At 45.9% G+C, this 55,050-nt stretch carries 65 protein-coding genes and 2 tRNA genes (1 of these 67 only partly in view); 12 read left to right on the forward strand and 55 right to left on the reverse strand.

The annotated features are described in order from the left end of the window. Nucleotides 1-2,306, forward strand: a 2,306-nt coding sequence (locus A3IE_RS0115805) for a COR domain-containing protein (RefSeq protein ID WP_020396599.1), incomplete at its 5' end; no start/stop codon positions are given. Between the two features lie 52 nt (nucleotides 2,307-2,358). Then, nucleotides 2,359-2,790, forward strand: a complete 432-nt coding sequence (locus tag A3IE_RS0115810; protein ID WP_020396600.1) for a hypothetical protein — start codon at nucleotides 2,359-2,361, stop codon at nucleotides 2,788-2,790. Between the two features lie 117 nt (nucleotides 2,791-2,907). On the opposite strand, the gene A3IE_RS20995 is transcribed toward A3IE_RS0115810, so the two are convergent. The 27 genes from A3IE_RS20995 to A3IE_RS22245 form a co-directional block, all read right to left on the reverse strand. Beyond that, nucleotides 2,908-3,618, reverse strand: coding sequence for a phosphoribosyltransferase (locus A3IE_RS20995; RefSeq protein ID WP_020396601.1), 711 nt, complete (start codon nucleotides 3,616-3,618; stop codon nucleotides 2,908-2,910). After that, nucleotides 3,611-4,678, reverse strand: a complete 1,068-nt coding sequence (locus A3IE_RS0115820) for a tyrosine-type recombinase/integrase (protein ID WP_020396602.1) — start codon at nucleotides 4,676-4,678, stop codon at nucleotides 3,611-3,613. The genes A3IE_RS20995 and A3IE_RS0115820 overlap by 8 nt, the downstream gene beginning before the upstream one ends. Before the next feature lie 23 nt (nucleotides 4,679-4,701). Beyond that, nucleotides 4,702-4,905 (reverse strand): MerR family transcriptional regulator, encoded by a 204-nt coding sequence (locus A3IE_RS0115825; RefSeq protein WP_020396603.1) that lies wholly within the window; start codon nucleotides 4,903-4,905, stop codon nucleotides 4,702-4,704. Then, nucleotides 4,902-5,300: a hypothetical protein gene (locus tag A3IE_RS0115830; RefSeq protein ID WP_110721548.1), complete on the reverse strand. Its 399-nt coding sequence runs from the start codon at nucleotides 5,298-5,300 to the stop codon at nucleotides 4,902-4,904. Before A3IE_RS0115830 ends, A3IE_RS0115825 begins: the two co-directional genes overlap by 4 nt. 67 nt (nucleotides 5,301-5,367) lie before the next feature. After that, a complete protein-coding gene (locus A3IE_RS0115835) occupies nucleotides 5,368-5,598 on the reverse strand; it encodes a hypothetical protein (RefSeq protein WP_020396605.1) in 231 nt (76 codons plus the stop codon). A gap of 89 nt (nucleotides 5,599-5,687) precedes the next feature. Further along, nucleotides 5,688-7,064, reverse strand: a complete 1,377-nt coding sequence (locus tag A3IE_RS21000) for a replication endonuclease (protein WP_211206843.1) — start codon at nucleotides 7,062-7,064, stop codon at nucleotides 5,688-5,690. A gap of 1,163 nt (nucleotides 7,065-8,227) precedes the next feature. Then, nucleotides 8,228-10,843 (reverse strand): toprim domain-containing protein, encoded by a 2,616-nt coding sequence (locus A3IE_RS0115850; protein ID WP_020396608.1) that lies wholly within the window; start codon nucleotides 10,841-10,843, stop codon nucleotides 8,228-8,230. Nucleotides 10,844-10,979: 136 nt separating this feature from the next. Further along, nucleotides 10,980-11,261 (reverse strand): helix-turn-helix transcriptional regulator, encoded by a 282-nt coding sequence (locus tag A3IE_RS0115860; protein WP_157832892.1) that lies wholly within the window; start codon nucleotides 11,259-11,261, stop codon nucleotides 10,980-10,982. A gap of 56 nt (nucleotides 11,262-11,317) precedes the next feature. Next, on the reverse strand, nucleotides 11,318-11,521 hold the full coding sequence (locus A3IE_RS0115865) for a hypothetical protein (protein WP_020396611.1): 204 nt from the start codon (nucleotides 11,519-11,521) through the stop codon (nucleotides 11,318-11,320). Then, on the reverse strand, nucleotides 11,518-12,876 hold the full coding sequence (locus A3IE_RS0115870) for a hypothetical protein (RefSeq protein WP_020396612.1): 1,359 nt from the start codon (nucleotides 12,874-12,876) through the stop codon (nucleotides 11,518-11,520). Before A3IE_RS0115870 ends, A3IE_RS0115865 begins: the two co-directional genes overlap by 4 nt. Next, the gene (locus A3IE_RS21005; protein ID WP_020396613.1) at nucleotides 12,873-13,304 is read right to left on the reverse strand and encodes a DUF6011 domain-containing protein; all 432 of its coding nucleotides are present in this window, start codon (nucleotides 13,302-13,304) and stop codon (nucleotides 12,873-12,875) included. Before A3IE_RS21005 ends, A3IE_RS0115870 begins: the two co-directional genes overlap by 4 nt. Next, nucleotides 13,301-13,429 (reverse strand): hypothetical protein, encoded by a 129-nt coding sequence (locus A3IE_RS23285; protein ID WP_020396614.1) that lies wholly within the window; start codon nucleotides 13,427-13,429, stop codon nucleotides 13,301-13,303. Before A3IE_RS23285 ends, A3IE_RS21005 begins: the two co-directional genes overlap by 4 nt. Beyond that, complete coding sequence (locus tag A3IE_RS0115885; protein ID WP_020396615.1) at nucleotides 13,426-13,671, reverse strand: hypothetical protein; 246 nt, start codon at nucleotides 13,669-13,671, stop codon at nucleotides 13,426-13,428. Before A3IE_RS0115885 ends, A3IE_RS23285 begins: the two co-directional genes overlap by 4 nt. After that, on the reverse strand, nucleotides 13,668-13,862 hold the full coding sequence (locus A3IE_RS0115890) for a hypothetical protein (protein ID WP_020396616.1): 195 nt from the start codon (nucleotides 13,860-13,862) through the stop codon (nucleotides 13,668-13,670). The genes A3IE_RS0115885 and A3IE_RS0115890 overlap by 4 nt, the downstream gene beginning before the upstream one ends. Next, a complete protein-coding gene (locus A3IE_RS0115895; RefSeq protein WP_110721553.1) occupies nucleotides 13,859-14,527 on the reverse strand; it encodes a helix-turn-helix domain-containing protein in 669 nt (222 codons plus the stop codon). Before A3IE_RS0115895 ends, A3IE_RS0115890 begins: the two co-directional genes overlap by 4 nt. Before the next feature lie 100 nt (nucleotides 14,528-14,627). Beyond that, nucleotides 14,628-15,149, reverse strand: a complete 522-nt coding sequence (locus A3IE_RS0115900; protein ID WP_020396618.1) for a hypothetical protein — start codon at nucleotides 15,147-15,149, stop codon at nucleotides 14,628-14,630. A gap of 12 nt (nucleotides 15,150-15,161) precedes the next feature. Then, nucleotides 15,162-15,380, reverse strand: a complete 219-nt coding sequence (locus A3IE_RS0115905; protein WP_020396619.1) for a hypothetical protein — start codon at nucleotides 15,378-15,380, stop codon at nucleotides 15,162-15,164. Continuing rightward, nucleotides 15,364-16,038, reverse strand: coding sequence for a phage terminase small subunit (gpM, locus tag A3IE_RS21010; protein WP_020396620.1), 675 nt, complete (start codon nucleotides 16,036-16,038; stop codon nucleotides 15,364-15,366). The genes A3IE_RS0115905 and gpM overlap by 17 nt, the downstream gene beginning before the upstream one ends. Before the next feature lie 4 nt (nucleotides 16,039-16,042). Further along, nucleotides 16,043-17,092, reverse strand: coding sequence for a phage major capsid protein, P2 family (locus A3IE_RS0115915; RefSeq protein ID WP_020396621.1), 1,050 nt, complete (start codon nucleotides 17,090-17,092; stop codon nucleotides 16,043-16,045). Nucleotides 17,093-17,101: 9 nt separating this feature from the next. Beyond that, the gene (locus tag A3IE_RS21015) at nucleotides 17,102-17,626 is read right to left on the reverse strand and encodes a GPO family capsid scaffolding protein (RefSeq protein WP_020396622.1); all 525 of its coding nucleotides are present in this window, start codon (nucleotides 17,624-17,626) and stop codon (nucleotides 17,102-17,104) included. 738 nt (nucleotides 17,627-18,364) lie between these two features. After that, the gene (locus A3IE_RS0115930; RefSeq protein ID WP_020396624.1) at nucleotides 18,365-18,700 is read right to left on the reverse strand and encodes a type II toxin-antitoxin system HicB family antitoxin; all 336 of its coding nucleotides are present in this window, start codon (nucleotides 18,698-18,700) and stop codon (nucleotides 18,365-18,367) included. Then, on the reverse strand, nucleotides 18,697-18,945 hold the full coding sequence (locus tag A3IE_RS0115935; RefSeq protein WP_020396625.1) for a type II toxin-antitoxin system HicA family toxin: 249 nt from the start codon (nucleotides 18,943-18,945) through the stop codon (nucleotides 18,697-18,699). The genes A3IE_RS0115930 and A3IE_RS0115935 overlap by 4 nt, the downstream gene beginning before the upstream one ends. A gap of 64 nt (nucleotides 18,946-19,009) precedes the next feature. Continuing rightward, complete coding sequence (locus A3IE_RS0115940) at nucleotides 19,010-19,519, reverse strand: ProQ/FINO family protein (protein WP_020396626.1); 510 nt, start codon at nucleotides 19,517-19,519, stop codon at nucleotides 19,010-19,012. Between the two features lie 80 nt (nucleotides 19,520-19,599). After that, nucleotides 19,600-20,913, reverse strand: coding sequence for a tyrosine-type recombinase/integrase (locus A3IE_RS0115945; protein ID WP_211206844.1), 1,314 nt, complete (start codon nucleotides 20,911-20,913; stop codon nucleotides 19,600-19,602). A gap of 111 nt (nucleotides 20,914-21,024) precedes the next feature. Further along, nucleotides 21,025-21,112, reverse strand: a tRNA-Ser gene (locus tag A3IE_RS0115950). Between the two features lie 89 nt (nucleotides 21,113-21,201). Continuing rightward, complete coding sequence (locus tag A3IE_RS0115955; protein ID WP_020396628.1) at nucleotides 21,202-21,945, reverse strand: glycerophosphodiester phosphodiesterase; 744 nt, start codon at nucleotides 21,943-21,945, stop codon at nucleotides 21,202-21,204. Then, nucleotides 21,946-22,656, reverse strand: a complete 711-nt coding sequence (locus tag A3IE_RS22245; protein ID WP_020396629.1) for a COG3650 family protein — start codon at nucleotides 22,654-22,656, stop codon at nucleotides 21,946-21,948. A gap of 199 nt (nucleotides 22,657-22,855) precedes the next feature. Between A3IE_RS22245 and A3IE_RS0115965 the strand changes: the two genes are divergently transcribed. After that, the gene (locus A3IE_RS0115965) at nucleotides 22,856-23,137 is read left to right on the forward strand and encodes a hypothetical protein (RefSeq protein ID WP_020396630.1); all 282 of its coding nucleotides are present in this window, start codon (nucleotides 22,856-22,858) and stop codon (nucleotides 23,135-23,137) included. A gap of 50 nt (nucleotides 23,138-23,187) precedes the next feature. Here A3IE_RS0115965 and A3IE_RS0115970 read toward each other — a convergent pair whose 3' ends face one another. Beyond that, on the reverse strand, nucleotides 23,188-23,499 hold the full coding sequence (locus tag A3IE_RS0115970) for a Dabb family protein (RefSeq protein WP_020396631.1): 312 nt from the start codon (nucleotides 23,497-23,499) through the stop codon (nucleotides 23,188-23,190). 163 nt (nucleotides 23,500-23,662) lie between these two features. On the opposite strand from A3IE_RS0115970, the gene A3IE_RS0115975 reads away from it, so the two are divergent. Further along, nucleotides 23,663-24,376 (forward strand): META domain-containing protein, encoded by a 714-nt coding sequence (locus A3IE_RS0115975; protein WP_020396632.1) that lies wholly within the window; start codon nucleotides 23,663-23,665, stop codon nucleotides 24,374-24,376. A 93-nt stretch (nucleotides 24,377-24,469) separates the two neighbouring features. Here A3IE_RS0115975 and A3IE_RS0115980 read toward each other — a convergent pair whose 3' ends face one another. After that, complete coding sequence (locus tag A3IE_RS0115980; protein ID WP_020396633.1) at nucleotides 24,470-26,506, reverse strand: NADH:flavin oxidoreductase; 2,037 nt, start codon at nucleotides 26,504-26,506, stop codon at nucleotides 24,470-24,472. Nucleotides 26,507-26,521: 15 nt separating this feature from the next. Next, nucleotides 26,522-28,063, reverse strand: coding sequence for a trimethylamine methyltransferase family protein (locus tag A3IE_RS0115985; RefSeq protein ID WP_020396634.1), 1,542 nt, complete (start codon nucleotides 28,061-28,063; stop codon nucleotides 26,522-26,524). Between the two features lie 83 nt (nucleotides 28,064-28,146). Between A3IE_RS0115985 and A3IE_RS0115990 the strand changes: the two genes are divergently transcribed. Continuing rightward, a complete protein-coding gene (locus A3IE_RS0115990) occupies nucleotides 28,147-29,070 on the forward strand; it encodes a LysR substrate-binding domain-containing protein (protein WP_026154984.1) in 924 nt (307 codons plus the stop codon). Nucleotides 29,071-29,130: 60 nt separating this feature from the next. On the opposite strand, the gene A3IE_RS21025 is transcribed toward A3IE_RS0115990, so the two are convergent. The 8 genes from A3IE_RS21025 to A3IE_RS0116030 form a co-directional block, all read right to left on the reverse strand. Beyond that, nucleotides 29,131-29,643, reverse strand: coding sequence for a copper chaperone PCu(A)C (locus tag A3IE_RS21025; RefSeq protein ID WP_020396636.1), 513 nt, complete (start codon nucleotides 29,641-29,643; stop codon nucleotides 29,131-29,133). A gap of 26 nt (nucleotides 29,644-29,669) precedes the next feature. Next, nucleotides 29,670-30,869, reverse strand: coding sequence for a hypothetical protein (locus A3IE_RS0116000; protein ID WP_020396637.1), 1,200 nt, complete (start codon nucleotides 30,867-30,869; stop codon nucleotides 29,670-29,672). Beyond that, nucleotides 30,869-32,047 (reverse strand): methanobactin export MATE transporter MbnM, encoded by a 1,179-nt coding sequence (locus A3IE_RS0116005; protein ID WP_020396638.1) that lies wholly within the window; start codon nucleotides 32,045-32,047, stop codon nucleotides 30,869-30,871. The genes A3IE_RS0116000 and A3IE_RS0116005 overlap by 1 nt, the downstream gene beginning before the upstream one ends. Nucleotides 32,048-32,056: 9 nt before the next feature. Then, nucleotides 32,057-32,965 (reverse strand): MbnP family copper-binding protein, encoded by a 909-nt coding sequence (locus A3IE_RS0116010; protein ID WP_020396639.1) that lies wholly within the window; start codon nucleotides 32,963-32,965, stop codon nucleotides 32,057-32,059. Nucleotides 32,966-33,115: 150 nt separating this feature from the next. Continuing rightward, the gene (locus A3IE_RS0116015; protein ID WP_026154985.1) at nucleotides 33,116-34,057 is read right to left on the reverse strand and encodes a sigma-54 interaction domain-containing protein; all 942 of its coding nucleotides are present in this window, start codon (nucleotides 34,055-34,057) and stop codon (nucleotides 33,116-33,118) included. Between the two features lie 41 nt (nucleotides 34,058-34,098). After that, nucleotides 34,099-35,100: a tRNA (adenosine(37)-N6)-threonylcarbamoyltransferase complex transferase subunit TsaD gene (gene tsaD / locus A3IE_RS0116020; RefSeq protein WP_020396641.1), complete on the reverse strand. Its 1,002-nt coding sequence runs from the start codon at nucleotides 35,098-35,100 to the stop codon at nucleotides 34,099-34,101. An 11-nt stretch (nucleotides 35,101-35,111) separates the two neighbouring features. Then, nucleotides 35,112-36,452: a 23S rRNA (uracil(1939)-C(5))-methyltransferase RlmD gene (gene rlmD, locus A3IE_RS0116025; RefSeq protein ID WP_020396642.1), complete on the reverse strand. Its 1,341-nt coding sequence runs from the start codon at nucleotides 36,450-36,452 to the stop codon at nucleotides 35,112-35,114. Between the two features lie 178 nt (nucleotides 36,453-36,630). Beyond that, the gene (locus tag A3IE_RS0116030) at nucleotides 36,631-37,416 is read right to left on the reverse strand and encodes a 3'-5' exonuclease (RefSeq protein WP_020396643.1); all 786 of its coding nucleotides are present in this window, start codon (nucleotides 37,414-37,416) and stop codon (nucleotides 36,631-36,633) included. Nucleotides 37,417-37,641: 225 nt separating this feature from the next. On the opposite strand from A3IE_RS0116030, the gene A3IE_RS0116035 reads away from it, so the two are divergent. Together A3IE_RS0116035 and A3IE_RS23000 are read left to right on the forward strand one after the other, a co-directional pair. Beyond that, nucleotides 37,642-38,124, forward strand: a complete 483-nt coding sequence (locus A3IE_RS0116035; RefSeq protein ID WP_020396644.1) for a hypothetical protein — start codon at nucleotides 37,642-37,644, stop codon at nucleotides 38,122-38,124. Nucleotides 38,125-38,468: 344 nt separating this feature from the next. After that, entirely contained in the window at nucleotides 38,469-38,612 is a 144-nt protein-coding gene (locus A3IE_RS23000; protein ID WP_020396645.1) for a hypothetical protein, read from the forward strand. A gap of 10 nt (nucleotides 38,613-38,622) precedes the next feature. Here A3IE_RS23000 and A3IE_RS0116045 read toward each other — a convergent pair whose 3' ends face one another. From A3IE_RS0116045 to A3IE_RS0116105, 13 genes are all read right to left on the reverse strand, one after another. Next, nucleotides 38,623-39,288, reverse strand: coding sequence for an SPOR domain-containing protein (locus tag A3IE_RS0116045; protein WP_020396646.1), 666 nt, complete (start codon nucleotides 39,286-39,288; stop codon nucleotides 38,623-38,625). Then, the gene (locus A3IE_RS0116050; protein ID WP_020396647.1) at nucleotides 39,288-40,043 is read right to left on the reverse strand and encodes a type III pantothenate kinase; all 756 of its coding nucleotides are present in this window, start codon (nucleotides 40,041-40,043) and stop codon (nucleotides 39,288-39,290) included. The genes A3IE_RS0116045 and A3IE_RS0116050 overlap by 1 nt, the downstream gene beginning before the upstream one ends. A 126-nt stretch (nucleotides 40,044-40,169) precedes the next feature. Further along, nucleotides 40,170-40,553 (reverse strand): PEGA domain-containing protein, encoded by a 384-nt coding sequence (locus A3IE_RS0116055; protein ID WP_020396648.1) that lies wholly within the window; start codon nucleotides 40,551-40,553, stop codon nucleotides 40,170-40,172. A gap of 359 nt (nucleotides 40,554-40,912) precedes the next feature. After that, nucleotides 40,913-40,989 (reverse strand) — tRNA-Pro (locus A3IE_RS0116060). Between the two features lie 51 nt (nucleotides 40,990-41,040). Further along, nucleotides 41,041-41,409, reverse strand: coding sequence for a MerR family transcriptional regulator (locus tag A3IE_RS0116065; protein WP_020396649.1), 369 nt, complete (start codon nucleotides 41,407-41,409; stop codon nucleotides 41,041-41,043). Continuing rightward, nucleotides 41,384-41,692 carry an integration host factor subunit alpha gene (locus A3IE_RS0116070; protein ID WP_020396650.1) on the reverse strand — a complete coding sequence of 103 codons (309 nt, stop codon included), beginning with the start codon at nucleotides 41,690-41,692 and terminating at the stop codon, nucleotides 41,384-41,386. Before A3IE_RS0116070 ends, A3IE_RS0116065 begins: the two co-directional genes overlap by 26 nt. Before the next feature lie 14 nt (nucleotides 41,693-41,706). After that, the gene (gene pheT, locus A3IE_RS0116075) at nucleotides 41,707-44,091 is read right to left on the reverse strand and encodes a phenylalanine--tRNA ligase subunit beta (RefSeq protein WP_020396651.1); all 2,385 of its coding nucleotides are present in this window, start codon (nucleotides 44,089-44,091) and stop codon (nucleotides 41,707-41,709) included. A 15-nt stretch (nucleotides 44,092-44,106) separates the two neighbouring features. Next, on the reverse strand, nucleotides 44,107-45,138 hold the full coding sequence (pheS, locus tag A3IE_RS0116080) for a phenylalanine--tRNA ligase subunit alpha (RefSeq protein ID WP_020396652.1): 1,032 nt from the start codon (nucleotides 45,136-45,138) through the stop codon (nucleotides 44,107-44,109). A gap of 140 nt (nucleotides 45,139-45,278) precedes the next feature. After that, complete coding sequence (rplT, locus tag A3IE_RS0116085; RefSeq protein ID WP_020396653.1) at nucleotides 45,279-45,638, reverse strand: 50S ribosomal protein L20; 360 nt, start codon at nucleotides 45,636-45,638, stop codon at nucleotides 45,279-45,281. A gap of 12 nt (nucleotides 45,639-45,650) precedes the next feature. Continuing rightward, nucleotides 45,651-45,851, reverse strand: a complete 201-nt coding sequence (gene rpmI / locus A3IE_RS0116090; RefSeq protein ID WP_020396654.1) for a 50S ribosomal protein L35 — start codon at nucleotides 45,849-45,851, stop codon at nucleotides 45,651-45,653. Between the two features lie 122 nt (nucleotides 45,852-45,973). Further along, entirely contained in the window at nucleotides 45,974-46,510 is a 537-nt protein-coding gene (infC, locus tag A3IE_RS0116095; protein ID WP_245539208.1) for a translation initiation factor IF-3, read from the reverse strand. Continuing rightward, nucleotides 46,497-48,425: a threonine--tRNA ligase gene (gene thrS / locus A3IE_RS0116100; RefSeq protein WP_020396656.1), complete on the reverse strand. Its 1,929-nt coding sequence runs from the start codon at nucleotides 48,423-48,425 to the stop codon at nucleotides 46,497-46,499. Before thrS ends, infC begins: the two co-directional genes overlap by 14 nt. 319 nt (nucleotides 48,426-48,744) lie before the next feature. Continuing rightward, a complete protein-coding gene (locus A3IE_RS0116105; RefSeq protein WP_020396657.1) occupies nucleotides 48,745-49,149 on the reverse strand; it encodes a DUF4410 domain-containing protein in 405 nt (134 codons plus the stop codon). A gap of 447 nt (nucleotides 49,150-49,596) precedes the next feature. Here A3IE_RS0116105 and A3IE_RS0116110 point away from each other — a divergent pair, with 447 nt between their 5' ends. Then, nucleotides 49,597-50,262, forward strand: a complete 666-nt coding sequence (locus A3IE_RS0116110; RefSeq protein WP_020396658.1) for an HAD family hydrolase — start codon at nucleotides 49,597-49,599, stop codon at nucleotides 50,260-50,262. Here the strand turns inward: A3IE_RS0116110 and A3IE_RS0116115 are convergent. Further along, the gene (locus A3IE_RS0116115) at nucleotides 50,259-51,737 is read right to left on the reverse strand and encodes a protein adenylyltransferase SelO (RefSeq protein ID WP_020396659.1); all 1,479 of its coding nucleotides are present in this window, start codon (nucleotides 51,735-51,737) and stop codon (nucleotides 50,259-50,261) included. The two genes, A3IE_RS0116110 and A3IE_RS0116115, sit on opposite strands and share 4 nt — an antisense overlap. A 103-nt stretch (nucleotides 51,738-51,840) precedes the next feature. Then, entirely contained in the window at nucleotides 51,841-52,206 is a 366-nt protein-coding gene (locus A3IE_RS23455) for a helix-turn-helix domain-containing protein (RefSeq protein WP_020396660.1), read from the reverse strand. An 84-nt stretch (nucleotides 52,207-52,290) separates the two neighbouring features. On the opposite strand from A3IE_RS23455, the gene A3IE_RS0116125 reads away from it, so the two are divergent. The 4 genes from A3IE_RS0116125 (at nucleotide 52,291) to A3IE_RS0116140 (ending at nucleotide 54,398) form a co-directional block, all read left to right on the forward strand. Continuing rightward, complete coding sequence (locus A3IE_RS0116125; RefSeq protein ID WP_020396661.1) at nucleotides 52,291-52,671, forward strand: helix-turn-helix domain-containing protein; 381 nt, start codon at nucleotides 52,291-52,293, stop codon at nucleotides 52,669-52,671. Nucleotides 52,672-53,006: 335 nt separating this feature from the next. Then, nucleotides 53,007-53,411, forward strand: a complete 405-nt coding sequence (locus A3IE_RS0116130) for a hypothetical protein (protein ID WP_020396662.1) — start codon at nucleotides 53,007-53,009, stop codon at nucleotides 53,409-53,411. Next, nucleotides 53,395-53,910, forward strand: a complete 516-nt coding sequence (locus A3IE_RS21035) for a helix-turn-helix domain-containing protein (RefSeq protein WP_020396663.1) — start codon at nucleotides 53,395-53,397, stop codon at nucleotides 53,908-53,910. Before A3IE_RS0116130 ends, A3IE_RS21035 begins: the two co-directional genes overlap by 17 nt. After that, on the forward strand, nucleotides 53,907-54,398 hold the full coding sequence (locus tag A3IE_RS0116140) for a hypothetical protein (protein WP_020396664.1): 492 nt from the start codon (nucleotides 53,907-53,909) through the stop codon (nucleotides 54,396-54,398). Before A3IE_RS21035 ends, A3IE_RS0116140 begins: the two co-directional genes overlap by 4 nt. A gap of 41 nt (nucleotides 54,399-54,439) precedes the next feature. Here the strand turns inward: A3IE_RS0116140 and vapC are convergent, their stop codons facing one another. Both vapC and A3IE_RS0116150 read right to left on the reverse strand, forming a co-directional pair. Further along, the gene (gene vapC, locus A3IE_RS0116145; protein WP_020396665.1) at nucleotides 54,440-54,832 is read right to left on the reverse strand and encodes a type II toxin-antitoxin system tRNA(fMet)-specific endonuclease VapC; all 393 of its coding nucleotides are present in this window, start codon (nucleotides 54,830-54,832) and stop codon (nucleotides 54,440-54,442) included. Beyond that, nucleotides 54,832-55,050: the 3' portion of an antitoxin gene (locus A3IE_RS0116150; RefSeq protein WP_020396666.1), read on the reverse strand. It continues 12 nt past the right edge of the window; the window shows 219 of its 231 coding nt (coding positions 13-231); its start codon lies off the right edge, out of view — the gene reads right to left on this strand; its stop codon occupies nucleotides 54,832-54,834. Before A3IE_RS0116150 ends, vapC begins: the two co-directional genes overlap by 1 nt.

Below are 55,050 nucleotides of genomic sequence, written 5' to 3' on the forward strand. Positions count from 1 at the left end.
GGCTGTCCCAATTACAATCGCTCGCTTGCAGTTCTACGCAGATCAGCGATTTAACACCCGTAGCCGGGCTGTCCCAATTACAATCGCTCGATTGCCGTGGTAACAAGATCAGCGATTTAAGCTCAATACCCATCTTACCAAGCCTGATAGAATTAAATATTAGCAAGCTAAAAGTCGATGATCTCTTGTTTTTTGGCGAGGCTAATTTTCCTTATTTATCAAAAATAACTTGCCTACAAAGTACGATAAAAAACGCCGACACACTACCAACTCTACTAGAAGAACGTGAAAGAGAGCTCTACTTAGCAGGTAGCCACATTAATCATATACCTAGTGTGCTATTAGGGCGTGAGCATGAGAACTGTTATGAAAATTTAGTTCGTTATTATCAAGCGCTAGAGCAAGGTTTTGAGTGGCGGCGGCAATTAAAAATTCAGCTCATTGGTAATGGTCGTGTTGGCAAAACGAGCTTGGCCTATGCCTTAAAACATCACCAGCCAGCACCGGCGCAGATGGAATCCACGCATGGCATCCTCATTGAGGCATGGCCACACATTCAACAAGACACTGGTGATGAAATTACTTGGCAAGTCTGGGATTTTGGTGGCCAAGAAATCTATCATGCCACTCATCGCTTATTTTTAAGTGACGATTGCGTCTATTTACTCGTCTGGGCTGAAGACACCGAGGAACAACCGGAGGAAATCAATCACCCCGTCAGTTATTGGTTAGAGGCCATTCACGATATAGCGCCGAATAGCCCAGTGATTCTAGTAAAAAATCAAATTGATCGTGCTGATAAGTTGCCAGCCGCACCTTCAGACTTAACCCTGCAAATGCTAGGAGCTGATCAAATTCGCCAAGCTGTAAAAGTTTCTGCTTTGCAATATAAAAATATCAATAGCCTTAAAGGCACGATTCAAGACGTCATTGAGGAACTAAAAGGTCGAGTTTATTTACAATTGCCCAAGACTTGGTTGGCTGTTGAAGCAGCCATTAACACGCTTAAGCAAACAGAGAAAACACTCAGCTTTGAACAGTTTGAGCAGCTTTGCCAAGCTCAGCAGATTGATTATGCTGAATGGTTTGTAGATTACCTACACAAAACAGGCATTCTTTTTTATCAAAAAGGCGCTTTCCAAAATCAAATTATCCTCGATCAGAACTGGATTATCGAAGCAGTCTACAAAGTATTCGACCGCAAAGCCGCCTATCGAAATATTTTAATTAAACACAATGGCAAATTATTAGGCGCAGAAACAAGTTTAATCTGGCCAGAAGCGACTGAACAAGAACGTGAAATTTATTTAGGTTTCATGCGTGATTGTCACATTTGCTATGAAGTAAACAAAAAATGGGACACGCCCTTTGTAGAGCGGGAATATATTATTCCTGCTTTCCTACCCCAACAATGCCTCCATCAAGTCACTTGGGGAGCAATGCAAGACAAGGATTGGCACTATGTGGTTCATTACCCTTTCCTGCATCGGAGCATTATTGAACGCTTGATTGTGCGTTTAGGTGAGACCTATAAAGATCAATCGAGTCCTTGGTATCAAGGCATTTATTGCCATACCGAATGGGGACAAGTTTTATTAGTCTGTCACTTGCAAGATAAAACGCTATCCAATCAAGGTTGCTTACAGTTTAGTTTACGCGGTGCATCACTCGAGCACCTATTACATGCCTTGTGTAAACTCGTCAAAGAAGTTAGCCCGCATAATCGTTATAGCGAGTCTTTGCAAAAGGGACTTCATGACCAACCCACCCCCTTACCGGAATTTCAGGAAGAAGAAACCATGAGTTCTCGCCTCGATGCAGCCCCAGCGAAGCAAGCGATTCAAGTATTTATCTCTTATTCTAAAGAAGATAAAGAACACCGCGTGGAACTGGAAAAACGCCTAAAACTCATTAGCCGCCAATTCAAGGTTAAGGCATGGACGGATGCGCAATTAATGGCTGGAGGCTTGGTGCATGAAGATATTAAAAAAGAACTGGTTAACGCGGATGTTGTGTTGTTGCTGATCAGCCGTAATTTTTTATTAACCGACTATTGTTATGAGGTAGAGCTACCTATAGCGCTAGAGCGCTATCATGCTAAGAAAAATGTTGTAATACCCATTATTGTTGGTTCGACCCCTGATTGGACCGAGCAGACTATTGATGGATTTAAGCTAGGCAATATCACAGCACTACCGACCAAAGGAGTGCCTTTGAGCAAATGGGGCAAGGGCAAGCAAGAAGAGTTTTGGGATGAAGTACAAATAGGCATTAAAAAACTTATTATGCACTTGCTGGAAAGCTGAGCTAGTCCATTAGCCAAAAACCAGATGAGTCCAACCGCAAAAGGAATTAAACGTGAGTGAAACAGAAAAACCATTGAGTATTGATGCAGGTAGGTTAAAACACCTAGAGATGCTACAACAAGTCATTGCGCGCATGGCCAATAACTCTTTTCTAGTCAAAGGCTGGAGTATTACCCTCATTTCAGCCCTACTGGCTTTTGCGACCAAAGACAAAATGGCCGCAATGGCTTGGATTGCCTTTTTACCTTTAATAGCCTTTTGGTTATTGGATGCCTTTTTTCTGCATCAAGAGCGTTTGTTTAGAGCGCTTTATACTAAAAACTGCCAACCGCCCCTTGATATACTTAGCGACCTCAGTTTTGATACCCGCTCAGTACACGATCAAGCTGCTTCATGGTTTAAGACTATTTTTTCAAAATCATTGCTGATTTTTCATGGCTTATTAGCCTTTATGATTGTAGCCATCATCGTGTTTGTGCACTAAATCAGCAAATATTAAAACGAACTAGCCCCCAATTGAGGTGCAATCCTGCTCTTAAATACTTGGCGCATTAACTGAGCAGCTTCACGCATTTCTGACATCAAATCTTGATACTCGCTTTCAGTCAAGCGAATGACTTTCGGTAAGGATGCGCTTTTTGACTTGCTCGGCTGGCTTAAAGTTGACGAGCATACGCGCTTCGCTTTGGGTGAGCGCTGCGTAGTTGTAACCATTAATTGTTTGGAAGGCTTCTTCAAGCTCGCCATGTTTATGTCTCAATTGCTCAAGCAGAGTTAAATCCAGTTTTAACCTAGCACTATATTGCTTTCCGGTCAACGCAACAGCACCCAACACTGAAGCATTTTGCTGTTGAAGGTGTGAGGCTAATGCGGCAAAGGTTCCGCCTTGGGTTAGAGTATCATCCAGTAGAACATAAGATTGCCCTTTAAGCACCGTACCCGAAAACTCAGGAATAACAAAAACTCTGTCTAACCCGCTTAAGGTAGTGCGTGAAACTTTAGTAAGTTGGCCTATTCCTAGTTCCACTTTTAAGCCCAATTGGTTTTCAAGATATAGCGCGATAGCTAAAGGAATTTTGTTTCGACCTTGTGCTTCCTGTGCTAACACTGGTAAGAGAGTAGCTTTTTGATCAAGGTAAGGTTTAAAGATATTTAAATCAACAGTGCTTAGTAAATCATCTACTACTAACAAGGCAGCATCAAAGTCACCTGCCTTCGCAGCCGGGTAATGTGGGTGTTCATTTAGAGTGCCTAAGCTGTGAAAAATTAGAGCATCCGCTAGGTTTACTGGATGATTGCCACGCTTAGCCATTTAACGCCGTACCCCCTTGAGATTCATGGGTAGGAATCCAACGGCCATAGGTCTTTCTAATCATCCCCCAATCTTTATGCCCCATTTGATCAGCAACCCACATGGGTTCTTCACCTCTAGAAAGTAGCATAGAAGCAAAGGTGTGGCGTGTTTGGTAAGGCTCACGATATTTAACCTCTGATCTTTTTAAAGCTGGTGTCCAAATAGTTTTACGCAATATCTGATCACCTTTCCAAGGTTGGTTTTTACGTGAGTCGTGAAACACTATTTCGTTCAATGACCCTGTATAAGTAAATTGATTAAGTAGTGCTTGTTTAGCTTCAGGCTGAAGCGTAATCGTTCGATACCCTGACTTAGTTTTAGCCCCTTTTAGAACACCATTAACTTTGGCCTGACGTACATAGAAACGATTATTTTCGAAGTCGATGTCTTGCCAAGCTAACGCTATTAGTTCAGAGGTTCTTAAACCTGACCAAAATGCAAATTGAAAAAAGTTTCTTTCCTGCCCCTCTAGCTGACTTAGGATTTTTTCAATTTCCGTTCTAGTGAATGGCTCAGGCTCTCTTGGTGAAACAGGTAGGTTTCTGATGCGTTCTAGTGGATTTTTCTCAATAAAGCTATCGAGATAAAGCTCTTCATAGAGCTGGCGTAAAGGGATAAGAATATTGTTTTTACGCTTATTAGACAGTCTCTTAAGGCCAGCTAGCCATTCCTTCACTTGAATAGCAGTTAAATCAGAAATAGCTAATAAACCAAACTGCGGTATCAGATGATAGAAAATAGCACTTTTATAGCCTTGTATAGTGCTTTTCTCATACCTAGATTCATTACGCTTGAACCAATCCTTCAAACCTTCCGCGATTGTATAAAAATCAGCACGGCTTTTTAGTAGCATTTTCCCTTTTTTGCTATTAGGAAAATGTTTCGAATAGTCAAAAATACCCATACTAATTTCAAATAAAATAGTTTGGAGCTTTTGTTCAAGTAGCTTCCAACCGCTTTTAGTCGATGGCTGAGGGTGAGTTTCACGGCAACGTTTACCGAGATAGGTAAAGGTCATAACAACACTATTACCTCTTATGGTTAAGCCTTTCCGTTTACTAACCATTGATTCACAGCCTTCACAATCAGCATGTTTCGCCCATTCGTGCCTTTAAACCAGTGCACTCCAGTAACCAAGCTACCTTTTTTAATATATTGGCGAATAGCTTCTTCACTAAGACCGCTCATTTGGGCAAATTTTTTGATTGTTACAAATTGGTTTATATCAATACCTGCCTCTTTCACGATTTAGCCACCTCAAACGATTCTGCAAGGTGCATAACCTCCTCTTCATTCGCTAAACCACCTTTGTTTGGGACTTTTTTACGACCCATAATGACAGCCCAAAAGCTTCCTAACTTTTGCGCGATGGCGTAGCCAATACTTTTTCTTTTGCCTAAAGCAGTAATTTCAGGGCATAAATCCTGAAACTTAATACCCAAAATTTTTTCATAACTGCGATAGGTTGCTGGTGTATGGCATATTTTAAGAATGCGCCAGCCAAAATGCTGCCCCATGATTAAAGACCCTAAAGCACTTTCCAAAGTAGTGGATTGCCCCTTAAAGTCATTAATGTGTTGCAAGATGCGTTGCTCAACCTCTTTATCGAGCATTAGAAGCGAAGTCTGTTGTGTTTCCATAATCAGTAGTGTCTATGAAAGTTGCTAGTGACTTTCATAATATACATACAAACATGCCTTTGTCACATTACGATTCGATTAACATTACTAATTGAGCTGCAAATTCCGTTTTAGTGAACTGTTGAATCGCATCTTGAAACTTCACTACCACCTCAATTTGATCGTTCAAGGTAAGCACACCACAAATATGACCAATACTAGATAGGTTCGGCTTTTGCTCAGGGGCTTCTATATTTTTTCGTAGTACAACATGCTGATAAATTAACTTAACCGCTTCTTCCAGCGTAAATTCATTCATGCTCATTCTCGCTTTATGGTTTGGCATGTTACTCAGTAAGAACCATTAAAAATGGTGTTAGATGAGGATGTGCTTTTTACCTCGTATAGTTATTGATACAAGTCCAAGAAGACGCCTTCGGCGCTGCTGCCACCGCTCACGCTCGACAATTCCTCCCCTGCGCAAGCTCGGGTCGGAATTGTCCAGAGTGATGCGGTGGCCTCTTGCGTAAGCGTCCAAAAATGCTTTCTTGCATCATAAATAGCGCTAGGGCTTTCTAAGCCGACTACAGGTCGAGCGGCTTGATCGCCATAACGGTTATGTGTCAGAAAGATAACTTCCCCGGTCTCAGCCTGTAATTGGCGTGGAAAATCGTAATAAGGTTTAATGAGATGCTCCCGCCTAGGGATTTCAATGCCTCCCATCGCTAACATGAAGGCCGCCCAGTCATTAGCAGTTGCAGCTTGACGGGCAGGCTCTAAAATCTCATCCTCTTGTGCATCAAGGCGGCGTAGTTGACGCCAGACACTAACACTGGGTCCGCCTATTTGTTGGAATTGGCGAATGCCCCACGTAGTTACCCAAGCATTAATACGTTCAGCCGTTTGGGTAGGTGCTGGTTGATCAGGCTCTGACTTAAGGCCATAACCGTCAATGTTTTTCGCAATGTATTTAGCGATATAACCCGCTGCGCTTCCTTTGCTAGGGTCAATGGAAACAGCTTTAAAGCGATGCACTTGTGCGCCTGGTTCGTCAGGGTTATCTAATAGCGCATAGTGTTTTAAAGTGGCTTTAACTTTGTCTTGATGTTCAGGTGGCATAAATAACAGCAAATGCCAATGTGGTGTTCCATCATGATGCGGTTCGACCACGCGAAAACCATAAGGCCGGATACCTTGGCGGTGTAACTCAGAGCGCATTAATGCCCATAGGTGGGTTAGATATTCCTGAGCTTCTCGAACAGTCGTGCCATCATAATTCGGGTTCATCTGCCCATGATGTAAGCAAGCGTGCATTCTTGAGGGTGTGGTGAGGGTATAAAACTCACCCACATGACCTAAGAGATTTGCCACCACCTCAAAGCCCTTAATCCTCACCATCAGTTCAGCACGGCGAATGGCTGGATTGGATACCGAACGATCTACTAATTCTTGTAAGGCGTAGCTTTGTCCATTTTCATTGGTGATAAAGGTCGAGGATAAATAGAGGCGGTTTTGATCGTGCTGTTGACGCTTAAGATGAACCACATGATCACTGACATAGCTTTGGCGGCAACGGCTTACTGCTTCAATGCTGCGTGCTATATCGCCTATGGTACGCAAGCGTAAGACTTTGAGTTGACGAAACCACCATTTCTCGCAACCTAAGCGGTTTAAAGCAGGTTCATAGGCATCATTTTTAACAGATGGTGCTGCTATACCATAACGTCCGATCCATTGTGAAGCCGTTTGATAAGCCTCCTTTTCACTTTGAGCACTTTTTTTCATGCCACGACAACGCCCCGCATATTGGCGAGCTTTTTGTTTTAATGCTTCGCTATCAGCACATAAATTCAAATCGTGCAGGCAAAGACGCTGATGAATGGTATTGAGTTCGTGGTGAGCTTGGTCGTAATCATAGCGTTCTAACGTTTTAGCAAAGCGAAAGGCTAAATCCGAAGCAAGCGGGGAAAGATCGGAAAGCAGCTCATCATAGGAACGCTTTTTAGAGGATGTGGCAAATTTGTGGCGTAATGGAGACCGATCAAGACCTATCGGGACTAATTGCCGAACCTGAGCGTGTTCGTTAAGTCGTTGATTACTATAGGTCTTAGTGGGTCTAGATAGGTCTAGGGTAGGTGTAAAATTGGCGGAGAGCGAGGGATTCGATAAGCGCTTGCAAACTATTGTTTATAAATGAAAAAAGCATTAGCACTATTCACAACTACAAACAATAATACAAACTTTTATCATTTTGCCTGTCTTTTACACAACTTTTACACGACCTGCTTGCAATTTAGCACCCGCACCAGAAAAGCCTATGTTGTATGCCTGTTCGACTCCTTAACTACCACACACAAGCGATTGAAGCAATTGCGGTAATTTCACTCAAATGAGCGTTATCAATTAGCTCAACTTATAGAAATAAGCAAATTAGTGCCCTACTAGCCTCAAAATAGAGCTTTTCAAATTTATTTCTTGGTGTGGGGAAGAAAAAAAAACCAGTATACCGTGGGAAAACGGTAATAAAGGTAATAAAGGTAATATGAAAATAAGAATTTATTTAAAATCAATAAGATACTAACGGTAAGAAATATTACCTTTTAGGGTAATGTACTTTAAGGCCATTTTATTAATTTTCTTTAAAATCAACATCTTATAAAATTCCATAAGCATTTGCTTTATTACCTTTCATTACGGTAATGACATTACCCTAATATTACCTTTTTCATTACCCTGTAAGTATTTGATTTATAATATAAAAAAGACCATATTACCTTTATTACCGTTTTCCCACACTATAGGTAATAATTTTATTTTTGCAAATATCAATGACTTACAAGCGTTTTTTTACCGTTATTTGGTTATATATTGATCATAAAAAAGCCGGATCATTGTCCGGCTTTTAGTGAATCATCATAAGTTTTACTAATTTTCGCACTATTAACTACTTAAGCCGCCATTGCTTGCCCTGGTCCAGCAGTGTTGGCAAACACAAAGCATTTAACAGTTTTGCCCTTGATTTTGGAAAAGGTTGCGCAATTAGCATCGATAAACTTGTAGCGCCTGCTTTGCTTGAGTTCACGTCTTAGCTGTGTCAGATCAAGAGGTTTGAGTTTGTTTTCGGCAAGTATTTGCACAAAATCCAACAAGCTAATGGCTATTCGTGTCTGATCACTGGAATGATTCACACGGTGGCCTGACTCATCTTCCAAGAAGTGGTACATATCCCAAAACTCAGCCACTAGAGGAGTATCGGCTTCTAAACACTGGTGGCGCTCAACACAACACTGGGTTAGGTAGTTATCCAATGACACTAAATCTGAGGCGAGTAAACCGCCCAAAATACCTGTTTCCTGCAAAGCGTGTGCCATGGCCATAATCTGCGCATGGTTGTGTCTAATACGCTGATTTGTTAAATCCACACGGCTTTCTAAACGCTCAAATATCGCTTGATAATGCGCCTTATAGACGGTTAACAAGCCCTTTTCTTGAGTAATACAAGCGGTCATGAAGCCATTGATTTGCTCCATATCCAAACGCTGTAAACGTTGTGCGGCATGATAGCCTTGGCTGCTGAAATGTGACTTATCCCAATACACTTGAATAATACGCTCCATCGTGGCAGGTTCAGCGTCAACGGGCGTATTTTGGGCAATCACAAATGCACCTCTAAAAGGTGGCTCATGGGTTTCAATCCCAGTATTTTTGGGCGATGTGCCGCGCATCCCTCGCCCGTTATATAAGGGCTTGGCTTCATTCAAATCAAAGGTACGTCGCTGATGTCCGCTTTCATTCTTACTAGGATCACCTTCAATGGTCACTAAAGGCATGTTGGCAAGCTGTGCGAAAGATCGCCATCTATTGGAATGGGTCGCTTTGGCCAAATCTAAGCCTTCATATCCCTCTCGTCCGGTGAGCTTCCATAAAAAAGTGAGTACACTGGTCTTACCTGTTCCGGGCTGACCGCATAACTCCAAAAATGGGTAAGAATCTTGCTCTTTGCGTATCTGCTGAACCAAGAAAGAACCTGCCCAATAAGCAAGAATAGCCAGACCTTTTGCACCATACGCCGTTTTATAATCGTCTAACCATAAGTCAGGTCGGTGTGCCTCCAGTGGATCACCAATAACCACAGTGTCTTGGCGAAAAGTGGTTTTCACTTGGCGGCCATCTGGCAAATCAAAAAAGTCATCTTCATTGACCCGATATAGCCGCCCATCAAATACTGCGTGCTTGGGGAAAAGCCAGCCATTTAATTCAGTGCTATAGCCTAAAAAGTTGATGGTTTGCACCTCAGATAAAGGTTCTCCTGGTGGAAACCAATAAGTATTTTGATACTGCTCAAGCTGCTTGGTATTGCCGGTGAACATCAGCCCTGCCCCCACATCCATTAAGCGGTCTTTGAATTTGGGTGCAGCCGCTAAAGCTGAGGAGGTAAAAACATCCTTATAAATTTGCGGCCTCTGATGCTCCCCAGCGGGGCGAGTGACACGCAAATAATACGAACTTTCACCACTCAACGCATCTTTCTGGAAATACAGAAACTCTGGCTTGCAGTTGGCAATATTTTCCAATTGAATCGGGTTATCTTCATCCTTATCGCTGTACTTAGCGGCGTAAAGCTGGTTATCAAACTCAAAAGTGAATCGGTGTTTATTCGTATAATCAACAATTTCCAGCGCCTTGCGGGTGGGTGAAATGGCTGTGAGTAAACGCCCTGTATGAAACCATTTTTTAAGCTTATCGCGTGAAATCACACCGCCACATGCTTTTAAGAGGTCATTCCAATCGCATTTTTCCCGATCCGGTGCAAGGCAGGCTTCCGCTTGCTCATTCAAAGCGCGTAATTTGCGCACTAATGCTTTAGTGTAGCGCTGGCCTGCCTGATCATTATCCAAAGCAACTACCCAATGAATACCTTTGCCCAAATAAGCTTGAATCGCTTTTTCTGGCCAGTTGTTGGAGGACATTAATGAAACTGCACTAAAACCAGATTGAATTAAAGACAGCGCGTCTAAGATACCTTCGACTAAAAAGACCTGTTGACCACTTTTAGGCTCAAAGTGTTTAGGTTGCCACCACAAGCCCTTATAACTTCCGTTAAAATGTGCTTTTTTCGGTTTGTCGGGCATTTCAATCACTTGAATAAAGCGTTCCCAATACACGCTTTTTTCGGCATTTAGAAAGAAACGAACTGTTTCTGTGCCCTTGGGTTCACGTACTGCTTCCCGCTCATAACGTTGACCTTGGACAAACTCGGCAGCAAACAAAGCAGCGTCCAAACCACGGCTGTGTAGATAGGCTTTGGCCGTGGCGTGTGGGTCATTCTTGGTGGGTGGGTACAACGCATGCAGGGGTTTCCACAACTCAGGATATAATTCGCGGGTCTTACTCCCCCAATTACACTTAGACTCACGCCCACACTTTAAATGATGTGGCTCTGTAGCACTGATAAAAAGCTCCTTCTTACCACATGAAGGACACTTACCCTCACGTAAATAGTCGCCACGACGTTTTAGCCCATAATCGGCTTGTAAGCGCTTAATGACTTGCTCAAGCTGCATGACTCACCCCTGTTTCATGTCTGCGGTTATCGGGAAATTGCTAACAGAGAGGTGAAAACACACCGCATTTGTTATAAGCTTGCTTTGTTGGTTTTTTGATTGGAAGCCTTGAATGTGTCCAGCATTCAGGGCTTTATTATTTCTGTGAGTCATGCTTACCCTCCTCTTGAGTAGCGTGAATGAGTTCGGCCAGCTCTGCCACATCCCAACGTGGACTGTTTTTGCCAAAGTGATAACTGGGGGTCGGAAGTTTGCCCTCCCGTTGTAAACGATAAGTGGTAGAACGGCTAATGCGGTAACGCTGACAAATATCCTCACGTGTTAACCATTCCACCGGCTTCGATAATTGCTCTTTACGCTTTTTTAATTGGCGCTTGGCATCATCCCAATTCAAAAACGTTTCTTTTAATACTTTCATATAAAACCCTCTGTTTAATAAAAGAGGCAAGGCTAATGACCCTACCCCATTAATCACTATTTAATTAACCGCCTTTCTCCTTTGATCATATTAGGGTTTACATCAATAATGATATTCGGGTGAATAATCTGAATCTCCACCAATTGAGAATGCAGACGATTAATATTCACTTGGCAACCGTCTTTCTTAGCCTGCTCGCGAATCGCTAATACTTGTGCAGGTGTTAAATTCTCGCGAATAACCTCGATATGCTGATTCATGATGGTTTACCCTGCCCTGCTAAAATATAGCGCGGCTTACCATTGCTATAATCTGGATTATCGTCGAGTACACCTAAGTTATAAGCACGGTCTAACCAATCATCAGCCATCGCTGCAATTAATTTAATGCCCTTCGCTAATTTACGCTCACTGATAAATTGTTTAGTGGGCTGCATGGTTGGACTCGCTAAACCTGACCTCACCTGAGTTAGCCACTCTTGAAACGCACCTTCTTGAACACTCTGCGGGGCGGTCGCAATATCGCCCCCTGCTGACCCTGCGTTCGGTAGGTGTGCTAACCCGACGTAACCCGACGCGTTCGGTTCTGAACCGGTTTTGACGTTCGGTAGGGCGGGTAGCTCAGAGTGGGTACTACGTTCGGTGAGGGCACTCGGTAGGGTAGTACGGGTCGGCTGGTGGGACTGCCAACCGAACCCCACCGAGCTAACACTCGGCACAAGGGCAGTCGGGGCTGGTATCGTCACCGCTAGTGCTTTTTGATTTACGTAAGTTAATACGGAGGGTGAAGGCGACATTTCCACTTGGAGTGGTTTTTGATGCGCTTCGCTAATATTCCAATCCAAGGTTTTATTCATGAATTGGATTAATGCAGGGAGTGGGGTAGGGCGAATGAATAATTCTTCGAAAAATCCCACACCAATAATCGCACCTTCCAAAGCGAGAGAGACAATTAAACCTACCACACTAGCGGCTAAACTAAACCCTAATAAATTGGGATTTATTTCCGGTGCTTGCTCTCTTAATAATTGAGCCTGTAGGCGCTTTTCATTCGCTGCAATGCCTGACGCATTGGCATTTGCCAAGGTCGCAGATTCCGAGTAATAGGTATTCAAACGATTTTCTTTGCGTGCATCTATTTCGGCTTGACGGGCTTGCCATTCGGCTTGCTTAATTCGATCATTCGAAGCAGATAATTCTAATTGGGTAGCTAAATGTACCGATTGGTTTTTATTCAGCATCGCGTGAAAACTAGAATCCGCCGCCATCAAGGAATAACCAAACAAAGGGATGGCTAACACCAAGGCCATGCGATAAATGAAGGTGAAACGGTGTCGCCATGCGGCAATAATCAAACGTACTAAAAACGCCTCTGCCAAAGTCACACCACCCATCACCACCGCCGCAAACAGGGCTACTCCTTCATGAAAGGCCGAAAACACGTTATAGGTGAAAAAGCAATTAAATCCGGCACTAGCGAGCAATAAAGGCCACTTGATCAAGGGCAACAGACTTGCACCCGCTGACTCGCCACGAGCAACACGTTTAGCATCTAGGTACAGCACTACTGCTGCAATCAGGATCACGATAATAGCTACGATGATTAGGCTATTCATGTGACCACCTCCGATGTTGCTTTAGCTTTCAAAATCGCCGTTGTGCGGTCTAACTCGTTCAGCGAATAGAAGCCTGCGTGGTAGTAACGCTGTCCCGTAGCGACGCTTACTCCATCCCACACGCCTAGCGAATCGCGATAAATCACCGGATCATTGAACACATCAAGATCATAATCACGGTGCACAGTAGCTAGCACGTTTTCCATGTCATTCGTGACCGACTTGCCGCCTTGATCCAGATCAATAATGCAGATGACACCCTGCACCACATCCACGCTAAACGCGGAACCACCGAATAATTCCGGCCCAGTATCACGTTGGTTTTTCTGTTTCATCCGACAAATAGCACCCATACCCAACATCACAGATACCGGGTCAGTGAGGTTTTTGCCACAGCAGATACACTTAGGGTATTTGATTCGGCTCATACTGCACCGCCTTTGCCGAATATATGGAGCACCTTTTGCTTGAGTTTGGCGACTTTGGCTTGAAGATACAGCGACAGCATGAGGGCTAATAAATAGCATTTTTGGCGTGTATTTAAAGGTTTCATGCTCTCACCCCTTGCGCCTGCACATAGTGATCATGCAAATCAGCAGCGAGCTTTTTCGCGCTTTGGCTTTGCTCCCATGCTTTATTGGCGGCGAACTGAAGGGCTTGTCTGACATGATCCACTTCAATAATAGCGTGGTGTGCCAAGGTATCGGCTGCTAATTGCAACAGGCTATTAATGAGTTCCAGCTCACTGTGAAGGGTACCTGCGTTACGGTGGTACTCTGCGTTAGGGGTATTCATGCTTGCACCCCCTGTCCGTTGCGACTCTTTGGATTCACAGGCTTCAACACGTATCGATTAATCCACTTGACCCAAGCCGTCGCCCGTAGTGCATTGGCTTGGCTCGGTTCAGCCGCATGAACACGTTGTTCGATCGCAAGTTGTGCTAACTGCACCGATTGCTTGAAACTGTTGGGAGAGGTTGCAGTCATTGTGCACCTCCTACGCTTTCCAAACGGCTCACATAGTCGCGTACCGTTTCGCGGTGAATACCCAGTAAACGGCTCATTTCGGACAGATTGCCGCCGGTTTCAGCGATAAAGGCGGGCAGGATCATTGCATGAAATTGTTTCAACAAGCGTGCGTAAGCGTTCCCGCGTCCCTTGTGCTTTAGGTCAGTTTTGGCTTGGTGAATGGTTTGGTGAAGGGCATCGTCGGATAAGATACAAAGGGTCGGGTGATAGCCCTGTGCCACTGGTGCAGGCGCACCAAAGGCGGATGAATGCCGTGTTTGCATGGCGTTGTTCTCGTAAGTTTGTTTGAAGTGGTGACTGCTATAAAGCAGTCGGGAGCCTTCAAGCGTCCTTACGGAAACGCTGCAAGTATTGCCGCATGACGGTTTTTTATTCCTTGCTACTCCCGACAATTCGTTAGAATCGCCAAAGGTAGCGGGCAAAAAAATACCGCTCATGGTTGGCGGTTGCGTAGTCGTTACATTGCCGCCGTAAGTTTGCTTGAAGTTGTGCTGAATGGTGAGATTCGGCACGTTTTCCAGCATAGCGGGTGCTGGTTTATCCGTCAAGGCGGTTTTGTCGGTTTTTCCGCAATTGCTGCTCTGGCGCAAGTGCATTAGCATTAAGTCTCTGAAAGTAGACATATCCACATCCTTGAAGCCCACCTTAGCCAGTGGGCTTTTTTATGCCAACACATTCAAAAAAGCGCGGTTGCTGGCAAACACACCCGCGCAGTCAAACTCCTTAGAAAAATCCTTGACGCGGCGAATAACGATCCTCTCCGGTGGCTTCACGACGGGCTGGGAAGATCGATTGAACTGGAATTTTGTCCAATGCCGCCACAATCGTGTTGAACTGTTGAGCCGACTCACGATGCAGTTGTAAGGCCTCTTGATGCTGAGCATCGATGCGCTCTTGCAAGCGGCGCACCTCTTGCTGTAAAGACAGCACGCGAATATCCACAGACTGCCCACCACCCTGCTGAAAAGCGGAGGTGGCTGCCCCAATCGTTTCGGGTTGATTATCCAACCAGACATCGACGGTCAGGCCATGCTCTTGTGCCACGGTGCGCTTGGGTTTACCTGCGGCGTAGAGAATGGGCATCACGGTACCAATACTGTTTTCCAAGGTCTGCTGGTCATCATCCTTGGCACGCTGGGTAATACAGACACAACTATGACCTGCCTGCTGGCATTGCTCAGCAATCGCCTTAAAGGTAGCGGGGTCGGCTGTCCATGTACCGTCAAAATCAAAAGCTATTAACATGATTGCATTATCCTATTGAGAAAGAGTTTGAGGATGTGCGGAGGTAGGTTTCAAGGTATGGGCTTGCTCGTAAGCCAATACATCCGCACGTTTATAACGCCGTAACACCCGCCCCTTGGGGGTGACGACCGCTAAATAAGGAATCGGCCAATCCGCCACATAACGCTGGCAGGACAGGCCAAAGTAATGAGCCACCTCCATGGTGCTCATCCATTCAGTGTTGCGGGGCATGATCCACCTCCACGGTAGCGCGTAAGGTCGTGATGATGCGTTTCCAGCGGGCTTTAGGGTGTAAGGCATAAGCACGCTCATACCACGCTAAGGCTTGGTCGGGCTGCTCAGGCTGAATCACCTGCGCACAGACACTTAACCACTTAGCCCGTACCGGATCAGCCATATCGAAGGGTTCAAGCCATGTGTGCAATTGCAGCAGTGCATCCGTCCAACACGCCGGATCCGATTCGGCGAGCACGTGCTCTGCCCATTCTTCAGCAATGATTTCCGGCAAATTACGGGTAAAGCCTTTGGGGGAATTAAGGCGGTATTGCAGCGCATGACGACACAGCGCCAGACTTAATGCCCACTCACCCACATCCAATGCCCAAATCAACCATGTCACAAGGATTTCATCGTGATGACCGGAAGGTTCATTTAAGGCGGCTTGTAAATAATCGCGATAGAGTGGCACTAACTCGCGTTTGACTTGCAAGCGCTGCTCACGACTGCGTATTTGGGCTAGACGGGCTTTGTCTACTTCGAGCTTAGCCAAATAACTCCTATAGTAGTTACCTTCCGGCACGCTTGTTTCACCCGCACCGTAGCGCAGCGCGGTTTGAATCGTTTCGACCCGCTGACGATGACGGGCTGCTAGGGAGGAACACGGGCGCATCCGCTTACGCCCACTCACCAGCAGAAGTCTTTAATTGAATGGCACCGGCACGCATACCACCCACTTTGCCGTAATCTTCCACCACATAGGCATCATTACTACTCAGAAACTCTTCAACCCGATCCCGTTTTGGATTATCAATAATGGCACGGCGCGTGCTGCCCTCTTGAGAGTACAGGCTCAGATTATCGTAAGAGGTCACTAATAAGCCGCGTGTAGGGAAAAACGGCACGGTAATGGTCGGTAAACCTGCCACCGCCTCACGCGCAAACCATGTTTCTAAGGCCAGACGTTCAGTCGCGGGGCGGTTTTCGTTATACAGGGTCAGGCCGTGATTCACCCACAGTTCACGCCCTAAAATCAGTACTAAGTCGCCCGATTCTTGATGCCATGGGTCAATCAAGTTACTGACAATATCGAATACCAGTGCGTCAAGGGTCTGATAGTGCCCGCCTTCGCCAAGGCGGAAGGTATCGGTGGATGCCTCACCATCCGAGCTATAGCCCATTAAGTGCGCTGGCGCATAGCGGCGAATCTTCTCAAGCCAGCCGATATTCACATCTTGCAATAACGGATACGTGGCACGATCCGTTTCTTTAGCCGCCTCGACTCCATTCCAGCCGATCATCAGGCGATCCAATGCGATACGTTTGATGAAGGCATTGGTGTAACGAGTACGAAATTCACCTTCCGCTAGATGTGACCAGCTATCCATGACAGCATAGCTAATGAAGGTATCAAAATTGGTTTGCACACAAGCATAATCATCGGCATCTAGCACCCCGACATAGCTAGGTTCACGTTCTTTGGTATTGGTATCGGTACGGCTGGCCACTGGTGAGCCTACCCCCAAGCCTAGTTTTTGCCCCTGTTGGGCACTCACTGACACTAGATTGATATGTTTCAGGAAAGCCGAGCTTTCTTGAGTACGTTCCACCAAGCGCTGGACTAATTCAGGGGCAATCGCGAATTTCTTTTCAGGATTATCGACGTGGTTGTATTGGCGTACTGCGGCCAACACCTTGTTAAATTGGAGACGAGTTTGAGGACGCATAATTATTTCTCAGCAAAATTCTAATGAGGATGGATGACGTGGAGTCGTTGGCGTATCGACCGCCGACCATTCCACCGGACTTGAAAACCAATGATTGGCACGCGTGGGCTGGGTAGAGAATTTCAATACTTCAGTGCCAAGACTGGCAGGTGAATCAGTGACGCCTAAACCGACTAAATAAGCCTCACCACTACGGGCGAAATCGGGATCAAGTTCAATGGATAGATGGGTTTTCTGACCACGACGTACTAAGCTGATCAGTTCTGGCAAGGGTGCTACTTGAACAAACAGTGCCATTTTTCCAGCTAATGCACCGTTGGCTAAGCGTTCTGCCTTAGCACGCACTACATCACCGAGGGCATTAAATAAACTGTCACCGGTTACCCCGCGAATATGCTCTAACCAGATGCGTGCACTATAACGGCTACGATCATAGTTATACCCCATCTGTTCGAGCTGCTGGCCTGTGAGGTTGCGCCCATCAATGGTCGAGCCTTCAACGGCGGCACACAGCCAATCACTAACTAATTCCATACTGTAAATTCCTTGCTTCATCGTTTGGATGACACCCACGATGACAGAAGCCTCAAGGTTTACCTATGGCGGTCAGTTTGTTTGACGCTGAAACAAACTAGCGCTCACTTATCCGGTGAAGTACTAAGAAGTGCAGCTATGGAGCGGGCAACTAGCAGCAAGTACCGGCTAAAGGCACTAGGGATAGCCAAAATCGCGCTCCCCACCCCCTCGCGAGCTTTTTAAAATGCACCTTTTTTGTGCACAGTCACTAAAGCCCCCCCACCTGATGGGACAAGGGCTTCAGGGGCATTCGGGCAACCATAAGATTGTGCAAATTTGTGCACTGTTGTGCAGTGGTGGCAAAAATATGGATTCAGAGCACATTCAGGCATAACAAACAGACATGAAAAAGCCGGAGCATGGCCGGCTTTTTTAATGAGTGAAACCTATCAAGGTTGGACTTAAAACGGCCTATCAATGCAGTACGTTGTAGGCAATTGTATTTTTTAGCCTCAGTAGAATTGAGGCAATACCATGAAAAAAACCAACACAATCATAAAGTTGATTAAAGCTACTATTACCCATGCAGCAACTTTATGGGCAATCAAACAATTGATACGAGCCGTGATTTATCAGGTAGTGGAGTGGATAACCAAATAGCTCAATATGGGTGGTAAAAATTAAAAAAAACCGGACATGCGCCGGTTTCCGAGGTTTTGCTCGAAATCACGCCATCCCTCATAAATAAAACTATCCTCACAAACTAGGCACAGCATTACTTAACGCATGACGCACAAAGTCATTTAAACTGATTCCCATTTCTTTGGCCTTGAGTGCGGCAGCTAAATGGAGATCATGCCCAATGCGCACATTAAAGCTACCTTTGCACGGGGTTTCTGGCTCATAGCCTTTGGCCGCACAGGTGGCTAGATAATCGTCGACCGCCTCCTCAAAGGCGACTTTTAGGGTACTAACCGTTTCACCTTCATAAGTCACTAAGGCAGAAATGAATTCTAATTTGCCAAATAACACCCCATCCTCAATAGAAGCATCAATACTACCTAAATAGCCTTTATATTCGAGCATTTTCATAGCATACCGCCATTCTGTAGCTTTTCTCTGACTTGCCTAATCACATAAGCCTTTACTTCATTACTGGGATGCGGCTTATGCAGGTTTATTAAGTCGGTCGCATTGCCGTTATCAAATTTTACCCGTGAACCATCACCGGCTTCTTGGGTATAGCCTAGTTTTTTGAGTAGTGAACAAAGCTCTTTCCATGTCCACGTCGTATCAGGATTCGCCATTTTTTCAAGCAGCTTTTCTAATTTAGTCATACACAATCGAATCTCTGATCCTCATAGGATGGTGCAACTAATTATAGTTGCATTTTTGCTTTATTCAATGCTTGCTGCCACTTGGTTTTTGCAACCACTGCCCTGCCAAATCAACTTGATGCGGTGTAATAGTATCCATCGCCTCGCAACCATCTAAGTTGTACCGTGCACCACCCGCTTGCAGCGCTGCTAAATAGCGTCCATGCCGTGTGTGCATTCTTAAAACCTTTTGCACCACCTTTTTAGATGCACCAGCAAAATGTTCCGCATTCACCAACTGATAAATGGCTTTATCTATCCCAATCGCTAAAGGTTGAAAGTTTGCCCAAACGGGAAAAGCATTCAACCGCTCATTCAGTGCCTGTGCCTTGAGATCACTGGGCGGTGTAGTAGGTTTCTTGGTGGGTTTACGAGCTGGTTTCTTCTTGGCTGTACTGGGTTTGTGTGGTTTAGCGGCCTGCTGTGGCTCACGCTTAATAATGCGCTTCCCTTTTAAGCTACTGGCCGTGACTGAAGCACCAACCGCTACACCAGGTCGCTTGAGGGTAAGGGTTTTCTTTGGGGTATCCGCCATCGTTTCGTACTCACAAGATTTGAGATTTCCCGCCGCATCACGACGGCGGTGTATTCATTACCAGTATAACAGACCAAAACCTAAGCTTTGGCTTTGAAGGGAATCACTTGGCCACCAGTTTTCAAAGCATCCAAATAATCAGCCCACGCTTGCAGCATTTCCCGTCTTTCGTCGAGATACTGTGCTCTATTGTAGGCATCTCTCACGCGGTTTTTTTCCTTATGCGCCAATTGGCGCTCAATAGCGTCAGGATTCCACCGACTCATTTCATTTAACATTGTAGAAGCCATGCTTCTAAATCCGTGTGCTGTCATTTGCCCTTTAAAGCCCATGCGGTGCAATGCCTTGGATACCGTTTCTTTACTCATAGACCGATGATTACCCATTCGTCCAGCCGCTGGAAAAATATGAGGCTGATGCCCTGTTAAGGGTTTTAACTCCTCGAAAATATCTATGGCTTGGCGTGGTAAAGGAATGACATGCTTATGCTGATTAGCTTGCTTAATTTTCGTATCTGCTTTCATGCGCCTAACTTCGATAGTCCATAAACCAGACGCTAAATCTATCTCAGACCACAAACCACCAATTAACTCCGAAGGCCGCAACATCACCAAGGCAGATAATTTCAAAGCACATTGAGTGACAAATGAACCCGAATAATGATCAATAGCACGCATCAGCCGCCCTACTTCATGCGGCTCGGTGATAGCCGGAAAATGTACCAACTCGCCATTTCGTGAAAATAAGCCTTTTAAGCTAGCGGTTGGCTCGTGTTCTGCTAACTCATTGGCGATTGCATAGCGAAAAACTTGTCCTATCGACTGTAAAACGCGCATGTGTGCATCATGTTCTACGCGACGTTGGATCCGCTCAATAATCGGCGTGATTTCCATAGGACGAATCTCATGAATAGGCCGCTTCCCTAGGTAAGGAAAAACATCCCGTTTTAAGTAACTAATAGTACGTTTGCGGTGTGACTCAGATTTTGTAGATAAATGTTTAATAAACCATTCACGTGCTACGTTCTCAAAACTATTAGCCACTTGATCCGCTTGGCTTTTCTTGGCTTGTTTCTTAAAAGCACAAGGGTCAATGCCTCTAGCTAACAAAGCTCTAGCCTCTTCATGGCGCTCTCTGGCCAATTTCAAAGTAATTTCTGGATAACGACCAATAGACAGCGTCTTCATAACCCCCTGAAAACGGAAGTTATAGCGCCAATATTTACCCACTCGATTGACATGAAGATAGAGACCGCCGCCATCAGAATAATTGGCTGGGGAGTTGTCCGGCTTAGGAGTAGCGGCCTTTTTGATGAAGGAATCTGTTAACTCTCGTTTCATAATGTTTGTATCTGCATCCTGTATATGACGAACTACAAACAGTAATACAAACATTTTTCTGGGATACCTTGGCACACGGTGGAACACCCTGAAACAAAAAAGCCCTTACAAGTGGCTACTTATAAGGGCTTTTGGTACTTCATGGCACACCATGAAACAGTATTTTGGCGGAGAGCGAGGGATTCGAACCCCCGGAAGGTTGCCCTTCAACGGTTTTCAAGACCGCCGCTTTCGACCGCTCAGCCAGCTCTCCGAAGGTTGCGAATTTTAAGCAAAGCCTAGAAAAATTGCCACCCTTTTTTTACACTCACAGAAAAATTTTCTGCTTGCCCCGATAAATGGCTAGGGACGTAGCTTCCAGCCCCAAGGCAAGTCTGGTTGCTCATAGTTTTCGAGCACACGATCAGGATAATTGGTAAATACACCATCTACACCCATCGCGGCCATACGTTCTAAATCTGCTAGTTCATTGACCGTATAAACAAACACGCGCACCCCCCGCGCATGAGCATCCATCACGAACCGTTCATCAATGAACTCTAGCGATGGATTAACACTCACTGCTCCCAAGCTACTGCCAATTTTTGCATCATCCACCGGTAAGCCATACAGCAATACACTGACAGGAATACGGGCATCTAAGGCTTTTACTGCCTGAAGAGTGCGATGATTAAAGGAAGAAATCGTAAACTGCTCCAACTTCCATGGTGAGTCAGCTTGATTGACCAAGCTTTGTAAAAGCTTTACCACCGCTGGTGCTGTATCAGCACCTTTTAATTCAATATTTAAGCAAGCACGCCCTGCTATCGCATTGCATACTTCTAATAAAGTAGGAATACGTTCACCCTGACCCGCGTCCAGACTACGCAAATAGGCCAAATCATGATCCCATAAACGCCCTGAGCCATTAGTGGTACGATCCAATGTTTCGTCATGAATCACGATCAATTCATCATCGACTTGGAATACATCAATCTCAATCGCAGGCGCTCCCATTTGTAGGGCTTTGCGGATTGACAATAAGGTATTCTCAGGGGCATGTCCCATGGCGCCACGATGGCCAATGCAGAGTAAAGTGGGTCGCATTTAGTGAACTAACTCCAGTGAACAGCAGCCGGATACAACTTTTTGATTGCGAATCACGGCAGTAATTGAATAAGGATAATTTTTATCAGACATACCATCACTACACGCTTCCACTTTTTGCATGAAAGCTGTCGTAGACATATTGTTACGTGTTCCGGCCACCACTGCAATCGATGTATTGTTAGCCGAGCGCTGACGGAAACTGACGGGGGCAGTATATTTTCCGCCCTCTAATACATCGACTGTCATGCGCTTCTCGCTAATACGCATCGACCAAAACGGCTCAGTGCCAGCACATTTGAGAATCGCATCTTTAGTCGGCTTTCGAGGGCTAGGTGCAGTCGTACCAGCTACGACCAAATACCGCCGATTCACCCAACCCTGTATGCCACGCCATTGCACCTGTACCCAGGTTGACTGACCGACTTGGGTTTGCTTTCCCGTCCCGACCACTCCTGTACTTTGCTTAGGAATCGTTGTCACCACCCGACTGCTAGTACCAGGCGAGACACGTACATTTAAACGACTTTCTTCCCCCAAATTCACCACACTATAAGTCTTTTTAGCGGTATTGTTAATGCTGGCGCCACGCGCTACAGGACTCACACGAGTGCTGCTAGTACTCACCTCCCGTACACTTGCCGGTGCAGCGATAGTCGCTTGATTGATTAAAATAAGTGCAGCGATACACGCCCAAGTTTGAAGTTTCATAACTACCCCGAATGTTGTTTAACTTAGTCAAACCGAGTGTAGTCAACTTTTGGTGGCGCACTGGCCTAGATCAGCAAGATGCTCAAAAATTAATCTATTAAAAATCAGACGATTAAACCTAACACATCGAAATTAGATGAACTTTTTTGACAAATAAATCGACAAGTTTCACAGTTAAATTCAGCAGATTGGGGATAGTATGGGCTTCAACTTCATCGAGCGTTTAGTCATTGTTTTGACTCACTCTTGGAAAGCGCAAATGGCTGCGCTAATTACATTAGCCGCAACATTAGGATCATTTTTGGTTGTGCAACATGCCACTTTTACCTTGGCACAATCGACCTTAGCTAGTGAAGTAGCATTAACCGCACATGCTTTTCACGCCGAATGGCTAGCCGCCGGTTTAGTCTTATTTGGCATGTTATTAAGCCTAGGCGAATTATTCCAGCACGAATGGCGTAGGATTTATGACCAGTTCTAATACCGGTTTCAGCACTTGCAAAGGCACTGCTCACAGTGCCTTTTTTTAGACTAAAGCCGTAAATCGAACACGAAAATACCCGCCAAGCCACCTTCACTCGCCGCCACTAAACGTGCTCCCGCTTTTTTATGATCGGCATTGGCTTGGTAACTAGCCAATGCCGCTTCATCCGCGAAATCAATAATAAAGCCACCGTTATAACCCTTATCCATACCAAGCTCATCCGTGCTATTAGCACCCGCCACAAAACCTAACCAACCTTGAATTTGCCCTTCTACTGCCCTCAGGTCAGCATAAATCGCTTCACGCTCAGCTAACGAAACATCCTCACGAAACTGCATAAACACACAATGTTTAATCATAATCTTAGCCGCTAAGCCTCTTTGGTAAATCAACTGCCAGTTATACGAAAAATTTCAACCTTAATCACGACAAGATTTGTTTAGGCTAAAAAATCATGCTTAAGCTGACCAGAAAGATCTTCCATAAATTCACCATCAAGGCTTGTTAAGCAAGGATTTTTATATGATCAATCAGGCATCCATACCGCAAGGGGATTGGCAGTTAAAAGCGCTCTGCGATCTCCCTACCCAAGCTCATGAATTAAAAGACTTTACCCTTTCATTAAGCAATGAGGGGAGCTTATCGGGACGAGATGGAGTCAATAATTTTTCGGGCACCGTTGATCTTGACCCGTATCAACATAGCTTAGATTTACAAATTGGTGCTGGCACGCTGATGGCTTATCCGAATGAACGTGCAAGTCGGCTAGCACAGCATTATACCCGTCTGTTAAACGATGCCGAAGGGTATGAATTAGGCGGCAATATCTTACGTCTACTCGATGCTAGCGGCAAACCCGTCGCAACATTTGAGAAAATGTCTAATGAACTGGTCGATGGCTCACAATGGCAATTGCTAGGCTATAACAATGGCAAAGGGGGAGTTGTGAGTGATGAATATGCGCCACGTATTACAGCCATGTTTAAACCGGATGGCACTATTGCAGGAACAACCGGTGAGCATGGCTATCGTGCTCACTTTCAGACAAATGATTCGGGTGATCTCGAAGTGCTTAGTACTCAACTCTCACCCGATACAGTCGGGGACGATAATCCCATTGAAGAGCAATTTTTAAATGCGCTGGCGGCTTCACAGCGTTATGAACGCGTCGGCGATCGCTTGACCTTATGGGATAATAATGGCGCACGCACCTTAGACTTCCGTAAAATCGGTTAAGTCTCTTAAATACTAAGCCAGCTTAGCTAGGTACTTTTACCTAGCTAGCAAATCGCCCCTTACTCATGAAGTGGGAGCGCAACTAAGCTCAGACTAGATATCCTTCATCAAGCGCAAAGCATCATAAATCGCTGCATGGGTATTGCGCGCGGCGACGGCATCACCGATTCGATACAGCCAAAACTTACCCTCAAGATTTTTTATAACCGTTTGCGGTTGCCCAGCGATTAATTGCTCATAATTCACTGCGCCTAAATTTTTCGATTGGGGTTTCAAATCAAAATACAAATCGGCTAAAGGCCGAGTACCATGATTAACAATAATCTGATCGTAGTCCTGACGCCGCTGCCAAGCGCCATAATCACTACCAATGATGGCCGTCAGACCTTGAGCCGACTTTTCGACCTCCACTAAGCGATAAGTCACTGTGAATTTAACGTTGCGGGTTTGCAGATTACGCAAATAAGGCACTAAATTCATACCCATCACATCAGGGACAAAACTACGATCGGGCGTCATCATTTCTAATTCAGCACCCCTGGCCGCAATCACCTCAGCAGCTTGTAATGCCGCATGATCACCCGCATCATCATAGAGCAAGACCTTTTGCGCCGGTTTAATGCTACCGGCTAAAATATCCCACGTTGAAGCGACTAACTCATTACCCTGATGCAGAATCTCGGTATTCGGCAAGCCGCCTGTTGCGATAATAACCACCTGCGGGTCGAGCGCTAATACCTCCTCCGTCTCCGCCCAGCAATTAAAACGGAATTGCACGCCATGCTTTTCACATTGCGTCAAACGCCACTCCACAATACTGATCATTTCACGACGTTTAGGGCTAAGTGCCGTTAAGCGGATTTGCCCGCCAGCTTGATTATCCGCTTCCAGCACATGCACATCATGACCACGCTCAGCCGCCACCCGAGCCGCTTCTAAACCTGCTGGGCCTGCACCGACAATCACAATGCGCTTTTTGACAGCCGCTTTATTGAGCGTATGCGGCATCGTCAATTCGCGCCCTGAGGCTGGATTATGAATACAATACGCCTCGCCACCCTGATAAATACGATCCAAGCAATACGTCGCCCCCACACAAGGACGAATATCCTGTTCTTGGCCCGCTTTTAATTTGCGCACAATATGCGGATCGGCTAAATGCGCGCGCGTCATTCCTACCATATCCAATTTTCCGCTAGCAATAGCATGGCGTGCGGTGGCTAAATCCGGAATTTTCCCCGCATGAAAAGTCGGAAAACGCGTGATGTCGCGCAGCTCCCCCGCAAAATCCAGATGCGGCGAATTGCGCATCCCTTGCACAGGAATCACATCGGTTAAAGCCGCATCAGTATCAATATGCCCACGAATGATATTCAAAAAATCAATCAAACCCGAGTCACGCAAACGGCACGCAATCTCAATACCTTCCGCTTTAGTCAAACCACCGTCAAGCGCCTCATCCGCGACATTACGCACCCCAATAATGAAATCCTTGCCCACTCGCTCCCGAATCGCTTGCAGCACAGCCATACTAAAACGCAGCCGGTTTTCTAAAGAACCGCCATACTCATTCTCCAAACTATTGGTATAAGGTGACCAAAATTGATCGAGCAGATGCCCATAAGCCTCAAGCTCAATGCCATCCATACCCGCAGCCTGCATACGCTCAGCCGCGTCCACATAATCTTGAATAATGCGCTCAATATCCCAATCCTCAATAATTTTGGGAAAGGCGCGGTGAGCGGGTTCACGCCGCGCTGATGCGCTAACCACTGGTAGCCAATCGCCGCGTGACCAATGTGTACGCCTTCCTAAATGAGTCAGTTGAATCATCACCGCCGCACCGTGCTCATGACAGGCATCCACCAAATCGCGTAGATGACCCACGACTTCATCTTTATAGGCCAGGATATTGTTGAAAGCTGGGGCGCTGTCCTTAGAAACAATCGCCGAACCAGCCGTCATGGTCAGCGCAATGCCCGCTTTAGCACGTTCCACATGGTAGGCTCGATAGCGCGCCTTCGGCATTCCCTCATCCGTGTAAGCAGGTTCATGTGCGGTCAGCATAATGCGATTACGCAGGCTTAAATGCTTGAGCTGGAAGGGTTGTAATAAAGGATCATTATTCATCGGGCCACTCCTGATTTAATACCAACTATCCGGATGGGCAGATTTTTTCTCGCGAATAAACGCCTGCAACGCTTCATCAATACTGGGATCAAGTGCTGGCGCTTGGTAATCCTCCAACTGTTTTTTCCAGATAAGATTGGCACGTTGCTCAGCCGTTTGACTACCTTCAGCCTGCCATTGTTCAAACGAGCCACTATCCGCCGTAGTGGACTCATAAAATACATCGCTATAATTAGCCAGTGTATGCGGTGTTCCTAAAAAGTGCTCATTGTGACTGCTACGCTGGCGGTAAGAGTCGAGTGCAAAAGCATTATCATCTAGGGCTAAACCTTCCAGCAGACGCGCCATCATTCCAAGACGATTAGTATCCAGTATGAACTTCTCATAACCCATGGTTAAACCGCCCTCCAACCAGCCCGCCGCATGGAGAACCCAATTAGCGCCTGATAATAAGGCTGGCGTTAGGGCATCGGCGCTTTCTTGCCCTGCTTGGAAATCACTCACTTTGGCAGAGGTAAATGCACCACCACAACGCAAGGGCACACCAGCACGGCGTGCTAATTGTCCAATCGCGAAATAAGCGAGGCTTGCTTCCGGCTGCCCAAAAGTAGGAGAGCCATTACGTAAGGACATAGTCGTCAGGAAGTTGCCATAAATCATTGGCGCACCAGGGCGCACTAATTGAGCTAAGGCAATCCCCACCAAGGATTCAGTATGAGCTTGCGCAATAGCGCCAGCAGGCGTAACAGGCCCCATCGCACCCCCTAATACAAAGGGACACACAATAATGCCTTGGCCTGCGGCAGCATAAGTTCGAATGACACGCGTTACATCACCATCAAATAAGAGTGGCGAAGTCGCATTAATATTTCCCATGACCACGCAGTGATCACGCATGAACGTCTCGCCAAATAGAATTTTTGACAGCTCAATCGAATCGTCCGCCCGCGCTGGACTGGTGATAGAGCCTAAATAAGCTTTGTCCGAATAGCGTATGTGGGAATACACCATATCCAAATGGCGTTTATTGACTGGAATATCCACTGGCTCGCAGATCGTACCTCCCGAGTGGTGAATATAGGGACTGGTGTAAGCAAGCTTAATAAAGTTCTGAAAATCCTCTAGTGTACCGTAGCGCCGACCACGGTCTAAATCCGACACAAAGGGTGAACCATAGGCCGGAACGAATACCACATGATCGCCCCCCACTACAATCGAGCGTTCAGGATTGCGTGCATGATGGATAAATTCACGCGGTGTCGTTTTGATGAGCTGTTGAATTAAGCCCTTTGGAAAATGCACAATATCGCCTTTTGCTTCTGCACCCGCCTCGACAAATAAGCGAATACTTTCCTCATCGCCGCGAAACTGAATTCCAAATTCTTGCAGAATGATGTCGGCATGATGCTCAATTGCCTCTACCCCATCCCCACTCAATAAGTCATACAGGGGAATCTTGCGTTTTAAATAAGGGGAAAATGGAGCAGTCTCAGTGCGATGTGTATGGCGGGTGCGGCGGCGTGTATGCCGATCTGTCAAGGCTTGAGCGTTATTCATAAGACTACCTTTGGCAAGCTATTTTTCAATAACTCTAGCAGTGTTTTGCTTGACCCACGACTGGGCTTGTGTTCATGTAAGGCATGAAAAAAATTAATATCAATCTCTTGTCGATGCGATCCTTATTGGCTTTTCATATCGCCGCACAAGAACAAAACTTTACGCGTGCGGCTGCGACTTTGCGTTTAGGCCAGTCAGCCATTAGTCATAGTGTGCGCCAATTGGAAACCGTTTTAGGCGTCAAGCTATTTGAACGTGAGGCGCAAGGGGTACGCTTAACAGAAGTTGGCAAGAAATTAGCCAAGCATATGCAATATGGCTTTGCTGAAATTGAAAGCGGTTTAGAGGAAGCCTCAGCTAGCCAAGCATCGGAGGCCGTGTCTTTATTAGTATCGACCTCACTAGCCAGTCATTGGTTAATGCCACGCATTGCGCGTTTTAAGCAGACTTATCCTGAAATACAGCTACGCATTATTACTCAAGATGCTTATCAAGCGATTGCCAAACTAGAGTTTGACTTATGTATTCCAGTCGGCGGGATTCCTGAAGGTCATTTTCACAGTTGGACATTTGTTGATGAAGTCTTATACCCCGTATGCAGCCCTACTTGGCTTGCCCAGCAAAAACCGTTACAGCACCCCAGTGATTTATTGTCTCACGCCTTAATTCATTTAGAAGAACACTATTCACCGCCACGTTTTAATTGGCAACGCTATTTTGAACATTACGGCTTGACACTCAAGCATACCCGCAAAGGGGTCAGTTTCAATGATTACTCCATCGTGGTACAAGCAGCGATTGAGGGACAAGGGCTAGCCTTGGGCTGGCATCACATTGTGCAGCCTTTGATTGAACAAGGAAAATTGGTTGAGCCTTTAACTGAACGCATTAAAACACTTAGTCCATTTTATATCATTGCGCGTGAAGACAAACCCTTACGTATAGAAACTCAGGCTTTATTAGAGTGGCTATTGCTAGAAATGCACCACACGCTAGCGCTAAAGTGAACGTAAAAATGCTAAATCTGACAGCAAGCACTCACTGCCAGATCAGCATGAAATCGCTATTTAATGGGTAATATCCATGACTGTCGCGTTCACGGTTTGAGTAGAGCCATCCGAAAAGCTTAGCTGAATGGGGTAAGCTTTACCCTTCTCTAGCGTCTGGTTTAAGTTAATGAGCATAATGTGATAGCTGCCGGGTTTTAGCGCTAACGTGCCTTTGGCTGGAATCGTCATTGTCTCAATCTTTTGCATTTTCATCACACCATTTGCCTGCATCGTGGTTTCATGCAGTTCGGTGACATTGGCAATCGCCGAAGCAGCCGCGACTAAGTCCAAGGCCTTATCGCTAGTATTGCTGAGCACCATAAAAGCACCCGTTACCTTCTGAGCTTCCGCAACAGCACGAATGCGTGGCTGGCTAATCTGAATAGCGGTATTAAGCTGCGCTGTCGCACTCAACGCCGGCGCTTGACTGCTAGTTTGTTGTGCTGTGGTATTTTTAGCATGATCCTCGCAAGCCATCGCTTGCGTACTGATAGCAACTAATAAGCTTGCTACTATAGAGACGAGTTTCATCAGTTAAGTCCTTGAAAGGCTAATTATTAACGGTCATATAACTTTTGTTGCCACACCAAATCCACCATCCAACGCTCTGTTTCTGGCGTCAGGACTTGATCTTTGGTATAGGCCACGCGAGTCGCAATATTTTTATGCCAATCCCATTTCCATTGCAGCGTTTGGCGTTGAGGGCGGTGGGTATTTAATAAATTCGCATCAGTTGCCAATAACCCCGCACCCGCGCCCTCCAGTTCATTATTTAAACTCAAACGCTCATAGCGATAGCTCAGCTCATGCTTACCCACGCTTAGGCTAGGGGTTAGTAATATTGCTTTATGTGCACTGTGATACTGTGCTTGGCGTGCTTGATCACGATTGATGAGAGTTCCCTCTGAATCGGACTGGGCATATTCATAATGTAGGCTTGGCGACCATTGTTTCCACTTTGGTAAATCCAACGCCAACCACGCATCCGCTAGATCAGTATCGCCGGTAAAACGCACATCCGGAAAAGTAGTCGTATTACTACTATGGCTGTGACCTGCGCTATAACGATCATCAGGACGCTCGTTAGCTGAACTATGCAAGCCCCAGACACCTGCTTTTAGAGACCACTGTCCCCATTGCTGTTGGGTTTGCACCAATAAACTTTGTGCATAGTCACCTTTTGTGGCTGGAAAAAAATCACCCGACCACAACTCTGTCACAAAGCTTAATTTTTCCAAGGGCTTCCAAGTTAAGCGCAAACCGGTATCGTGAATACTGCCCCCCCAAAAAGCATCAGCCATGAAAGGGCGTTCGGCAAAACGGGATAAACTCGGATGACTCGAAGCTGAAGGCGAGAAAGCCGCATCCATCAAACCCAGTTCAAGATCCACAGGCTGATTCAGTAAATGCGTTCGACTCAACAATAAATTATCAACACTCAATGAACGACTACTATCGCCCTCATCATGCATCGCCAATTTGGCATGAATTTGCCATTCTGGGGCTAATTTATAACGCCCCCACAAAATCGCATCCGCTAATCCGGCTCCTTTTTCAACAGGCAAAGCATGACCACCCATTAAATTGCCTGCAATACGCCACGTGCCATCACTGGCCGCCGAGCCTTCTGAGTAATAGCTTAAGCTAGCCGCAGCACCTACTTGCGCATCACCCTGCATCGCATCATGAATATTACTATGTGCGACTACTAGGCTAGGTAACAGGCCAAGACTAATTCCAAGTCGTATACGCATCATTAGGGTTTCCATGGATCAGCAAAGCGTGGATTAGTGATAAAACTTTCATCTGTCAGGGTATTAAGGAAGGCGACCAAATCCTGAATTTCACTTTCAGTAATCTCGAATTGGCGCACAAAAGCACTTTTATAAGGATTCGAACGCCCATCACCGGCATAGGCTCCCGAACTAATATTGCGCCCTCCCGCTGCATAGTGACGCACGACTTGCTCTAAACTTGCGAGACTACCATCGTGCATATAGGGTGCAGTCAGAGCGATATTACGCAAGGTAGGCGGACGAAAACGCCCCATATCCTCTGGTTTACCGGTAATTTCAAAAATCCCCTGCCCGCCCTCTGGATAAGCGCCTGTGCCATTAATATTGTAAAGACCATTATTAAAAAATATCTTATCGGCTACTAACTGCGAGCGATCATACGTTGAAAGCGAAAAATTAAAACCATCGTGACAGTGAAAACACTCCGTGCGCTCATCAAAAAACAGATTCATACCACGCTTTGCGGCTTCTGAAATCGCAAAGGTTTCGCCACGTTCATAACGATCATAAGCACTATTAAAGCTATTCAAGCCGCGCCCAAAGGTGGCTAAGGCTTTAATAATATTTTCAAAAGTAATAGGGTTGGTTTGATTAGGAAATACTTCATTAAACCAAAGCACATAGTGCGCGTCGGTCTGAAAACGCGCCAAGACCTCATCTTGGTTAGCGTCATTAATGCCTAATTCCACTGGAAATTCTGCAAACAAAGGCACCGCTGCTTGTTGCTCCAAGGTCACCGTACTGGGATTGCCCCAATTCACTGATGCGTTATAAGCCACATTCACCAAGGCTTGCGAGCTACGCGGATGAATCATGCCAGTACTTCCTTTGGCATGAGCCAAGCCATCCGTAAATGCTAAGGGTTGCAGATGACAAGAAGCACAAGCAGTCGTTTGATTCCCCGATAAGCGCTTGTCATAAAACAAACGCCGCCCTAACTGAAATTTCGCTTCCGAGACAGGATTATCAGCAGGCACAAGCGGCAAAGGATAATGGGCCGGAATATTCCATTCAAACTCACGCTCGGCCATAGTCGTGCCCAGATCAACACGTGTTTGGCTGGAATCATCGACACACGCCGTGAGTAGAAACAGGCAGAGCAGCGAAGCGCTTGCCTGTGGCAGCGGTTGAGGCTTCATGGAGCGCCTTTATTGAATACTGAAGACTTGCTGTTTTTTGGTCGCTGCTGTTGTTCCTACCGCTAGACCCAAATTATTAAACAAACTAGGGCACTCAGGGTCAGTTACACCAGACATGCAACCAATGGCGGGGGCAAGATCAATATTCAAATTAGAGTCGCTCACTAATTTTGCATAATCCAACACAATTGTACTGGTCGTTAAATTCGTGATTTTAAAATTGCTAGTGAGCTCAATCACTGGGCGATTCGGGGCAGTACAAGTCACTACAGCACCTGTCGTAGGATCACCAGAGCAGCCTGTAGAACCTAAATGGAAGAAAAAAGTATTTTGTAACTTACCTGTGGAATCCAACACTTTTTTACTAGGCGAAACATCCAAGCGCATAAATTTATGACCGGACTGCCATGACCACATTAAACCAGAACGATTATACGGCGCGCGTGACACGCTAGCATTATGATGATTGGCCGCAGCAGGCACACCAACCGTGAACTTAATGCCTGTAATAGCTTCGACTTTCGCCCCAGTAATAGTGGCACTCACTGATTTATTCGTGGCTTTTGCAGCACCATTACAGTTATCAGTTTTATCTTGGAAGTCTAATAAAGCCACACCATATTGCGGATCTTGGAAATTATTATCGTCTAACTTGGCATTAATCCAAGTGCCAGCGCTGGTTTTAAGTTGAATATCATGCACATAAAACGCAAAGTCAGCCATTGCACCACTGTCTTTCGTTGTCCCTAAATTCGTTAAACTTGCCCCACAGGCAATCGTGGTGCTGCCAGATTTTGCAGCAAAAGGAATCGTAATAGTGCTCGTTAGATTGCTAGTATCTTCATCATCGCTAGTACAAGCAGAAAGCGATACAGCAAGAGCGAGCGGTGCAATAATAAGTTTGACAGCTTGGCGCATAAACTCTTCCTTCACAGTGATTGGGTTTATGCGCTTTAAGCAAAGCTTATGCCAAATATTTTGTATTTATAATTCAATCATTTAAGTCTAGACCACACTGTGTAGACTGCGTGAAATCACACGGCTACGGAGTCTTTTCACACAGTACTGCTACCCCAGCAACTTACGCAGACGATAGTTCAAAGCATCGCGACTAATCCCCAACAAGCGTGCGGCGTGAGTTTTATTATGCTGTGAACGTTCTAAAGCTTGGCGCAATAAATCTTCTTCCAAACTATCTAAACAAATACCTTGCTCCGGTAGCTGAAAGACGCTACTGAGCGGCGTTGTTGTGCTACGAATCTCTAAGGGTAAATTCGCTGCACCGATCTCGGTTCCCGCTAATAAGATACTTAAGCGCTCACAGATATTGCGCAACTCACGCACATTGCCGCGCCAAGGATATTTTTGCAGCACTTGTTTTGCGTCCTTAGCCAAGCTAGCGGGGATTAGTTGATGTTGTTTGGCGAAGGTAGCTAGAAAATATTTAGCCAGTAATTCAATGTCTTCTTTGCGCTCGCGTAGTGGCGGCAAATCAACCGGCACAATATGCAAACGATAGAATAAATCAGCGCGAAACTGACCTTGTTGCGCCATCTGGTATAAATCGCGATGCGTTGCCGCAAAGACCCGCACATTCAGTTGGCGTGGACGCGTCTCCCCGAGTGGCAAAACTTCGCCGGACTCCAGAAAACGTAATAACTTAGCTTGTAGATTTAAGGGCAATTCGCCGACTTCATCCAGAAATAAAGTGCCATGATCCGCTGCCCCCATTAAGCCCACTTGATTTTGATCAGCACCCGTGAATGCGCCTTTGCGATGGCCGAATAATAAAGACTCCGCCAAATGCTCGGGCAAGGCGGCACAATTCACGGTAATAAAGGGGCGCTTGGCACGTAAACTTGCAGCGTGCATAGCACGTGCGACCAACTCCTTCCCCGTGCCTGATTCACCTTTAATCAAAACACTGGCTTCAGTGCAGGCAATGAGCTGCGCGGAACGCAACACAGCTTCCATGAGGGGAGAACGAGTGATAAGGCTTGAAAAGGGCATAAACACATCCACGACAAGAGCAGTGTGGCCTTATGTTAAGCCTAAATGGCTTCCAATTCCACTAAAGGCCAGCGTGGACGCGCTTGGATAATCGGTAGCTCAGCAGCGCCCGCCTGCAAACGTAACGCGCCCGCATACGCGATCATTGCACCATTATCCGTACAAAATTCAAGGCGCGGGAAAAACACTTGGGCTTTTAAATCATTTAAACGTTCGCGCAATTTGCGATTCGCGCCTACGCCGCCCGCTACGACTAAGGTTGGTCGTTTCGTTTGCTCCAACGCACGACGGCATTTAATGAATAAGGTATCGACGACCGCCTCCTCGAAAGCATAAGCAATATTTGCCTTATCTTGCTCCGTTTGAGTGGATTGTTGCCATGCAGTGAGTGCAGCGGTTTTTAGGCCACTAAAACTGAAATCACAGCCCGGCCGATCCACCATAGGGCGTTTGAAATGGTAGACGCCTGCTTGGCCTTGGGTGGCTAGTTTCGCCAATAAAGGCCCGCCCGGATAAGCTAAACCTAATAATTTCGCGGTCTTATCGAAGGCTTCACCCGCTGCATCATCAATACTTTCGCCCAACACCTCATATTGACCAATACGCGGCACATCGACCAACAGAGTGTGCCCACCAGAAACCAACAACGCCACAAAAGGTAAGGATGGTGGGTTGGCTTCTAACATCGGTGCGAGCAAATGGCCTTCCATGTGATGTACCCCCACGGCTGGAATACTCAAGCCCCACGCCAACGCGCGCGCTATCGATGCACCGACTAATAAAGCACCGATCAAACCAGGCCCTGCGGTATAAGCAATGCCATCCAGTTCTGATAAACTTAAATTCGCGGCGGCTAAGGTTTCGTGAATGAGTGGCAAAACCCGTTGAATATGATCGCGCGACGCCAATTCCGGCACGACACCACCGTATTCAGCATGTAAGGCGATTTGGCTGAATAAGCGATGCGCCAATAAGCCACGCTCAGTATCATAGATCGCCACACCCGTTTCATCACAGGAAGTTTCAATACCTAACACGCGCAACGTCCTACTCCTTAACGCTCAAATACCGCAATAGACTCCACATGCGAAGTATGTGGGAACATATCCATGACACCCGCACCCACTAACTTATAAGCGTGCGTATTCACCAATTCGCCCGCATCACGCGCCAAGGTCGCCGGATCGCAAGACACATACACAATACGTTTGGCTTTTACTTTGCCAATTTGCTCAATCACTTCTTTTGCCCCTGCACGCGGTGGATCCAGCAGAATTTTATCATAACGCCCTTTTAACCACGCCTCTTGTGCCAACTTATCGCCCATCAAATTGCAGGCAAAATAATCCGTATTGTGAATCGCATTGGCTGTTGCGGCGGCACGCGCACGCTCCACCATCGCAAAATCCCCTTCGACCCCAATCACTTGCTGAGCCTTACGGGCGAGAGGCAAGGTAAAATTCCCTAAGCCACAAAACAAATCTAAGACGGTTTCATGTGCTTGCGGGTTCAGTAATTCAAGTGCACGTTGTACCATGCGCCGATTCAGGGTTTGATTGACTTGAAAGAAATCCAAGGGCGCAAAATCAATCCGTGTGTCAAACAGGGGATGCGCATAATACAATTCGGCTTGCTCCGGCCAAACCCGAAACACGGTATCAGGACCACCTGCTTGCAAATACATCTGAAAATCATGCGCTTGGCAAAATGCCAGAATCTTCGCGTGATCGCTGGCGGATAAGGTTTCTAAATGGCGAAAGATTAAGGCGGCTTGATTATTGTCGCCCACCGCTAGCTCAATCTGCGGCAAGGTTTCGCGGCATTCCAATTCAGCCACCAAAGCACGAAACGCCATGATTTTGCTACCAATGCTGTCGTGCAGAATTTCACAGCGCTCAATCTCCGCTAATAAACCACCGGTTTTTTCGCGAAACCCGACTAACGCTGATTCTTTCTTACGCACCCACCGCGCGCCCATGCGTGCTTTACGTCGATACGCCCAGCCCTCGCCAGTTAAGGGTTCGAATATAGTTTTCGGCTCAACCTTGCCAAGGTGTTTTAAATTATCCAGCAGAATTTTTTGCTTGTAGCGAATTTGGGCATCCAGCGCGATATGTTGCCAACTGCAACCCCCACACTGATTAAAATGCTTACATTTTGGCTCGACCCGATCCGGCGAGGCTTCCAACACCGTTTCTACTCTACCCTCATCATGCTTGGCTTTGTGTGAGGTATACCGAAACGCGACTTTTTCCTGTGGCAACGCGCCCTCAATGAACACGGTCTTACCCTCAATGCGTGCCACCCCCTGCCCCTCCAAGGTTAAGGATTCGATACTAGCTTCAACAAGCGGACTATTCTGTACGCCTTTAGGTTTACGCGTGCGACGGGACATGATTAACCTTGGGTTTGGATACGGGCAAAGGGCGATTTTAATATGTTTTATAGGTAAATCACAGTTAACCACACTGACGAACTTAGCAAGCCCCTGAAGATACAATGATTTTCCTTTAAACCTCTATGATATAATTCGATTGCACCATTTACAGCACATAGATAGGTCATTAAGAGGCTTAAGCCCCCTGTTCCCAAGCCTTTTCAAATGCCAACAAATGCTGCTTTCCAGACTGTTTTAAATATTGGCGCACAATGGCACATTCACTATCGTATTTTTGTGGATCAATATGGCCGCGCATTAATTGGAAGCGTAAATAAACCAACCAAGTATTCAATACATCCGTTTCACAATAATCACGAATCTCTTTCAGATTTCCCGCTTGGAAGGCAGTCCATACTTTGGAACCATCCATGCCCATTTTACCGGGGAATCCATACAACGTGGCTAATTCATCCAAGGGTGCATTAGCGCGCCCGCTATATAAGGCAAGCAAATCCATTAAATCAGTATGGCGCGTATGATAACGGCTAATATAATTATTCCATTTGAAACTATTATCATCTTCGCCCATATCCCAATAACGCGGCGCAGTAATTTTATGCAGCATGGCGCGATAATGAATCACCGGCAAATCAAAACCACTGCCATTCCATGACACAATGGTGGGTGTATAACGATCAATGCCATCAAAAAAACGCTGCACAATTTCTTTTTCGCCAGCCTGCTCGTCGCCCAAACTCCATACCTTAAATTCATCACTACCTTGGCGGCGAAATGTGACGGAAATCGCAACGATGCGCTGTAAATGGTGCGCCAGAAACTCTGAACCGCCGGTTTTTTGGGCGCGACTATGAAACATTGCTTTCGACACACCCTCATCATCCAAACCATCCAAGCCATAGATACGGCGACCGCCTTCAATATCAGGAATCGTTTCAATATCAAAGACCATAGTATTCATGCGGCGCTTATCCTTTTGGTAAATGGGTAGGGCATTTTAGCAAATTTTGAACGTGAACTAGCAATTAACGATGATTAGGTGCGATAAACCGATTCAGAAGCCTTGCCTCAAGCACAATACAGATTTGATAAGTTTCAATGCCTTCACAGTGTTATTAGTACACCCTAGAAAAGTCTGCAATTGAGTTGCACTTTAATGATTAACCGACTGTGTGAGGATGTTGAAATGCTAAAACTGTTATCGATAACCACGTTGTGGGCAGTACTAAGTCTACCTACTATGGCGTTGGCTGAGGATATAGTAAAAGAGCCAGCCCCTACCAAACAGGCAATGCGTGCCATGTTGCACGCTAATCCTGTGCCCAATTACATGGCAATTCTTCGTCAAGCGCCCGCCGACATGAAGCTCAGTGATGAACAGAAATCCAAATTGGATGAGTGGTATCAAGGTCACAACGATCAGTCCCAAGAGGCGGTTAAAAAAATCATTGAGGCCGAAAAGTCCCTAGCTCAAGCATCACTAGACGGTATGGACAAAGTGGAGCTTATGAACAAGGCGGATGAACTATTGGCTATGCGCCGCGCGTTGATTGAACAAAAAACCAATTGTCGCGATTATGTGCGCACTGTATTAAGCCCAGAACAATGGGCACAGTTAACCGAGTTACAAAAACAAGCGATAGCAAAAAGACCGGATATGAAAAAATAAGCAGTTCCTAGCAAGGTAAATTCAGGGCATAAGCGCCTTGAGTTTATCTAGATTTTTTATTAAATGATTTAAGCACTCTTATCCCAAATCACCCCTAGTGCGTGTGGCTGAAAATAGGCTGATTATCCGCATACCTTGATGATTTGATGTTGCGCACAGGCCCCTAAAAAGTCTGCATCACAAAAGGCTAATATAGTTTAACAAATATTGATGTAGAGCAAGGAAGTCTGAGATGTGCCTTAAGCATTTGATTTTGCGCAAAGCTGCCCAATAGCGCTTCGGTATAGGCTTTAACGATTAAACCGTTTCAACCTATTGCGTTCGCTAAACCGAGGAGCGTTACCATGAATTTCTTTGCGAGCTTTGAAGGCATTTTAACCATGTCTGTGATTACTATCGTCTTCATTTTTGGCTTTTTAGGCTATTTAGTGTGGAAATTTATGAAGTTATCAAATCACAAACCACAACCTGGTGAAAAGACTTGGTAAACTTTTAAGCTTAGTGTTGACACGCACGCGGAATCAGTTGTACACGCGAAGTCGGATCTGTGGACTCGCTCCATTGCAATACCGGAGTATTCGCACCAAAGGGTTCGTCATAATCCAGCCAAAACATTTCGCGTGGTTCTTTTTGAGCGGTATATTGTGCGTCATAGCCTAAATAACGCACATACTCCGCATGACGCTTGGCTTTATTCAAATCATCGAAAAAGCCAAGCGATATGGCATTTTTATAAGGCCCCTCTGTAATTACCAAATGCTGCGGCACATCAAAACGGCGCATGTCACTGCTCACCGCTTCGGCTGCTTTCTCACTGGGCAAGGGCGGAATGTACACTAGATAATTCAAGGTTTCGAAAGTACGCAAGGCACGAATCTGCACGGCCAGACCATAATTGCGAATCCGCTTCATCATTTGTAAAGCCGCTTTTTCATTATTATACGGCCCCAAGGTATAACAACTGCTCGCCGCTTCCCCCCCCACACTGCTGCTATACGCAATCTGCTGGTTGCTGGGCAAGAGTTTAAGAGGCGGAATATTCGTCTCCGTTAACACGATAGCTTGGGGTGCGGAGTGAGTAGGCACAAGCACGTTCACCGCCAACACCGCCACATTCGCTAAAACCATTCCTAATAAGGCATAAAGTGGTAAACCACCAGCCATTAACCTAGCTCCGCAATAAATTTTAAACCATCCATTAACGCATCCGGTACCGCGTGATGCGTCAAACGAAACGATGCGGATAAACGCTGCGCATCCCCACCACACAGTAAAATCTGTGCAGGACTGGCGAGTTGCTCTTGCATACGCTGTGTAATCCCTTCTAATGCGCCAACCAGACCCAATAAACAGCCACTACCCATCGCCTGCAAGGTATTATCAGCGAAAACGCTAGGCTGCTCCAAGTTCGCTGAGGACATATGTTTGGCCTGCGTACGTTGGACTAAGCTATCCACCATCACTTGCAGGCCGGGCAAAATCACACCACCGCGATGCGCGCCATTCCTTTCTAAGCCATCTATTGTCACTGCCGTACCCGCATCAATCACAATCAAGGACTGCTGGGGAAATAAGCTACGCCCCGCTAACAAGCCTACAAAGCGATCTGTGCCAAAATGCTCAGGATTAGGATAAGCCAATTGTATGCCATAAGCATTAAGCGAGCGCACCAACACCAATTGACGCCGTTTTTCAGCACATAATTGCTCAACCTGCTCAGCAAAAGCTTGTCCTAGCACATGCACCAAGACTATTCGCTCACTATCCGTGTGCGTGTCTACTAAATACGCTAATTGCTGCAAAGCGCCTTGAACTGCTGGCATTCCTGCATAGGGCAAAATCGTCTGTGCGGAACGCTGCCCTTGCGCCAAGCGCGCCCATTTTAAGCGAGAATTGCCTGCATCCACTAATAAAGTCATGATCATAAGTTTGGGCAGTAATAGGCCAATAAAGACGAACTTATCTTTAAGAAATTATTATATTAGCATACTGGCTTTATTTTAAGGCTTAATAATAAAGCCGCTTTTGGCGGCTTTATTGTACTGTTATTGCTTATTGAGCGTTACTTTAACAGGATTCGGCACTAATTCATTCATAGCGCCATTGCTTGCATCTACTGCAGCGCCAATCACACCACCAAAAATAAGATTCCCTGCCATCGCAGCGCCACCTCGGCTAGCGACCTGAGTATTCACATTTACGGTGGCTGTTTCGTAACCAGATTTTGAAATAGTGACAGTCAATTTTTCTTTGCGCTTTACTTTAAAACTAGACGGTGTTTTGCCGGTCATGCCATTAGAGAGTTTAACATCCGCGCCTGCTGGATCAGATTCAACCACTAACGCCTCTTCTGTACCGCGTGTAATCGTTGCACAACCACTTAAGGTGGCTAACAACAAACTAGCCCCAATTATTACTTTTGCATTCATTTGATTTACTTTCTATTGTCGTTTAAAAACGCAAAATTATACTTGATGTTGATATAAAATCACCCAATTTAATCAAGTGTTCTAGGTAAAAAAGCAATAGAATTTTAAAAACTTAGGACTACGGGAATAAACAGTGACTTTATTAAAAGGTCTTCAATAGCGAGAAATCCATAAAGGTAAGAATAAGTTGTGGCTTAAAGTTAAATAAACTAGGGATTAAAGTGGTTTGGTAAGAGCAAGAAGTTTTTGGATACTAGTAATCAGTTCAAGATAAGTGCTTGAACTTAGCCGATTAGTATTTTTATAGGATAAATTCCGAGAATTGAAATTTAATATTTTTAATAAGAACAAAATATTAATGGTCGGGGCGAGAGGATTTGAACCTCCGACCCCCACAACCCCATTGTGGTGCGCTACCAGGCTGCGCTACGCCCCGACCGAAAGGAAAGCAAGAGTAACCCATCTTTGGGTTTATCTCAATAACAATTCAAGCTTTTAACGTGGTTAATGTATCTTCTAATTGCATGACGATTTCGGCGATAAATGAAGAAAGGTCTGTTGGTGCAGCGGTCGTCTCAAGCGATTCCACGCCTAGAATCTTCTGGCGCGCTCCATTAATCGTGTAACCCTCATCATATAGCAAACTACGAATCTGCCGAATCAATAGCACATCTTCACGCTGATAATAACGCCGATTACCACGGCGTTTCATCGGATTAAGCGAGGGGAATTCCTGCTCCCAATAGCGCAACACATGTGATTTGACACCACACAAATCGCTGACCTCACCAATGGTGAAGTAGCGCTTAGAAGGAATCGGCGGTAATTCGCTACTGGGCAGTGGCGTTTCCTGCATAGATCTCTACTCGTTGCTTAAGTTTCTGCCCCGGACGGAAAGTGACTACGCGGCGCGCATCCACTGGAATTTCTTCCCCCGTTTTGGGGTTACGTCCCGGGCGTTGGGTTTTGTCACGTAACATGAAATTCCCAAAACCAGACAATTTAACATGCTGTCCTTTGCCTAAAGCCGTTCTGATCTCTTCGAAAAACATTTCTACCAAGTCCTTAGCCTCACGTTTATTGAGGCCAAGTTGCTCAAACAATTGCTCGACCATTTCCGCTTTGGTCAAAGTTACCATCTAAATTCTCCTTTTTATCGCAATGTTGCACCGGTAGATTCACGCAATGATGCCACAATCGTATCGATAGTCCGACTTACCTCACTGTCCTCCAAGGTGCGTGCACTATCCTGTAAAATTAAACTGACCGCCACACTTTTCTGGTTTTCAGCAATACCAGCCCCTGTATATACATCAAAAATCGTCCAGCGTGTTAAATACGCGGGCGCAACTTTTGCTATTTCTTGGTCAATCGAGGAGGCTAATACCGCTTTATCTAAGACTAACGCTAAATCCCTTCGAATCGCAGGGAATTTTGTCACTGCTTGATAGCTGGGTAAAGTACGTTGTTGCAAAGCTGACCAATCTAATTCAAATAACAGTACATCTTGACCACAATCGAGTGCTGCTTCCAAGCGAGGATGCAAAGCACCCACCCAACCAATTACACGCTCTTGGGTAGCAATCTGTGCACATTGCCCCGGATGCAGGGCAGAATGCACCACTGGCAGGAAATAGAACGTCTCTCCTGTCACTTGTTCCAACACTGCTTCAACATCGCCTTTAATGTCATAAAAGTCCACGGCGCGCGACTTAACACCCCATTGTTCAGGCTGTATTGCACCACTAATCACGCCAGCTAATTTAATATGCTCTTGGATTTCGCCATTTTTCTTTTCAAACACCGGACCAATTTCAAATAAACGTACCCTGGTTTGCTGGCGGTTTAAATTATATTGCAGTGCGCGCAATAAACCCGACCAAACACTACTGCGCATGACACTCAAGTCTGCTGAAATCGGATTGGCCAAAGTAATGGGCTCAATACCGGGCGATAATAACGCCTCAATAGCAGGGTCCACAAAGCTATAAGTGACGGCTTCCTGATACCCATTTGCCAACAATGGCGCACGCAGATTCGTAATACGATTTTGGGTTTCCAACGGCAGGGTTAAAATAGGCTTAGTGGCGCCTAAATCGGCTGGAATCTGATCATAACCATACACACGCGCCAACTCTTCGATCAAATCTTCTTCAATGCCAATATCAAAGCGACTCAAAGGCGGTTGTACTTGCCACCCCCCAGGCGTCGTTTGCACCTCGCAGCCCAAGCGCTGCAAAATATTCACAACAGTAGCATCATCAATCGTAATCCCTAGCAAGCGACCAATCCGCTCACGACGCAGTGAAACGCTGGGGCGCGCTAACACGGAATCATCCGCGCAAACATCAACTACAGGGCCTACTTCACCGCCGCAAATCGCGACTATCAACGCTGTTGCACGCTCTAAGGCCTGCACAGGTAAGTCCGCCGCCACGCCACGCTCAAAACGATAAGAAGCATCCGTTTGCAGACCATACGAACGCGCTTTCCCCATTAATTTATTAGCGCGGAAATGAGCACTTTCCAAGAAAACATGTTTCGTGTCATTCGTTACTGCACTGCCCAAACCACCCATAATACCCGCTAAAGCCACTGCTTTTTGCTCATCAGCAATCACTAAGGTATCGGGACGCAAGCTAAACGTTTGACCATCCAATAAAGTCAAAGACTCACCTTCGCTTGCATAACGCGCTTGAATACCACCTGCTAATTTATCCAAATCGAAAGCGTGCATGGGCTGACCTAACTCCATCAGCACATAATTGGTCACATCCACCAGTGCCGACACGCTACGCAAACCCGCGCGCCGCAATTTTTCGCGCATCCACAAAGGCGTTGGCGCTTGCGCATTTACATTGCGAATAACACGCCCTGCATAACGTGGGCAAGCATCAGCGGCAGGCAAAGTAACGGCTCGCACCTCCTGATGCTGTGGCAGATAGGCCTCAATCGCAGGCGGCGTTAAGGTGGTATTGGTCAATACACCAACCTCACGCGCAACACCGGCTACACTCAACCAATCGCCGCGATTGGCTGTAACGTTCAATTCTAAAACTTGATCATTGAGCTTCAGGTAATCACGCAAGCTAGCGCCAATCGGCGCATCCGCCGGCAATTCCAATAAACCTTCGGACTTATCGGACATACCCAGCTCGGAGGACGAGCACAACATCCCAAAAGACTCGATACCGCGTAACTTGCCTTTTTTAATCTTGAGTGGATCGCCTTCCGCCATCGGTAACACTGCGCCAATTTTTGCCAAAGGAGCTTTTAAACCTGCACGAGCATTCGGTGCACCACAAACGATTTGTAACGACTCGCCTGTACCAGCATCCACGGTGCAAACATTCAACTTATCCGCGTCCGGATGTTTTTGAATCGCTGTAATCTGCGCGACCACGACATCGGTAAAATCCCGCGCAACACGTTCTGCGCCTTCCACTTCGCAGCCAGCCATGGTCAGCTTTTTGCCAATGTCAGTCATAGTGAGCGCAGGATTCACCCACTCTCTTAACCATTGTTCACTGATTTTCATGTTTTCTAATCCTGCTTAGTGGAATTGACTGAGGAAGCGCACGTCATTATCAAATAACACACGCAAATCATTGATTTTATAGCGCAACATCGTCATACGCTCCGCCCCTAAGCCAAACGCAAAGCCCGTATATTGCTCACTATCAATTCCCACATGCTTTAAGACATTGGGGTGAACCATGCCGCAACCTAATACTTCCAACCAACCGGTTTGCTTACAAGTACGGCAACCACTACCACCACATTGCACACAAGTGATATCCACTTCCGCCGAGGGTTCGGTGAAAGGGAAGAAGCTCGCACGGAAACGCATATCCACTTCCATTTCAAAGAAGGCACGGAAAAAGGTGGCTAGAACACCTTTTAAATCCGCAAAAGTCACATCTTTGTCGACCATTAGGCCTTCCACTTGATGGAACATCGGGCTATGGGTCATATCCGAATCACAGCGATATACACGACCCGGCGCAATAATCCGAATCGGCGGCTGGTGATTTTCCATATAACGAATTTGTACTGAAGACGTATGCGTGCGCAGTAATAAGTTCTGCTGCAAACCTTCAGGATTCAAATAAAACGTATCGTGCATGGCACGGGCTGGATGATGCTCAGGAATATTCAGCGCGGTAAAATTATGGAAATCATCTTCCACCTGCGGCCCTTGTGCGACGGCAAAGCCTAATTGCGCAAAAATTTCCTCAATGCGTTGAATAGTCAGAGTCACGGGATGCAAACCCCCTTGATCCATACGCCGACCCGCCAAGGTCACATCCACCGCCTGAGACGCTAAACGCTCATTTAAGGCTTCAGCTTGTAAACCTTCACGACGTAGCTCAATCGCAGCGGTCAAGGCTTGTTTCGCTTGGTTAATTTCCTGACCCACTGTTTTACGTTCTTCTGCGGGCAATTGACCAAGCTGTTTCAGGAGTTCCGTCACCAGACCTGTTTTACCTAAGTACCGGACACGTACTTGATCTAAAGCAGCTAAGGTGGTGGCTGCGGAAATGTGTTCGTGGGCTTCACCCATGAGTTCTAGCAAACTTTGCACAACACTATCCTTGAATTGAAGCACCTAGCATGGTTAGCGGTGCACTATACAAACAAAAAGCGGGGAAGGCTCAGCCTATCCCCGCTTTCCGATACCGTTTCCGGTTAATTTATCGCGTCACTTCATCAAGTCGTTAGCGATTACGCAGCTAGGGCAGCTTTTGCCTTTTCAGCGAGCTTGCCGAATGCCGCTAGATCATGCACAGCCAAATCTGCCAAAATCTTACGGTCTACAGCGACATTCGCCTTATGTAAGCCATCCATAAATCGGCTATAAGATAGACCAAAATGGCGCGAACCTGCGTTAATACGCACAATCCACAACGCGCGGAATTGACGTTTTTTCTGACGACGGTCGCGATACGCATATTGACCTGCTTTAATCACCGCTTGGTTAGCTACACGGAAAACACGACTACGCGCACCGTAATAACCTTTAGCTTTCTTTAAAACCTTCTTGTGACGTGCTCCAGCTTGAACACCACGTTTAACTCTTGCCATGTATCAATCTCCTTAAGCGTAAGGCATCAAGCGTTCGATCGAATGCTGATCGCAAGCATGGACGCGGTTCTCGCCAACACGAAGATGACGTTTACGCTTAGTCGTTTTCTTGGTCAAGATATGGCGCAAATGCGATTGCTTGCGCTTGAACGTGCCATTCGCGGTCTTTTTGAACCGCTTAGCAGCACCTCGACTGGTTTTCATCTTAGGCATCTTTTACTCCTACAAAGTGAGATAAACGACATCCCGCAAGAGTGCCTTACCTTAACGGGATGAATTAAAAGCCGAAAGAAGTCGCCCTCTTTCGGCTTTAATCAATGGGCTAACTTATCGTGTTATTTTTTCTTCGGTGCCATTACCATGACCATCTGACGACCTTCGAGCTTAGGAAACTGCTCAACCACCGCATATTCAGTTAGGTCAGTCTCAATACGCTTCATTAATTCCATGCCTAGCTCACGATGCGCTAATTCACGGCCACGGAAACGTACTGTGATTTTGGTTTTGTCGCCTTCATCAAGGAATTCAATCAACTTACGTATCTTGATTTTATAGTCACCGTCATCCGTACCGGGACGAAACTTAATTTCCTTGACCTGTACCTGCTTTTGTTTTTTACGAGCAATAGCCGCTTTTTTACTTTCATCAAAGCGGAATTTACCGTAATCCATAATGCGACATACTGGCGGCTTGCCGTTTGGCACAATCTCCACAAGATCAAGATTGGCTTCTTGCGCCATCTCTAAGGCTTCTTGCGTTGAAACGACACCTTTATTTTCTCCATCCGCATCAATTAAACGAATTTTAGGAATCCGAATGTCTTCATTAATGCGATGTTCTCTTTCCTGAACGATAAGTTTATACCTCCAAATCAATTGATCGTAAGGCTTTAATCTCGGCTTGCAGTTTAGCGTCTAAGTCTGCAATAGACATATTGCCAAGATCTTGGCCAGTTCGCGTCCGAACGGTTACAGATTGCGTTTCAACTTCGCGATCTCCAACCACTAGCAAATAGGGAACCCTTTGCATAGTATGCTCGCGGATTTTAAAGCCAATCTTCTCATTTCTCAAGTCTGATACTGCACGAATACCCGCAGCACGCAATTGGTTTTCCACCGATTTCACAAAATCGGCCTGTTTATCGGTAATATTCAAGACTACGGCTTGCACCGGAGCAAGCCATAATGGGAATTTACCTTCAAAGTGTTCGACTAAAATCCCGACGAAACGTTCCAATGAGCCGAATAAGGCACGATGCAACATCACTGGGCGTTTACGCGAGTTATCTTCTGCCACATACGTTAAGTCAAAACGCTCTGGTAGGTTCATATCGACTTGTAATGTGCCACACTGCCAATCGCGCCCAATCGCATCCCGTAATACGAATTCAAGTTTAGGCCCATAGAACGCACCTTCCCCCGGGAATAGTACGTACTTCATGCCTAAACTGTCTAATGCACCGGCTAAAGCACCCTCCAACTTATCCCAAGTCTCATCAGAACCAATGCGATTGGCGGGGCGTGTGGATAATTTGATAATGACATCGTGGAAGCCAAAATCTTTATAGATGTCGAGCACTAGCTTAACGACTTTCTTGCACTCTTCATCCATTTGGTCTTCAGTGCAAAAAATGTGCGCATCATCTTGGGTAAAGTGGCGCACCCGCATTAAGCCATGCAAGGCACCGGAAGGCTCGTAACGATGTACCTTGCCAAACTCGGCCATCCGTAAGGGCAAGTCCCGATAACTTTTTAAGCCCTGCGCAAACATCATCATGCAACCTGGGCAATTCATCGGCTTCAGGGCAAAGACGCGCTCATCTTCAGTCGTTGTGGTAAACATATTTTCACGGTAATTAAACCAGTGGCCGGAGGTTTCCCACAAATGCCGATCCATGACATCAGGCGTATTAATTTCGACATAACCCGCGCGCTCTTGGCGACCACGCATATAGTTAATCAGTTGTTGAAATACTTGCCAACCCTTCGGATGCCAAAAGACCGCCCCAGGTGCATCTTCATGGAAGTGGAATAAATCTAAGTGGCGACCCAATTTGCGATGATCACGCTTTTCTGCTTCTTCCAAGAAGGTTAGATAATTCTTTAACTCTTTCTGACTCGCCCATGCGGTGCCATAAATCCGCTGCAACATTTCGTTTTTCGAATCGCCGCGCCAATAAGCACCCGCCACTTTCATTACCTTCACCGCAGGAATTTTGCCGGTGCTCGGAATGTGTGGGCCGCGACACAAATCAATAAACTCGCCTTGTTGATACAAGGATAAGGTTTGATTGATGGGAATCGCTTCAATAATTTGTGCTTTATATTCTTCGCCTTTTTTGCGGAAAAACTGAATGGCCTCATCACGTGGCATAGTCGTGCGTTTGACTGGCAAATCACGCTGAATCAGCTCTTGCATACGCGCATCAATCGCTTCCAAGTCTTCAGGCGTAAAGGTGCGTGGACTGGCGAAGTCATAATAAAAACCATTTTCAATGGTTGGCCCGATCGTCACCTGAACATCAGGAAATAATTGCTGTACCGCTTGCGCCATTAAGTGTGCCGAGGAATGGCGAATAATGTCTAATCCTTCCGGATCTTTAGCGGTGACAATAGCTAATTTACTATCCTCTTCAATGACATAGCTGGTGTCTACCAAGGTGTCATTGACTTTGCCAGCCAGTGCCGCTTTGGCTAAACCAGCGCCAATCGAAGCAGCGACTTCAGCAACAGTAACGGGGTGATCGAAGGAGCGTAGGCTCCCATCAGGCAGGGTAATAGCAGGCATTATTATTGCTCCAGTGGTGATCCATACGACAGACCACATGTATATTAAAAATAGTCAGTAAACCAACAAGCCATAATAGGCTCTTCAGAATATCAAAGCCTCCACGAGACTTTTATCCTCATGCGCTTAATGATTGAGGCCAGAGCATTATACAGATATGGTGATGAATAGAAAGCCTGTCAGTTTTATCATGCGCTAATCATTTATCTTTTTTATTGCTAATGGTAGCAATATTTAAGCAAGACTTTACTACTACTGAGACTCAACCATACACAACCCTAAGCTATTCATTTAGTCAGTTAGGGCTATCGTAATCTATTTAATGGATGCCTTTTGCTTTTTTCAATTGATTTGCAATAGAGCTGGCCGCAGAGTCCATATGAGACGCCACATCTTGTGTAGCTGCAATGACACCACCTAATGCCCAACTGTTTTTATCTACTTTAATATCGCCTATCTTTTTACCGGTTTCATTATCAGAGAACGCAACATCAGCATCGAAATAAGAACTACCCGCTCCAAAACCAATGAGCGCTCTTAAAGCAACATTACCTTCTTTATACTCTCGGATTTTTCCACTAATAACCAATGCTTTCCCTGACGCTTGCTCACGGCTAACGGACTCAAATGCCTTCGTTTGTGCTACCTTACTAGCAATACGTTTAGCAAATGCTTCCCCACCGTTGACAAACTTGCTTTCTTCATTATCCACAAAATCTAACACAATAACCTTATTGTAAGCTGCTAGGGAGGGGGAGTGAGTACGGCTTAGCTCGCTTCCCTCTGGTTTTAGAGTACTGGTCGTACCGCACGCACACAGCAAAAAACTAAACCCCAGAATAGCCCCATGGCGCAATAGTATATTCATATAAGCCCTTATAATTTGATAACATTTGAGGCGCAAAGATTATTTTCTCGCTGTATAAAAAGCAAGCTAATTCAGGCTATCGCCCAAACCACCTCAATGATTTCTCAATTAATTCATTAAATCCATGAACTCATTAATAAAAATAACTAATATCTCCCCGCAAAACCTCGCAGAAACTTACCATTTTGCGCCTGAGATAATGAATTAGTAGCAATCCCCTACAAACACTGTACACGCAATTTACTGATTTGCACTCAACACAGATAATCACGGTCACATAACCCATACTAAGGATTGTCCAAGATGTCTAGCACCCGTGTTTTTAATCAAACTTTCGAGGCTTTTTTATTCGATATGGATGGCACTGTTCTAAGCTCTATCCAAGCAGCAGAACGCATTTGGACGCTATGGGCACAACGCCATGGTTTAGACGTCGCTAGCTTTTTGCCAACTATCCACGGCAAACGTGCCATCGATACCATCAGCCAATTGAATTTGCCACATATAGATGCACAGGCGGAGGCGCAAGCGTTGACCTTGGCGGAAATTACCGATGTGGAAGGGATTGAAGCGATTGCAGGGGCTGAGTCATTGCTTAAAGCGCTGCCAACAAACCGTTGGGCGATTGTCACCTCAGCGCCACAGGCGTTGGCATTACGACGTATTGAAGCAGCCGGTTTACCCGTACCGGATTGCTTAATCACAGCCGATGATGTGCAACACGGCAAACCTGCACCCGATTGCTTTTTGCTCGCCGCACAACGCTTGGGTGTCGATATTCAACACTGTTTGGTATTTGAAGATGCACCGGCAGGCATCCAAGCCGCTGAAGCAGCCGGTGCACAGGTACTTGTGATCAGTGCGACCCATAGCCATCTTATGCAAACGCCGCATCCCCAAATCCCGAGTTACGACAATGTACAACTCAGCGTACTAGGGGACAAACTAGACTTGCATAAAGTCGTTTAAGTGCCGCAATAAGTGATATAATCGCCAAACTCGGCGGGCGCCCCTACGCTATAGCGTTCGAAACCCTCACGTTCGGTGAAAGGCTGTTTTAGTACTGTCATCAGGCGCTCTAACACGCTTAAATCGCCTCTTACCGCCGCACTTAAGGCTTCTTCCACGAGAAGATTGCGCGGAATATAAACAGGGTTTACTGCATTCATCGCCGTTACTTGGGCATCAACGGTTAAGGCATCGTGCTTTAAGCGCGCTTGCCATTGCTTAAGCCATGAGTCTATTAACTCTGGCTTTCTAAACAGCTTTAGCAATGCTTCGCTGTTGCCCTGAGCGGCTGGCGCTAAGGCACGCAAGGCTTGCGTATAATCGACTTGTTGCTGCTCCAATAAATAAAGCCACGTTTCGATTAATTCCGTGTCGCTTGCCTCAGGACTGTGTAGACCCAATTTGGGACGCAGGGTGTTGAGCCATGCCTCTTGGTATTCTGTCGCAAAATCATCCACCGCTTGAGTAGCCAATTGAATCGCCTGCTCTGCGCCATCAGCAATCAACGGCAATAACGTTTCTGCAAAGCGTGCCACATTCCATTGCGCAATCGCAGGCTGATTACCATAGGCATAGCGGCCACTGTGATCAATCGAACTAAATACAGCCTTGGGATTATAAGCATCGATAAACGCGCAAGGGCCATAATCAATCGTTTCACCGGATAAGGTCATATTGTCCGTGTTCATGACCCCATGCACGAAACCTAGTGCTACCCACTGACTTATTAACTGGGCTTGGCGTTTTACCAGTGCTTGAATCAGCTGTAAATAAGGCTCATCGCAGCCTATTAAGGCTGGATAATGACGCTGAATGGTGTAGTCCGCTAAGCGACGCAGGGTATCGGGCGAGGTATGCATCGCGGCAAATTGAAAAGTTCCTACGCGAATATGACTGGCAGCAACACGCATTAACACTGCACCCTGCTCAGCGCCAGTACGATGAATTAAGTCGCCGGTCGCTACCACGGCTAGTGCACGCGTCGTGGGGACACCCAAGGCGTGCATCGCTTCGCCCATGATGTATTCGCGTAGCATCGGGGCAAGCGCCGCCTTCCCATCACCACGGCGCGAAAATGGTGTACGCCCCGAACCTTTGGTATGCAAATCGTAGCGCTGCTGCTGAGCGGTAAGATGTTCGGCCACTAATAAAGCGCGTCCATCCCCTAATACCGGAGACAAATGCCCAAATTGATAACCAGAATAAGCCATGGCATAACTTTGTTTAGCTAAGGCTTCTGTATTTCCGGTTAAAAATCGAATGCCCTGCTCTGTTTGAAGCGCTGACGCAGACAAACCTAAGGTCTTCGCCAACGTTTCGTTAAGGACTATTAACTGCGGGGCAGGCGCCGATTCAGCGAGGCTAGCCGCCACTAGCTCAGGTAAAGCCTGAGCATAACTATCGTCGAAATTGAGATGAAAGGGATTGGTAGTCATGACAGTGCCTAGTGGGCGGACAAGGATTTAAGCTTAGGGGGAGAGCGTGGGAAAGGCAATCAGTTCGTTCATTGCTCCCACCAAAAAAGGGAGTCTAAATTTTTCATCCGCATAACAGCGGGGGACATCTTATGGAAGAGACTAAGGGTATTACGGGAGGCGGTTCATCTCCACAGGCGCGGGGAACATGTCCATCGGAAGTCTGAGCAGTGTCACTGGCATCATCCGTGCTGCCATTTTTTTGGGGCTCCTGTTGAGTTGCCCCCTGTTCTATTCCGATAAATTCATACCATTGGAATTGGTTGTTAACCGCATTTTGCAGCCTCATGGCGACTTCTGGACTTGGGCGCTTACGGCCAAGGAAAAAGTGACTAATGGCGGTCTGGTGCACACCAATCATTTTGGCGAGCTTGCCTTGTGACCCCGCTATTTTTATCGCTACTGAGATTGGTGTGGATACAGTATTCATGCTTTATATTATTACCTGTCGTATTTATAAAAGTCAATACTGGTGGTATTTGTTAAATACGGCGCGAAAACACATAATTTTACTATGAGCGTAGAAAAAAAAGTCATCAAAAGAACTGAGCCATCAGAAGCGGATAAACGTGCCGCCTCTATAATTCGCGCTGCCTGGGAGAAGATGAAGAAAGACAATCCAGACCAAAAGCTCACTCAGTCATGGTTAGGCGAAAAGATTGGAATGACTCAAGGTGGGGTTGGGCACTACTTAAATGGAAATAGGATATTTGGGCTTGATGCGCTGCTGGCATTTTGCAGGGTGCTTAAATTAAGCCCCATGGAGGTCTATCCCGAAATTGCTAGCGGCATAGATACCGCTGACGCGATGACTGTTGAATATATAGAGCTTTACAAAAAAGCACCAAAAGAAATAAGGGAAGCGGTGTTAGTTCTCCTCCGACGCTCGGAGTAACGCTAAAGCCTCTTCTTTTTTTTGCTCACTTGCCTTAATCCAAGCCTCAATAGCATTTCGATCTATATGTATCCATCTTTTTATTTTTGCTTGCTTTTTATTGATTAATTTTCTTTTTCCATAGCAAGACGTTGATTTTTGAGACACGCAACACCCCCAGAAGAAGAACAAGCCCGTAGAGATTATACGTCTTAAGACTCACGATAAGCGGTATTTGTTCATCGATAAGTTGGCACTGATTAAATTTAGTTCTAACTGATACTAGTCTTCAGACAAGCGTACTTGTTTGAAATTTTAAATTTACCGACTGTCAATTATATTTTTTTTAATATACGATGCGCTTTACTATATACAACCTTCTAAATGACAACGACAAAAATGAGTTTCAACTTTGGACGAAAGCTTTGCAAACGCGCGAGCGTGCAAAGCTAAACGCCAAAATAGATATGCTCAGCCAACACGGTGAAGATTTGTACCCAGAAACGCTGGCTGGTACTTCAGTGGCAGGCATACAGAAACTCAGAGTGCACGGTGGTATCCAGTTAAGACCGTTATTGTGCAGAGGGCCTTTGCTAGATGATCAAACAAAACTCATTGAAAATGGATATACATTGCTCATGGGAGCTAAAGAAGTTGGCAATAAATGGCAACCTGCCTCAGCTCCAGAAAAAGCGGATAAGCAAAAGCAACTGTTGTTAGCTGGAATATTAAAGAGGTGTCCTCATGAACGAGTGGGTTGAACGGCTGATCCAAGAATTCGGCGACAAAGAATACGCTCACGGTTATATGCAGCAGCATACCTTAGATCGTATCGCTGCCCAGTTATACCATCTACGCCAACAACGCGGATTATCTCAAGAACAATTAGCTCAACTTGCTGGCGTTTCTCAAGAGCGCGTTTGCAAATTAGAAACGGGTGATTTTGACTCGCTAACCCTAAAAACCCTTTGGAAGTTTAGCGAAGCGCTGGATGTTCATTTGCAAGTAACCTTTACTTCATTTAGTGCTGGCATTATGAGTGTAGTGAATTTAAGCGCTGAAAAGCTTAAAGTCACTGAACGCAATGCCGATTTACTAACCATGCAAAAGCAATACCGCTGTGAATTAAAAAAAGATGAGTGGCATTCTGTAGATGATGCTAGCTTTACGATAACGCGACATAAGCAAATAGCAAACCAGCAAGTTCTAAGCAACGTCACTATTGGTGGAGATTGGATTACTCAAAAGGCGATGACATGAATATCGAGCCATTTTTCAGTTTGCTAACTATTTACCTTCGTGAAAGTAATGTGAAGCTGAATGATGATATTAGCCCCCTGCAACTGAGTAAGCAAAAATTGCTGGGTCGCTTTCGTATTGCGGCACAGGATATTGTAGAGGTTCAAGCAGAAGATAAGAGCGACTTAAATTGTATTTATCAACTAAATACCACCTTTGAATTTATCTACGTTGCTGATGTAGATGCATTGGCGGAAATTCAATCGCTATCTTCACCACTACTGGTTATTAATGCTAAATTTACAGCGGAATATCATTCAGCGAAGCCTGTCACACCGAATGACCTTCAGCAGTGGGCGGCTACTAATTGCTTATTGCATACATGGCCTTATTGGCGGGAATATTGCCAATCCCTTCAGTCGCGTATGGGTTTTCCAAGCTCACCTATGCCGCTATTTCAATTAGTTAATCAATCCAACAATGATCCCCTAGAAGATGAGAAAAAGTAGTAGCTTTGGAATTTAACGGCTTCCTTGGTAACTTTAACGCCCTAAACCCAATTTTCTAGGCGCAATCCCTCAACCCGCTCAAACTCCTTGAGATTATTCGTCACCAGCACCGCATCCAGTGCCAAGGCATGAGCGGCAATCAACATATCTAAACTACCAATCGTCTTGCCACTGGCTTGCAACGCATGACGCAATTGCGCGTAATGCCAGATTGCTTGATCGTTATACGGGCAAATCTCTAAGGGCGCTAAAAACTTATTCAGTGCCTGCTTATTCCGCTCCGAACCCGACTTCTCCACCCCAAACGCCAGCTCAGAGGCAGTAATACTAGAGATGGCCAACTGCCCCAAGGAGTATTGCTTAAACCGCTCAAACACCTGCGCAGGCCGATGATTAATAACATAGATGCAGGTATTAGTATCCAATAGATACATCACAACAACACCTCCCGCGCCTGCTCGCCCTGCTCGTCTCGCTCCAAGACAAAACCGACTTCAAACTCTGCCAGTGCTTCTTGCATGATGACCCAAGGATTATCCAGCGGTAGCAATAATACCCCATTCCCAAACGCCTTCACCGCGACTGTATCCGCATTAAAACGAAAAGCCTTCGGTAGCCGCACCGCTTGGCTACGCCCCGTCTGAAAAATTCT

This window comes from Thiolinea disciformis DSM 14473 (assembly GCF_000371925.1).
Taxonomy (GTDB): Bacteria; Pseudomonadota; Gammaproteobacteria; order Thiotrichales; family Thiotrichaceae; genus Thiolinea; species Thiolinea disciformis.

What these genes read in the sequence shown, in the direction of transcription:
- A3IE_RS0115820 (WP_020396602.1), bottom strand. Translation starts at nt 4,678, where the DNA reads ATGACCTTTACCTATCTCGGTAAACGTTGCCGTGAAACTCACCCTCAG.
- rplT (WP_020396653.1), bottom strand. Translation starts at nt 45,638, where the DNA reads ATGGCAAGAGTTAAACGTGGTGTTCAAGCTGGAGCACGTCACAAGAAG.
- A3IE_RS0115890 (WP_020396616.1), bottom strand. Translation starts at nt 13,862, where the DNA reads ATGACTGCAACCTCTCCCAACAGTTTCAAGCAATCGGTGCAGTTAGCA.
- A3IE_RS21015 (WP_020396622.1), bottom strand. Translation starts at nt 17,626, where the DNA reads ATGGAATTAGTTAGTGATTGGCTGTGTGCCGCCGTTGAAGGCTCGACC.
- A3IE_RS20995 (WP_020396601.1), bottom strand. Translation starts at nt 3,618, where the DNA reads ATGGCTAAGCGTGGCAATCATCCAGTAAACCTAGCGGATGCTCTAATT.
- A3IE_RS21005 (WP_020396613.1), bottom strand. Translation starts at nt 13,304, where the DNA reads ATGAGCCGAATCAAATACCCTAAGTGTATCTGCTGTGGCAAAAACCTC.
- A3IE_RS21035 (WP_020396663.1), top strand. Translation starts at nt 53,395, where the DNA reads ATGAACGAGTGGGTTGAACGGCTGATCCAAGAATTCGGCGACAAAGAA.
- A3IE_RS0116125 (WP_020396661.1), top strand. Translation starts at nt 52,291, where the DNA reads ATGAGCGTAGAAAAAAAAGTCATCAAAAGAACTGAGCCATCAGAAGCG.
- A3IE_RS0115865 (WP_020396611.1), bottom strand. Translation starts at nt 11,521, where the DNA reads ATGAATCAGCATATCGAGGTTATTCGCGAGAATTTAACACCTGCACAA.
- A3IE_RS0115940 (WP_020396626.1), bottom strand. Translation starts at nt 19,519, where the DNA reads ATGGCGGATACCCCAAAGAAAACCCTTACCCTCAAGCGACCTGGTGTA.
- A3IE_RS0115835 (WP_020396605.1), bottom strand. Translation starts at nt 5,598, where the DNA reads ATGAATGAATTTACGCTGGAAGAAGCGGTTAAGTTAATTTATCAGCAT.
- thrS (WP_020396656.1), bottom strand. Translation starts at nt 48,425, where the DNA reads ATGCCTGCTATTACCCTGCCTGATGGGAGCCTACGCTCCTTCGATCAC.
- A3IE_RS0115900 (WP_020396618.1), bottom strand. Translation starts at nt 15,149, where the DNA reads ATGTTAATAGCTTTTGATTTTGACGGTACATGGACAGCCGACCCCGCT.
- A3IE_RS0116065 (WP_020396649.1), bottom strand. Translation starts at nt 41,409, where the DNA reads ATGCAGGAAACGCCACTGCCCAGTAGCGAATTACCGCCGATTCCTTCT.
- A3IE_RS0116050 (WP_020396647.1), bottom strand. Translation starts at nt 40,043, where the DNA reads ATGACTTTATTAGTGGATGCAGGCAATTCTCGCTTAAAATGGGCGCGC.
- A3IE_RS22245 (WP_020396629.1), bottom strand. Translation starts at nt 22,656, where the DNA reads ATGAAACTTCAAACTTGGGCGTGTATCGCTGCACTTATTTTAATCAAT.
- A3IE_RS0116045 (WP_020396646.1), bottom strand. Translation starts at nt 39,288, where the DNA reads ATGGCTGGTGGTTTACCACTTTATGCCTTATTAGGAATGGTTTTAGCG.
- vapC (WP_020396665.1), bottom strand. Translation starts at nt 54,832, where the DNA reads ATGTATCTATTGGATACTAATACCTGCATCTATGTTATTAATCATCGG.
- A3IE_RS0115945 (WP_211206844.1), bottom strand. Translation starts at nt 20,913, where the DNA reads ATGTTTGTATTACTGTTTGTAGTTCGTCATATACAGGATGCAGATACA.
- A3IE_RS0116115 (WP_020396659.1), bottom strand. Translation starts at nt 51,737, where the DNA reads ATGACTACCAATCCCTTTCATCTCAATTTCGACGATAGTTATGCTCAG.
- A3IE_RS0115970 (WP_020396631.1), bottom strand. Translation starts at nt 23,499, where the DNA reads ATGATTAAACATTGTGTGTTTATGCAGTTTCGTGAGGATGTTTCGTTA.
- A3IE_RS0116000 (WP_020396637.1), bottom strand. Translation starts at nt 30,869, where the DNA reads ATGATGCGTATACGACTTGGAATTAGTCTTGGCCTGTTACCTAGCCTA.
- A3IE_RS21025 (WP_020396636.1), bottom strand. Translation starts at nt 29,643, where the DNA reads ATGAAACTCGTCTCTATAGTAGCAAGCTTATTAGTTGCTATCAGTACG.
- A3IE_RS0116035 (WP_020396644.1), top strand. Translation starts at nt 37,642, where the DNA reads ATGCTAAAACTGTTATCGATAACCACGTTGTGGGCAGTACTAAGTCTA.
- A3IE_RS0116005 (WP_020396638.1), bottom strand. Translation starts at nt 32,047, where the DNA reads ATGAAGCCTCAACCGCTGCCACAGGCAAGCGCTTCGCTGCTCTGCCTG.
- A3IE_RS0115860 (WP_157832892.1), bottom strand. Translation starts at nt 11,261, where the DNA reads ATGAAAGTATTAAAAGAAACGTTTTTGAATTGGGATGATGCCAAGCGC.
- A3IE_RS0115830 (WP_110721548.1), bottom strand. Translation starts at nt 5,300, where the DNA reads ATGGAAACACAACAGACTTCGCTTCTAATGCTCGATAAAGAGGTTGAG.
- A3IE_RS0116030 (WP_020396643.1), bottom strand. Translation starts at nt 37,416, where the DNA reads ATGAATACTATGGTCTTTGATATTGAAACGATTCCTGATATTGAAGGC.
- A3IE_RS0115990 (WP_026154984.1), top strand. Translation starts at nt 28,147, where the DNA reads ATGAAAAAAATTAATATCAATCTCTTGTCGATGCGATCCTTATTGGCT.
- rlmD (WP_020396642.1), bottom strand. Translation starts at nt 36,452, where the DNA reads ATGTCCCGTCGCACGCGTAAACCTAAAGGCGTACAGAATAGTCCGCTT.
- A3IE_RS0115870 (WP_020396612.1), bottom strand. Translation starts at nt 12,876, where the DNA reads ATGAATAGCCTAATCATCGTAGCTATTATCGTGATCCTGATTGCAGCA.
- A3IE_RS0115985 (WP_020396634.1), bottom strand. Translation starts at nt 28,063, where the DNA reads ATGAATAACGCTCAAGCCTTGACAGATCGGCATACACGCCGCCGCACC.
- A3IE_RS0116070 (WP_020396650.1), bottom strand. Translation starts at nt 41,692, where the DNA reads ATGGTAACTTTGACCAAAGCGGAAATGGTCGAGCAATTGTTTGAGCAA.
- A3IE_RS0116055 (WP_020396648.1), bottom strand. Translation starts at nt 40,553, where the DNA reads ATGAATGCAAAAGTAATAATTGGGGCTAGTTTGTTGTTAGCCACCTTA.
- A3IE_RS0115915 (WP_020396621.1), bottom strand. Translation starts at nt 17,092, where the DNA reads ATGCGTCCTCAAACTCGTCTCCAATTTAACAAGGTGTTGGCCGCAGTA.
- A3IE_RS0116140 (WP_020396664.1), top strand. Translation starts at nt 53,907, where the DNA reads ATGAATATCGAGCCATTTTTCAGTTTGCTAACTATTTACCTTCGTGAA.
- rpmI (WP_020396654.1), bottom strand. Translation starts at nt 45,851, where the DNA reads ATGCCTAAGATGAAAACCAGTCGAGGTGCTGCTAAGCGGTTCAAAAAG.
- A3IE_RS0115935 (WP_020396625.1), bottom strand. Translation starts at nt 18,945, where the DNA reads ATGACTAAATTAGAAAAGCTGCTTGAAAAAATGGCGAATCCTGATACG.
- A3IE_RS0115955 (WP_020396628.1), bottom strand. Translation starts at nt 21,945, where the DNA reads ATGCGACCCACTTTACTCTGCATTGGCCATCGTGGCGCCATGGGACAT.
- A3IE_RS0116015 (WP_026154985.1), bottom strand. Translation starts at nt 34,057, where the DNA reads ATGCCCTTTTCAAGCCTTATCACTCGTTCTCCCCTCATGGAAGCTGTG.
- A3IE_RS0115885 (WP_020396615.1), bottom strand. Translation starts at nt 13,671, where the DNA reads ATGAATACCCCTAACGCAGAGTACCACCGTAACGCAGGTACCCTTCAC.
- A3IE_RS0116130 (WP_020396662.1), top strand. Translation starts at nt 53,007, where the DNA reads ATGCGCTTTACTATATACAACCTTCTAAATGACAACGACAAAAATGAG.
- A3IE_RS0115965 (WP_020396630.1), top strand. Translation starts at nt 22,856, where the DNA reads ATGGGCTTCAACTTCATCGAGCGTTTAGTCATTGTTTTGACTCACTCT.
- A3IE_RS0116110 (WP_020396658.1), top strand. Translation starts at nt 49,597, where the DNA reads ATGTCTAGCACCCGTGTTTTTAATCAAACTTTCGAGGCTTTTTTATTC.
- A3IE_RS0115975 (WP_020396632.1), top strand. Translation starts at nt 23,663, where the DNA reads ATGATCAATCAGGCATCCATACCGCAAGGGGATTGGCAGTTAAAAGCG.
- A3IE_RS23455 (WP_020396660.1), bottom strand. Translation starts at nt 52,206, where the DNA reads ATGAATACTGTATCCACACCAATCTCAGTAGCGATAAAAATAGCGGGG.
- pheT (WP_020396651.1), bottom strand. Translation starts at nt 44,091, where the DNA reads ATGAAAATCAGTGAACAATGGTTAAGAGAGTGGGTGAATCCTGCGCTC.
- A3IE_RS23285 (WP_020396614.1), bottom strand. Translation starts at nt 13,429, where the DNA reads ATGAAACCTTTAAATACACGCCAAAAATGCTATTTATTAGCCCTCATG.
- gpM (WP_020396620.1), bottom strand. Translation starts at nt 16,038, where the DNA reads ATGCGCCCGTGTTCCTCCCTAGCAGCCCGTCATCGTCAGCGGGTCGAA.
- A3IE_RS0116010 (WP_020396639.1), bottom strand. Translation starts at nt 32,965, where the DNA reads ATGCGCCAAGCTGTCAAACTTATTATTGCACCGCTCGCTCTTGCTGTA.
- A3IE_RS23000 (WP_020396645.1), top strand. Translation starts at nt 38,469, where the DNA reads ATGAATTTCTTTGCGAGCTTTGAAGGCATTTTAACCATGTCTGTGATT.
- A3IE_RS0115905 (WP_020396619.1), bottom strand. Translation starts at nt 15,380, where the DNA reads ATGCCCCGCAACACTGAATGGATGAGCACCATGGAGGTGGCTCATTAC.
- A3IE_RS0115850 (WP_020396608.1), bottom strand. Translation starts at nt 10,843, where the DNA reads ATGCAGCTTGAGCAAGTCATTAAGCGCTTACAAGCCGATTATGGGCTA.
- A3IE_RS0115980 (WP_020396633.1), bottom strand. Translation starts at nt 26,506, where the DNA reads ATGAATAATGATCCTTTATTACAACCCTTCCAGCTCAAGCATTTAAGC.
- A3IE_RS0115930 (WP_020396624.1), bottom strand. Translation starts at nt 18,700, where the DNA reads ATGAAAATGCTCGAATATAAAGGCTATTTAGGTAGTATTGATGCTTCT.
- A3IE_RS21000 (WP_211206843.1), bottom strand. Translation starts at nt 7,064, where the DNA reads ATGAAAAAAAGTGCTCAAAGTGAAAAGGAGGCTTATCAAACGGCTTCA.
- A3IE_RS0115895 (WP_110721553.1), bottom strand. Translation starts at nt 14,527, where the DNA reads ATGTCTACTTTCAGAGACTTAATGCTAATGCACTTGCGCCAGAGCAGC.